The organism is Streptomyces sp. NPDC002817 (assembly GCF_053592055.1).
The window spans coordinates 1-57671 of sequence record NZ_JBSFUY010000038.1 but is presented as its reverse complement, the minus strand read 5'-3'; the positions used below and the strand labels follow the sequence as shown (position 1 = coordinate 57671).

Annotated in this window: 47 protein-coding genes, 1 tRNA gene and 2 pseudogenes; 38 read left to right on the top strand and 12 right to left on the bottom strand. The window is 71.4% G+C overall.

The window, feature by feature from the left end; all coding sequences use genetic code 11:
* The first annotated feature begins 35 nt into the window (after positions 1-35).
* A complete protein-coding gene (locus ACWD3I_RS41955) occupies positions 36-1307 on the top strand; it encodes a polysaccharide deacetylase family protein (protein WP_365410210.1) in 1272 nt (423 codons plus the stop codon).
* A gap of 46 nt (positions 1308-1353) precedes the next feature.
* Here the strand turns inward: ACWD3I_RS41955 and ACWD3I_RS41950 are convergent, their stop codons facing one another.
* The gene (locus tag ACWD3I_RS41950; RefSeq protein ID WP_365410213.1) at positions 1354-2334 is read right to left on the bottom strand and encodes an ATP-binding protein; all 981 of its coding nucleotides are present in this window, start codon (positions 2332-2334) and stop codon (positions 1354-1356) included.
* A gap of 101 nt (positions 2335-2435) precedes the next feature.
* Here ACWD3I_RS41950 and ACWD3I_RS41945 point away from each other — a divergent pair, with 101 nt between their 5' ends.
* Complete coding sequence (locus ACWD3I_RS41945) at positions 2436-3260, top strand: oxidoreductase (protein ID WP_451084329.1); 825 nt, start codon at positions 2436-2438, stop codon at positions 3258-3260.
* A gap of 364 nt (positions 3261-3624) precedes the next feature.
* On the opposite strand, the gene ACWD3I_RS41940 is transcribed toward ACWD3I_RS41945, so the two are convergent.
* The gene (locus ACWD3I_RS41940) at positions 3625-4458 is read right to left on the bottom strand and encodes an HAD family hydrolase (protein WP_365404778.1); all 834 of its coding nucleotides are present in this window, start codon (positions 4456-4458) and stop codon (positions 3625-3627) included.
* A 585-nt stretch (positions 4459-5043) separates the two neighbouring features.
* On the opposite strand from ACWD3I_RS41940, the gene ssd reads away from it, so the two are divergent.
* From ssd to ACWD3I_RS41905, 7 genes and pseudogenes are all read left to right on the top strand, one after another.
* The gene (gene ssd / locus ACWD3I_RS41935; protein WP_365404776.1) at positions 5044-6147 is read left to right on the top strand and encodes a septum site-determining protein Ssd; all 1104 of its coding nucleotides are present in this window, start codon (positions 5044-5046) and stop codon (positions 6145-6147) included.
* Positions 6144-7424 (top strand): TadA family conjugal transfer-associated ATPase, encoded by a 1281-nt coding sequence (locus ACWD3I_RS41930; RefSeq protein WP_451084328.1) that lies wholly within the window; start codon positions 6144-6146, stop codon positions 7422-7424. Before ssd ends, ACWD3I_RS41930 begins: the two co-directional genes overlap by 4 nt.
* On the top strand, positions 7424-8275 hold the full coding sequence (locus ACWD3I_RS41925; RefSeq protein WP_365404773.1) for a type II secretion system F family protein: 852 nt from the start codon (positions 7424-7426) through the stop codon (positions 8273-8275). Before ACWD3I_RS41930 ends, ACWD3I_RS41925 begins: the two co-directional genes overlap by 1 nt.
* A gap of 37 nt (positions 8276-8312) precedes the next feature.
* Positions 8313-9098, top strand: a complete 786-nt coding sequence (locus ACWD3I_RS41920; protein WP_365404770.1) for a type II secretion system F family protein — start codon at positions 8313-8315, stop codon at positions 9096-9098.
* Between the two features lie 73 nt (positions 9099-9171).
* Positions 9172-9381 (top strand): DUF4244 domain-containing protein, encoded by a 210-nt coding sequence (locus ACWD3I_RS41915; RefSeq protein WP_365404788.1) that lies wholly within the window; start codon positions 9172-9174, stop codon positions 9379-9381.
* Positions 9368-9727, top strand: a complete 360-nt coding sequence (locus ACWD3I_RS41910) for a TadE family type IV pilus minor pilin (protein WP_365404767.1) — start codon at positions 9368-9370, stop codon at positions 9725-9727. The genes ACWD3I_RS41915 and ACWD3I_RS41910 overlap by 14 nt, the downstream gene beginning before the upstream one ends.
* Positions 9724-10065, top strand: a pseudogene (locus tag ACWD3I_RS41905) (Rv3654c family TadE-like protein); the annotation flags it as partial. The gene ACWD3I_RS41910 and the pseudogene ACWD3I_RS41905, both read left to right, overlap by 4 nt.
* 40 nt (positions 10066-10105) lie before the next feature.
* Here ACWD3I_RS41905 and ACWD3I_RS41900 read toward each other — a convergent pair.
* Positions 10106-12613, bottom strand: coding sequence for a DEAD/DEAH box helicase (locus ACWD3I_RS41900; protein ID WP_365404765.1), 2508 nt, complete (start codon positions 12611-12613; stop codon positions 10106-10108).
* 163 nt (positions 12614-12776) lie between these two features.
* On the opposite strand from ACWD3I_RS41900, the gene bldG reads away from it, so the two are divergent.
* The 18 genes from bldG (at position 12777) to ACWD3I_RS41810 (ending at position 39794) form a co-directional block, all read left to right on the top strand.
* Positions 12777-13118 carry an anti-sigma factor antagonist BldG gene (gene bldG / locus ACWD3I_RS41895; protein ID WP_003975386.1) on the top strand — a complete coding sequence of 114 codons (342 nt, stop codon included), beginning with the start codon at positions 12777-12779 and terminating at the stop codon, positions 13116-13118.
* 116 nt (positions 13119-13234) lie between these two features.
* A complete protein-coding gene (locus tag ACWD3I_RS41890; RefSeq protein WP_266889361.1) occupies positions 13235-13672 on the top strand; it encodes an ATP-binding protein in 438 nt (145 codons plus the stop codon).
* Positions 13673-13948: 276 nt separating this feature from the next.
* Positions 13949-16360 (top strand): sodium-translocating pyrophosphatase, encoded by a 2412-nt coding sequence (locus ACWD3I_RS41885; RefSeq protein WP_365404760.1) that lies wholly within the window; start codon positions 13949-13951, stop codon positions 16358-16360.
* Between the two features lie 194 nt (positions 16361-16554).
* Entirely contained in the window at positions 16555-17157 is a 603-nt protein-coding gene (locus ACWD3I_RS41880; protein ID WP_365404757.1) for a small secreted protein, read from the top strand.
* A 64-nt stretch (positions 17158-17221) separates the two neighbouring features.
* A complete protein-coding gene (locus ACWD3I_RS41875) occupies positions 17222-18739 on the top strand; it encodes a class I SAM-dependent methyltransferase (RefSeq protein ID WP_365404754.1) in 1518 nt (505 codons plus the stop codon).
* Between the two features lie 179 nt (positions 18740-18918).
* On the top strand, positions 18919-21225 hold the full coding sequence (locus tag ACWD3I_RS41870) for a serine/threonine-protein kinase (protein ID WP_365404751.1): 2307 nt from the start codon (positions 18919-18921) through the stop codon (positions 21223-21225).
* A gap of 145 nt (positions 21226-21370) precedes the next feature.
* Complete coding sequence (locus ACWD3I_RS41865) at positions 21371-21568, top strand: hypothetical protein (RefSeq protein ID WP_266889357.1); 198 nt, start codon at positions 21371-21373, stop codon at positions 21566-21568.
* A gap of 248 nt (positions 21569-21816) precedes the next feature.
* The gene (gene topA / locus ACWD3I_RS41860) at positions 21817-24633 is read left to right on the top strand and encodes a type I DNA topoisomerase (RefSeq protein WP_365404748.1); all 2817 of its coding nucleotides are present in this window, start codon (positions 21817-21819) and stop codon (positions 24631-24633) included.
* A 124-nt stretch (positions 24634-24757) separates the two neighbouring features.
* Positions 24758-27946, top strand: a complete 3189-nt coding sequence (gene tmk / locus ACWD3I_RS41855) for a dTMP kinase (protein ID WP_365404745.1) — start codon at positions 24758-24760, stop codon at positions 27944-27946.
* 97 nt (positions 27947-28043) lie between these two features.
* Positions 28044-29249, top strand: coding sequence for a DNA polymerase III subunit delta' (locus ACWD3I_RS41850; RefSeq protein WP_365404742.1), 1206 nt, complete (start codon positions 28044-28046; stop codon positions 29247-29249).
* 117 nt (positions 29250-29366) lie between these two features.
* Positions 29367-30965, top strand: coding sequence for an alpha/beta hydrolase (locus tag ACWD3I_RS41845; protein ID WP_365404739.1), 1599 nt, complete (start codon positions 29367-29369; stop codon positions 30963-30965).
* A 108-nt stretch (positions 30966-31073) separates the two neighbouring features.
* A tRNA-Thr gene (locus tag ACWD3I_RS41840) sits at positions 31074-31150 on the top strand.
* Between the two features lie 209 nt (positions 31151-31359).
* Positions 31360-32712 carry an L-fuconate dehydratase gene (locus ACWD3I_RS41835; RefSeq protein WP_365404736.1) on the top strand — a complete coding sequence of 451 codons (1353 nt, stop codon included), beginning with the start codon at positions 31360-31362 and terminating at the stop codon, positions 32710-32712.
* Positions 32709-33470 carry an SDR family NAD(P)-dependent oxidoreductase gene (locus ACWD3I_RS41830; RefSeq protein WP_365404733.1) on the top strand — a complete coding sequence of 254 codons (762 nt, stop codon included), beginning with the start codon at positions 32709-32711 and terminating at the stop codon, positions 33468-33470. The genes ACWD3I_RS41835 and ACWD3I_RS41830 overlap by 4 nt, the downstream gene beginning before the upstream one ends.
* A 54-nt stretch (positions 33471-33524) precedes the next feature.
* Positions 33525-34568 (top strand): sugar ABC transporter substrate-binding protein, encoded by a 1044-nt coding sequence (locus tag ACWD3I_RS41825; protein ID WP_365404731.1) that lies wholly within the window; start codon positions 33525-33527, stop codon positions 34566-34568.
* Positions 34569-34614: 46 nt separating this feature from the next.
* Positions 34615-36165, top strand: a complete 1551-nt coding sequence (locus tag ACWD3I_RS41820; protein WP_365404728.1) for a sugar ABC transporter ATP-binding protein — start codon at positions 34615-34617, stop codon at positions 36163-36165.
* On the top strand, positions 36158-37243 hold the full coding sequence (locus tag ACWD3I_RS41815; RefSeq protein WP_365404724.1) for an ABC transporter permease: 1086 nt from the start codon (positions 36158-36160) through the stop codon (positions 37241-37243). The genes ACWD3I_RS41820 and ACWD3I_RS41815 overlap by 8 nt, the downstream gene beginning before the upstream one ends.
* Positions 37244-37331: 88 nt before the next feature.
* Positions 37332-39794: a SpoIIE family protein phosphatase gene (locus ACWD3I_RS41810; RefSeq protein WP_365404721.1), complete on the top strand. Its 2463-nt coding sequence runs from the start codon at positions 37332-37334 to the stop codon at positions 39792-39794.
* Positions 39795-39893: 99 nt separating this feature from the next.
* On the opposite strand, the pseudogene ACWD3I_RS41805 reads toward ACWD3I_RS41810, so the two are convergent.
* Positions 39894-40457, bottom strand: a pseudogene (locus tag ACWD3I_RS41805) (serine hydrolase); the annotation flags it as partial.
* On the opposite strand from ACWD3I_RS41805, the gene ACWD3I_RS41800 reads away from it, so the two are divergent.
* The 3 genes from ACWD3I_RS41800 (at position 40416) to ACWD3I_RS41790 (ending at position 45603) form a co-directional block, all read left to right on the top strand.
* On the top strand, positions 40416-41120 hold the full coding sequence (locus ACWD3I_RS41800; protein WP_365404718.1) for a hypothetical protein: 705 nt from the start codon (positions 40416-40418) through the stop codon (positions 41118-41120). The pseudogene ACWD3I_RS41805 and the gene ACWD3I_RS41800 overlap by 42 nt on opposite strands.
* Before the next feature lie 63 nt (positions 41121-41183).
* Positions 41184-42080: a glycosyltransferase family 2 protein gene (locus tag ACWD3I_RS41795; protein ID WP_365404715.1), complete on the top strand. Its 897-nt coding sequence runs from the start codon at positions 41184-41186 to the stop codon at positions 42078-42080.
* Between the two features lie 436 nt (positions 42081-42516).
* Complete coding sequence (locus ACWD3I_RS41790) at positions 42517-45603, top strand: AfsR/SARP family transcriptional regulator (protein WP_365404786.1); 3087 nt, start codon at positions 42517-42519, stop codon at positions 45601-45603.
* A gap of 27 nt (positions 45604-45630) precedes the next feature.
* Here ACWD3I_RS41790 and ACWD3I_RS41785 read toward each other — a convergent pair whose 3' ends face one another.
* The 3 genes from ACWD3I_RS41785 to ACWD3I_RS41775 form a co-directional block, all read right to left on the bottom strand.
* Positions 45631-47319 (bottom strand): bifunctional 3'-5' exonuclease/DNA polymerase, encoded by a 1689-nt coding sequence (locus ACWD3I_RS41785; protein WP_365404713.1) that lies wholly within the window; start codon positions 47317-47319, stop codon positions 45631-45633.
* A 75-nt stretch (positions 47320-47394) separates the two neighbouring features.
* Positions 47395-48120, bottom strand: coding sequence for a Clp protease N-terminal domain-containing protein (locus tag ACWD3I_RS41780; protein WP_365404710.1), 726 nt, complete (start codon positions 48118-48120; stop codon positions 47395-47397).
* Positions 48121-48195: 75 nt separating this feature from the next.
* Positions 48196-48822, bottom strand: a complete 627-nt coding sequence (locus tag ACWD3I_RS41775; RefSeq protein WP_365404707.1) for a LysE family translocator — start codon at positions 48820-48822, stop codon at positions 48196-48198.
* 65 nt (positions 48823-48887) lie between these two features.
* Between ACWD3I_RS41775 and ACWD3I_RS41770 the strand changes: the two genes are divergently transcribed.
* A complete protein-coding gene (locus ACWD3I_RS41770) occupies positions 48888-50003 on the top strand; it encodes a DUF2786 domain-containing protein (protein WP_365404704.1) in 1116 nt (371 codons plus the stop codon).
* Here the strand turns inward: ACWD3I_RS41770 and ACWD3I_RS41765 are convergent.
* The 4 genes from ACWD3I_RS41765 to rpmB all read right to left on the bottom strand — a co-directional run bounded on the left by ACWD3I_RS41765 (position 50000) and on the right by rpmB (position 51735).
* On the bottom strand, positions 50000-50527 hold the full coding sequence (locus ACWD3I_RS41765) for a DUF4232 domain-containing protein (RefSeq protein ID WP_365404701.1): 528 nt from the start codon (positions 50525-50527) through the stop codon (positions 50000-50002). The two genes, ACWD3I_RS41770 and ACWD3I_RS41765, sit on opposite strands and share 4 nt — an antisense overlap.
* Before the next feature lie 80 nt (positions 50528-50607).
* Positions 50608-51135, bottom strand: a complete 528-nt coding sequence (locus ACWD3I_RS41760; RefSeq protein WP_365404699.1) for a hypothetical protein — start codon at positions 51133-51135, stop codon at positions 50608-50610.
* Between the two features lie 44 nt (positions 51136-51179).
* Positions 51180-51485 (bottom strand): 30S ribosomal protein S14, encoded by a 306-nt coding sequence (gene rpsN, locus ACWD3I_RS41755; protein WP_365404696.1) that lies wholly within the window; start codon positions 51483-51485, stop codon positions 51180-51182.
* A gap of 13 nt (positions 51486-51498) precedes the next feature.
* Positions 51499-51735, bottom strand: a complete 237-nt coding sequence (rpmB, locus tag ACWD3I_RS41750; protein WP_046260351.1) for a 50S ribosomal protein L28 — start codon at positions 51733-51735, stop codon at positions 51499-51501.
* Positions 51736-51797: 62 nt separating this feature from the next.
* Here rpmB and rpmG point away from each other — a divergent pair, with 62 nt between their 5' ends.
* The 5 genes from rpmG to ACWD3I_RS41725 all read left to right on the top strand — a co-directional run bounded on the left by rpmG (position 51798) and on the right by ACWD3I_RS41725 (position 54211).
* Positions 51798-51962, top strand: a complete 165-nt coding sequence (gene rpmG, locus ACWD3I_RS41745; protein WP_046260352.1) for a 50S ribosomal protein L33 — start codon at positions 51798-51800, stop codon at positions 51960-51962.
* An 8-nt stretch (positions 51963-51970) separates the two neighbouring features.
* Entirely contained in the window at positions 51971-52219 is a 249-nt protein-coding gene (locus ACWD3I_RS41740; protein WP_267015263.1) for a type B 50S ribosomal protein L31, read from the top strand.
* Complete coding sequence (locus ACWD3I_RS41735) at positions 52219-53400, top strand: CobW family GTP-binding protein (RefSeq protein ID WP_365404691.1); 1182 nt, start codon at positions 52219-52221, stop codon at positions 53398-53400. Before ACWD3I_RS41740 ends, ACWD3I_RS41735 begins: the two co-directional genes overlap by 1 nt.
* Before the next feature lie 5 nt (positions 53401-53405).
* The gene (gene rpsR, locus ACWD3I_RS41730) at positions 53406-53639 is read left to right on the top strand and encodes a 30S ribosomal protein S18 (RefSeq protein ID WP_046260355.1); all 234 of its coding nucleotides are present in this window, start codon (positions 53406-53408) and stop codon (positions 53637-53639) included.
* 317 nt (positions 53640-53956) lie between these two features.
* Entirely contained in the window at positions 53957-54211 is a 255-nt protein-coding gene (locus ACWD3I_RS41725; protein ID WP_046260356.1) for a DUF397 domain-containing protein, read from the top strand.
* Between the two features lie 106 nt (positions 54212-54317).
* Here ACWD3I_RS41725 and ACWD3I_RS41720 read toward each other — a convergent pair whose 3' ends face one another.
* A complete protein-coding gene (locus ACWD3I_RS41720; RefSeq protein WP_451084327.1) occupies positions 54318-54815 on the bottom strand; it encodes an ATP-binding protein in 498 nt (165 codons plus the stop codon).
* Between the two features lie 333 nt (positions 54816-55148).
* Here ACWD3I_RS41720 and ACWD3I_RS41715 point away from each other — a divergent pair, with 333 nt between their 5' ends.
* The gene (locus ACWD3I_RS41715; protein ID WP_365404783.1) at positions 55149-55973 is read left to right on the top strand and encodes a helix-turn-helix domain-containing protein; all 825 of its coding nucleotides are present in this window, start codon (positions 55149-55151) and stop codon (positions 55971-55973) included.
* A gap of 142 nt (positions 55974-56115) precedes the next feature.
* Complete coding sequence (locus ACWD3I_RS41710) at positions 56116-57576, top strand: aldehyde dehydrogenase family protein (RefSeq protein WP_365404684.1); 1461 nt, start codon at positions 56116-56118, stop codon at positions 57574-57576.
* Positions 57577-57671 lie beyond the last annotated feature (95 nt).

The window sequence follows — 57671 nt, the reverse complement described above, 5'->3', positions numbered from 1 at the left end:
GTTGGCCCCGAGAGAAGGAAGTAGGTGGGCGGAACATGGCCGCCACCCAGAGGATCGCCGCGGGCGCCGTGGTCGCCGCGCTCTGTGCCGCGTCGCTCGCCGGTTGCGCGCTCGGCACCGACGGTGCCGAGGAAGGGGCCGCCGGCCCGCAGAAGGCGAAGCCGGCCCAGGCGCCGCCCAAGAGCGCGGTCCGCCTGATCGGAGACGGCTCCACCGCGTTCACCGGGGCGCAGCCCCACCTGCCCAGACCCGAGCGCATGAAGCCCGGTCAGAAGCCCCCGCAGTTCGTGGTGTTCTCCTGGGACGGCGCGGGCGAGGACTCCCAGAAGCTGTTCTCCCACTTCCGCAAGGTCGCCAAGGCGAACAACGCGACGATGACGTACTTCCTCAGCGGCGTGTACATGCTCCCCGAGGACAAGCGCGACCTCTACAAGCCCCCGCAGCACTCCCCGGGCCGCTCCGACATCGGCTTCAACGACGAGAAGGGCATCGCCGAGACCGTCAAGCAGCTGCGCGGGGCGTGGCTGGAGGGCAGCGAGATCGGCACCCACTTCAACGGCCACTTCTGCGGCAGCGGCGGCGGGGTCGGCCAGTGGTCCGTCGAGGAGTGGAAGGACGAGATCGCCCAGGCGAAGCAGTTCGTGAAGTCCTGGAAGACCACCACAGGCCTGAAGAACGCGAGCCCGCTGCCCTTCGACTACGACAAGGAGCTCATCGGCGCCCGCACGCCCTGCCTCGAGGGCCAGAAGAACTTCATGAAGGCCGCCCGTGAACTGGGCTTCCGCTACGACACCAGCGGCGTCAACGACCAGCTCTGGCCCAAGAAGAAGGAAGGTCTGTGGGACCTCTCGATGCAGCTGGTGCCGTTCTCAGGGCACTCCTTCGAGCAGCTCACCATGGACTACAACTTCGCCGTGAACCAGTCGGGCACGATGTACGGCGACCCGAACAAGCACGAGTTCTGGGGCGACCAGATGCGTGACAGCCTGCTCAAGGGCTTCCACCGGGCCTACGACGGCAACCGCGCGCCCCTGATCATCGGCAACCACTTCGAGTCCTGGAACGGCGGCACCTACATGCGTGCCGTAGAGGAGACCATCGAACAGGTCTGCAACAAGCCCGACGTGCGCTGTGTCTCCTTCCGGCAGCTCGCCGACTGGCTGGACGCCCAGGACCCGCAGGCCCTGGCCAAGATGCGGACCCTCGGCGTCGGCGAGGCCCCGAAGCAGAGCTGGGCGTCCTTCCTCTCGGGCCGCCCCGCCCCGGCCCCGAAGGGCGTGCCCGGAGCGCCGGCGGCCAAGCCGTGAGCCACAGACGGTGAGCCGCGCGTGGTGAGCCCCGGGCGGTGAGCCGTCAGGCGTTCACCACGACGCTCTCGCTCAGTACGAACCCGGGGTCGACCTGCGCCGCCAGGTCGGCCCCGGTGCGCTCATTGCCCCAGGACTGGGCGTTCTTCAGGTGGAAGTGCACCATCTGGCGTGTGTAGTGCTCCCAGTCGCGCAGGTCGTACGTCGCGTCGACCGCGCTCTGCAACCGGCGCAGGGAGCTGCGGTTGACGTCCTCCAGTAGCTCGAACCGGGGTGGCCGGCCCTTCTCCATGGAGCGCACCCAGTCCGAGTGCCCGACCGTCACCAGCAGGTCGTCCCCGACCTCGGCGCGGAGGAAGTCGAGGTCGTCCTGCCCCTGCACCTTGTTGCCGACGACCTTCAGGGCGACGCCGAAGTCGCGGGCGTACTCCTTGTACTGGCGATAGACGGAGACTCCCTTCCGGGTCGGCTCGGCGACGAGGAACGTGATGTCGAAGCGGGTGAACATGCCGGAGGCGAAGGAGTCCGAGCCCGCGGTCATGTCCACCACGACGTACTCGTCACGCCCGTCCACCAGGTGGTTCAGGCACAGCTCCACCGCTCCCGTTTTGGAGTGGTAGCAGGCGACCCCCAGGTCGGCGTCCGTGAAGGGGCCGGTGACCATCAAACGGACGGTGCCGCCGTCGAGTTCCACCGGCCGGGCGCAGGCGTCGTACACCGGATTGTCCTCGTGCACCCGCAGCAGTCGTGAGCCCTCGCCCGGCGGGGTCGTCTTGATCATCGTCTCGGTGGTGGCGATGCGCGGGTTGGCGCCGCGCAGGTAGTCCTTGATCAGCGGCAGCCGCTCGCCCATCGCGGGCAGTGCCGCGGCGGCCGCCTCGTCGAGACCGAGGGCGGCGCCCAGGTGCTGGTTGATGTCGGCGTCGACGGCGACGACGGGTGCCCCGGTGGTGGCGAGATGGCGGATGAACAGGGACGACAGCGTGGTCTTGCCGCTGCCGCCCTTCCCGACGAAAGCAATTTTCATGTTCACGAAGGGTAGTGGTGCGATAGCTGTACGTGGCAGGCGTGCGTGAAGAAGACCACTCCTTCGTGGGGTGTGCGCCGCCGTTGCGTAATGTCGTACTCATGAGTACGACAGGCGCGACCGCCGATCCGCTCGCCGCCCTGGGCTCCCTGCCCGGCGTGGCCGACTCCGTGGAGTCCGTGCGCAAGGCCGTGGACCGGGTCTACGGGCACCGGATCATGCGGCGCCGCAGCACCGCGATCACGTCCGAGGCGGCCCTGCGCGGCGCCCGCGGCTCCGCGGCGCTGTCCGGCGCCGACTGGGCCCTCGAAGAGGTGCGTCGCCGCTCCGACTTCAGCGGCGACGACGAGGCGCGCGTCGTGGGCGCGGCCCTGAGGCTGACCGCCGAGGCGGGCCAACTGCTGTCCATCTGGCGGCAGTCGCCCCTGCGCGTCCTGGCCCGCCTGCACCTGGTGGCGGCCGCGACCAACGGCGACGAGGTCGGGCGCCCGCGTCAGGCGGGCGAGTCGGTCGAGGAGCCGTCGATCGAACTCGCGGCGCCCGAGGCGAGGGAGGTGCACGGCCGGCTGGAGGGCCTGTCCGAGCTGATCGTCGCGGGCGGTTCCGCCCCGGCCCTGGTGACGGCGGCCGTCGTGCACGGCGAGATCCTCGCCCTGCGGCCCTTCACCTCTCACAACGGTCTCATCGCGCGCACGGCCGAACGCATCGTCCTGATCGGCAGCGGCCTCGACCCGAAGTCCATCTGCCCGGCGGAGGTCGGCCATGCCGAGCTGGGCCGCGCCGCCTACCTGGCAGCGCTGGACGGCTATGTCTCCGGAACCCCGGAGGGCATGGCCGCCTGGATCGCGCACTGCGGCAAGGCGGTCGTGCTCGGGGCGCGCGAGTCGACGGCGGTGTGCGAGGCGCTGCAGCGCGGAGCGGCATAACTGTAGTTACAGAAATGGCCCTCCACGGGGAGGGCCTGAACAGGGTTGCGGCGGTACGAAGACTCGTACCGCCGCTGGCATGTTCACCGGGTTACCAAGCGTCCTCGAAATATTGCCCATCAGGTCGGGACTTTGCCCGTCACCTGGTGCGGCTGGCCCGTAATCGACGGGTCGACGTCGCGTGGGTGCCCAATTCTCATGCGCGGTCCGTGGGGCCAAATGCGTTATTAAGGTGATCCTTTCGGATGTCCTTGGTCTCGCGGGCCGTTGACTCCTTTGTACTCCAGGACCCGGGCAAGCGGAAGTCCTGGCTGCAGTTCTTTACTTTTACTCTCAAAAAGTCACTAAACGGGCATCTTGCACGTCAGAGAACCGTCGCCCGGCGCCGACTGGCGTACCAGACGAGGCCCGCGGTGGCCGCCGCCGCTCCTATGGCCGCCGCCGCGACGAGCGCCGGGCGGGACGGTGCGGAGAACGCGGGGAGCCGCTGCTTGAGCCGGACCGGCCGGTGGAAATCGAGAATCGGCCACCCGCGCGCGAGTGCCTCGCGGCGCAGTGCGCGGTCCGGGTTCACGGCATGGGGGTGACCGACGGACTGGAGCATCGGCAGATCGGTCGCCGAGTCGCTGTACGCGTAACAGCGCTCCAGGTCATATCCCTCGGACTCGGCCAGCTCCTTGACCGCCTCGGCCTTGGTCGGGCCGTACGCGTAGTACTCCACCTCGCCGGTGAAGCAGCCGTCCTCGCCCACGACCATCCGGGTCGCCACCACCCGGTCCGCGCCGAGCAGTTCGCCGATCGGCTCGACCACCTCGGCGCCCGACGTGGACACGATCACGACGTCGCGGCCGGCGGTGTGGTGCTCCTCGATGAGGGAGGCGGCCTCGTCGTAGATGATCGGGTCGATCAGGTCGTGAAGGGTCTCGGCCACGATCTCCTTCACCTGTTGGACGTTCCAGCCGCGCACGAGTGCCGAGAGGTACTCGCGGGTCCGTTCCATCTGGTCGTGGTCCATACCGCCCACGAGGAAGACGAACTGGGCATACGCGGTACGCAAGGCGGCCCTGCGGTTGATCAGACCGCCTTGGTAGAACGACTTGCTGAAGGTGAGCGTGCTCGACTTCGCAATGACCGTCTTGTCCAGGTCAAAGAAGGCCGCTGTGCGGGGCAAGGAGTGGTTTTCCACGCCCCTGAGCATAGGCGCAGCCCATTCGGCGTAAGGTGGGGCGCGTGGGTTTGCCTGAGAAGGCTCTCGGGTACACCATGGAAGTCACGGATCGTTCGCGACCGTGCTAACCCGGCCCGGCTCCTCCCCCCCCGAGTCGGCCGTGGAGACGACCCCCACTCTCCCCCCCGGTGGGGGTCGTCGCACGTCCGGGTGCGTTTTTCCCCTTCCTTCTGTGTCCCAGTACGGCTCTACGGCCGTGTCGAGGCGGCTGCGGCCGCCTCTTTCGCATGCCCATGATCCGTCACTGTGCGTAGCTGTCGCACTGCGCTGCGGAAGTCGCACACATGGCAGTGCGGAGGGCGCCGGGATGGGTGACGGCGATATCCACAACGGCTGAGTTGTCCACAGTTATCGATCAAGATCCACAAGATTTCCGGCATCGCTGCACCGTGATTCCAGCGCGGCCCGCCGGCACCGACTCGGTGGCTGGTTCCGGTTAGTCGGCCGCGTTTGGCCGGTTCGTATCGGCCGTTCATATGAAGGCCGGTCGCCGGTTCTTCACACGTTCGGGAATCGCGGGGCCCTGGAGGCTCTCGCGAGACGCAGCGAAGGGGGATGGAAAACGTGGCCGCAGCCGTCACACACGATCCGCCGCCCGCCGCCGGAGGGCGACAGGGCGAGCCGTTGATCGTCACCGAGGACCCGGTGCTCCTCGACGACCTGCTGCGCCTGTGCGCGGCGGCCGGCGCCACACCCGAGGTCCACCCGGGGGTGCCGGAACCGAGAGGCCGCTGGGAGGCCGCACCGCTCGTCCTGGTCGGCGACGACGCCGCGCGGCGCGTGCGCGGAGCCGCCCGCAGAGGCGGAGTGGTCCTCGTCGGACGGGACCAGGACGACTCCGGGGTCTGGCGCCGGGCCGTCGAGATCGGCGCCGACCATGTCCTGATGCTGCCCGACGGGGAGCAGTGGCTGGTCGACCGGATCGCCGATGTCGCCGAGGGCGTCGGCCGGCCCGCCCTCACCGTCGGCGTCATCGGCGGCCGCGGCGGGGCCGGGGCATCCACTCTCGCGTGCGCCCTCGCCGTCACCTCCGCGCGGGAGGGACTGCGCACCCTGCTCGTGGACGCCGATCCGCTGGGCGGCGGACTCGACGTACTCCTCGGTGGCGAGACCGCCGAGGGGCTGCGCTGGCCCGCGTTCGCCGCCTCGCGCGGCCGGGTCGGCGGCGGTGCCCTGGAGGAGTCGCTGCCTCAGCTGCACTCCCTGCGGGTCCTCAGCTGGGACCGCGGTGACTGCGTCGCCGTCCCGCCGCAGGCCGTCCGCGCGGTGCTCGCCGCGGCCCGCCGCCGGGGCGGCACGGTCGTCGTCGATCTGCCGCGCCGTATCGACGACGGCATCGCCGAGACCCTCGCCCAGCTCGACCTCGGCATCCTCGTGGTCCCCGCCGAACTCCGCGCCGTCGCGGCGGCCGGGCGGGTGGCCTCCGCCGTGGGCATGGTCGTACGCGATCTGCGCGTGGCGGTCCGAGGGCCGCATGCGCCCGGGCTCGACGACCGGGAGGTGGCGCGACTGCTCGGACTGCCGCTGGTGGGCGAGGTCCCCCTGGAAGCGGAGCTGCTGCGGCCTCATGAGAGCAGGACGCCGCCGGGAACCGGGCGGGGGCCGCTGGCGCGGTTCTGCAAGGAGTTCTGGGAGCGGGCGTTGGTGGAGGCGGCATGAGTACCTACTCCGACGAGGTGGGCCGGGCGTTGTTCGGGGCAGGGCGGGCCGAGGGCTCGCTGGCGGCCACGGCCGGTACGGCATCCGCGGTGGGGCGCTCGGGCGGGACGGACATGTCCCCGCACCTGCTCGACGGCGTACGGCAGTGGCTCGCCGAGAGCGGGGCCGAGCCGACGCCCGCGCGGGTGGCACAGGCGCTGCGCGAGCAGGGGCGGGTACTCGGTGACGCCGAAGTCCTCGGGGCGGCCGAGCGGTTGCGCTCCGAGCTGGTCGGCAGCGGCCCGCTGGAGCCGCTGCTCGCCGACCCTCGTGTGACCGATGTGCTCGTGTCGGCACCGGACCGGGTCTGGGTGGACCGGGGCGGCGGGCTCGAACTCACCACCGTCGCGTTCCCCGACGCCGCCGCCGTACGACGGCTCGCGCAGCGTCTGGCCGCGGTGGCCGGACGTCGGCTGGACGACGCGCGGCCCTGGGCGGACGCCCGGCTGCCCGACGGGACACGGCTGCACGCGGTGCTGCCGCCGGTGGCCGTCGACTGCACCTGTCTGTCGCTGCGGGTCGTACGGCCGCGCGCGTTCACGCTCGACGAGCTGATGGTGGCGGGCACCGTGCCGCCGGGCGGGGACCGGGTACTGCGGGCGTTGATCGAAGCACGGCTGTCGTTCCTGATCAGCGGTGGGACGGGCAGTGGCAAGACCACGCTGCTGAGCGCCTTGCTGGGGCTCGTCGGGCCGGGCGAACGGATCGTGCTGGCCGAGGACTCCGCGGAGCTGCGGCCGGACCATCCGCACGTCGTACGACTGGAGAGCAGACCCGCCAACCAGGAGGGCGCGGGCCTGGTCTCGCTCGAGGACCTGGTGCGGCAGGCGCTGCGGATGAGGCCCGACCGGCTGGTGGTGGGCGAGGTACGTGGGCCTGAAGTGGTGCATCTGCTGGCCGCGTTGAACACGGGGCACGAGGGCGGCTGCGGAACGGTCCATGCCAACGCGGCGGCCGATGTCCCGGCCCGGCTGGAGGCGCTCGGCACGGCGGCCGGACTCGACCGGGCCGCGCTGCACAGCCAGTTGGCGGCCGCGCTGTCCGTCGTCCTGCACCTCGCCCGTGACCGGAACGGGCGGCGGCGGATCGCCGAGGTGCATGTGCTGGAGCGGGATCCGTCGGGACTGGTGCGGACGGTGCCGGCGCTGCGGTGGGGCGCGGAGGCGTTCGTGTACGAGCGGGGGTGGGAGCGGCTGCGAGGGCTGCTCGGCGCCGCGGGCCGACAGGGGGCGTGGTGATGGGTGAGGTGTCGACGGGGGCGGCGCTGGTGTGTGCCGGGGCGGCGGTCTGGCTTTCGGTCGGGTGGCGTTCCGGGGCGCGCCGAGCGGAGTTGCTGCTCGCGGGGGCCGGCGGGGCGGTCGGGACCGGGCCGTCGGCCTGGCGGCAACTGGCCGGTGGATTGAGGCGGCTGGGGAGCGAGTGGTGGTCGGTGGCGGCCGGACTGGTGCTGGCCGTGCTGGGGGCCTCGGTGCTGCCGCTCGTCGCGGGCGCGGCCGGGGTGCCGTTGCTGCGGCGGGTGCGGTTGGCGCGCGAGGCGCGGCGGGCCCGGGAGCGCCGAGGGGACGCGGTCATCGCGTTGTGCGGGGCGCTCGCCGGAGAGGTGCGGGCCGGACGGCAGCCGGGTGAGGCCCTGTTGGGTGCCGCGCGCGACTCCGTGGGGCTGGGGGAGGCGCAGCCGGCGGTGCTGGCGGCCGCGCGGTTCGGCGGGGACGTACCGGGTGCGCTCGCGGGCGCCGCACGGCAGCCGGGGGCCGAGGGGCTGCTGGGCCTCGCGGTGTGCTGGCGGGTCGCGGTGGACCGGGGAGCGGGGCTCGCGGCCGGACTCGAACGGCTCGAGGCGGCGTTGCGCGCGGAGCGGGACCAACGTGCCGATCTGCGTGCCCAGTTGGCGGGCGCCCGCTCCACGACGGTGATGCTCGCCGGGCTCCCCGCCCTCGGACTGCTCCTCGGCACGGCCCTCGGCTCCGACCCGCTCCACGTCCTGCTGCACACCGGGCCCGGTCTGGTCTGCCTGGTGATCGGCGGCCTGCTGGAGGGGGCGGGGATGTGGTGGGCGGCGCGGATCGTGCGGGGAGCGGAAGCGGTGTGAGGGCGGAATCGGTACGGGGTTCGGAAAGGCAGGCGCTGTGAGTGCGGAAGTTGTCCACAGGCTGGGGGTGATCGCGGGAGCCGTGATGGTGCTCGCGTGGCTCGCTCGGTGGGTGGAGGGGATGCGGCGGGAGCGGCGGCTTCGACGGCGGCTGACTCGACTGGTGACCCGGGAGACAGTGCCGGGCCGACCGCGGGGTGAGGTGCGGAAGGCCGTGCGGCGGTGGTCGCCCTCGCTGGGCGCGGTGGCCGGCGGGTGGGTGCTGGTCGGTGGGGTCGCCGGTGTCGTGGTGGGGCTGGTCGTCGCGGCGGGGCTGTGGTGGTGGCGGGGCCGGCAGGGTGCCGAGGAGGCGGGGGAGTCGTACGACGTCGCGGAGGCAGCTCGCCAACTCCCGCTCGCCGCCGATCTGCTGGCGGCCTGTATCGCGGCCGGCGCCGGTCCGGTGATCGCGGCGCGGGCGGTGGGCGAGGCGCTGGGCGGGCCGGTCGGGGAGGGGCTCGCGCGGGGCGCGGCGGAGGTACGGCTGGGCGGTCCGCCCGGCGAGGCATGGCGCCGGCTGGCCTCGATGCCGGGTGCCGGTCCGCTGGCGCGGTTGCTGGAGCGGGCCGACGTGTCCGGGCTCCCGGCGGCCGTACCGGTCGCACGGCTCGCCGCGGAGGCCCGCGCCGAGTGGGCGCGCACCGCGACGGCACGGGCCCGGCGGGCGGCGGTCATGGTGACCGCGCCGGTGGGGCTGTGCTTCCTGCCCGCGTTCATCGCGGTCGGTGTGCTGCCCGTGGTGATCGGCCTGGCCGACGGGGTGTTGGGAGGGGGTGGCGGATGACGGGACGGATCCGGACCGACAGCAAGTGATCGAACGACAGCAGTCAACAGGACCGATCTACACGGGGGTTGAGATGTACAAGGCGGTGCGGGCACGGGTGCGTGCCCTGGTGTGCGGGGCGCGTGCGGCGCGGAGGGACGCGGGGATGGTCACGTCCGAGTACGCGATGGGGATCATCGCGGCGGTGGCGTTCGCGGCCGTCCTCTACAAGGTGGTGACCAGCGGAGCGGTCAGCGCGGAGCTGCAGGCCATCGTGAAGCAGGCCCTCGATGCGCGGATGTGAACGGGGCCGTGGGGACCGGGGGTTCGTGACGGCGGAGTCGGCCGTGGTGCTGCCCGTGCTGGTGATGTTCGCGACGGCGCTGGTGTGGGGGCTGCTCGTGGTGGCCGCACAGATCCAGTGCGTGGACGCGGCGCGTACGGGGGCCCGGGCGGCGGCGCGGCAGGACCCGGCCGGCGCGGTCGTGGAGGTGGCCCGTGAGGCGGCACCGCGCGGTGCGAGGGTCACGGTCAGCCGGGAGGAGGGGCAGGTCCGGGTGGTGGTCGTGGCGAGGCCGCCGATGCTGGGACGGCTGCCCTTCGACGTGCGGGAGGAGGCGGTGGCGTCGGTGGAGGGGGCGGGCCCATGAGAAGGGGCTTCCCGCGGTGCCGGAGTTCCGCCTCGTGGTCGGCCTCCCCGGGGGAGGGGCTCGCGCGGCGCCGGGGTCTCGCTTGCGACCGCGGCTCCGCCACCGTCTGGAGTGTCGGTGCGATCGCCGTGCTGTGCGTGGTGTTCGGGGTCGTGCTCGCCCTGGGGCAGGCCGTCGTGGTCCGGCACCGGGCGGCCGGGGGAGCGGATCTCGCGGCGCTCGCGGCGGCGGACCATTGGGCGGAGGGCGGCGAGGGGGCCTGCGCCAGGGCGGAGCGGGTGGCGCGGGCCCAAGGCACCCGGCTCGTGCGGTGCGTGATCGTGGGCGAGACCTCGGACGTGACGGCGACGGCGGGTCGGGGGCCGTTCGCGGCGGAGGTCAGGGCACGGGCGGGACCGGCGGACCTGCCCCCTCCGGTATCGGCGGAGCTGCCTCCTTCGGGACCGGCTGAGCTGCCCCCTCCGGCACCGGATCCTGTCGAGCCCGCTCCGGTGGCTCCCCCTCCGCCTCGGGCTTCTCCTCCGGCGCCCCCCGCAGCAGCACCGTGAGCAACCGCACCGCCCCTCTCTTGTGCAGCGGGTCGTTGCCGTTGCCGCACTTGGGGGACTGGATGCAGGACGGGCAGCCGGCGTCGCACTCGCAGGCGGCGATGGCCTGGCGGGTGGCGGTGAGCCAGGCGCGGGCGGTGTGGAAGGCGCGCTCGGCGAACCCCGCGCCGCCCGGGTGGCCGTCGTAGACGAAGACCGTGGGGAGCAAGGTGTCGGGGTGCAACGGGATCGAGACGCCGCCGATGTCCCAGCGGTCGCACGTCGCGAACAACGGCAGCATGCCGATCGAGGCGTGTTCCGCCGCGTGCAGGGCGCCGCCGAGGATCTCCGGGTTGATGCGGGCCTCGTCCAACTGGTCCTCGGTGACCGTCCACCACACCGCGCGGGTGCGGAGCGTACGAGGAGGGAGGTCGAGTTTCGTCTCGCCGAGGACCTCGCCCGTGATGAGGCGTCTGCGGAGGAAGGAGACGACCTGGTTGGTGACCTCGACCGAGCCGTAGCACAACCTGCCCTCGCCCCAGGGGACTTCGACGTCCGTCTCCAGGACGGAGACGGCCGTCGTGTCGCGGGCCACCGTCGAGTACGTCGGGTTCGCCTCCTCGACCAGCGCGACCGAGTCCTCCAGGTCCAGGGACCGGACGAGGTAGGTGCGGCCCTGATGGAGGTGGACCGCGCCCTCGTGGACGGTCGTGTGCGCGGCCCCCGCGTCGACCGTGCCCAGGAGGCGGCCCGTGCCGGACTCGACGATCTGGACCGGGTCGCCGCCCCCGCCGCGGATGTCGGTGAGGTCGGCGGCCCGTTCCCGGCGGGTCCAGTGCCAGGCCTTCGCACGGCGGCGCAGGAGTTTCGCGGCCTCCAACTGCGGGAGCAGGCCCTCGGTCTCCGGGCCGAACAGCGCCAGGTCGTCGTCGGTCAGCGGCATTTCCGCGGCCGCCGCGCACAAGTGCGGTGCCAGGACGTACGGGTTGTCGGGGTCCAGGACCGTCGACTCCACCGGCTGGTCGAACAGGGCCTCGGGGTGGTGGACGAGGAAGGTGTCCAGGGGGTCGTCGCGGGCGACCAGGATCGCCAGGGCGCCCTGACCGGAACGGCCCGCGCGGCCGGCCTGCTGCCACAGGGACGCGCGTGTGCCCGGGTAGCCGGCGATGATCACGGCGTCCAGGCCGGAGACGTCGATGCCGAGTTCGAGCGCGGTCGTCGCGGCCAGGCCCAGCAACTCTCCCGAGTGGAGGGCCTGTTCCAGGGCGCGGCGTTCCTCGGGGAGGTAGCCGCCCCGGTAGGCCGCCACGCGTCGGGCCAGGGAGCGGTCGACCTCGGCCAGTCGCTCCTGGGCGATGACCGCGATGAGCTCGGCGCCGCGCCGGGAGCGCACGAAGGCGACCGAGCGGACGCCCTGCACGGTCAGATCCGTGAGCAGGTCGGCCGTTTCGGCCGTGGCGGTACGGCGGACCGGGGCGCCCTTCTCGCCCTGCATCTCGGTGAGCGGGGGCTCCCAGAGGGCGAACACCAGTTCACCGCGCGGTGAGGCGTCGTCGGCCACCTCGACCACCGGGAGGCCGGTGAGGCGGCGGGCGGCGACCGAGGGCTCGGCGGCGGTCGCGGAGGCCAGCAGGAAGACGGGAGAGGCGCCGTAGCGGGCGCAGAGGCGGCGCAGCCGGCGCAGCACCTGGGCGACGTGGGAGCCGAAGACGCCGCGGTAGGTGTGGACCTCGTCGATGACGACGTACTTGAGCGACTTCAGGAAGGAGGACCAGCGCGGATGGGACGGGAGGATGCCGCGGTGCAGCATGTCCGGGTTGGTCAGCACGTAGTTGGCGTACTGGCGGATCCACTCGCGTTGCTCGAACGGGGTGTCACCGTCGTAGACCGCAGGTCGAACTGAATTGCCCAGCGGTTGTGAAAGTTCCTTCACAGAACGCCACTGGTCCGCCGCCAGCGCTTTCGTGGGAGCGAGGTACAGCGCCGTGGCGCCGCGGCCGTTCGGAGCCTCCGAACCGTCCAGGAGGGCCGTCAGGACGGGCGTGAGGTACGCCAGGGACTTGCCGGAGGCCGTGCCGGTCGCGACCACCACCGATTCGCCGTCGAGGGCGTGCTCGGCCGCCTGTGCCTGGTGGGCCCAGGGGTGCTCGACACCGGCGGCCTGCACCGCGGCGACGACCTCCGAACGAATCCGGTCAGGCCAGACGGCATGGCGACCCTCGCGCGGGGGCAAGTGCTCCGTATGAGTGATGCGCGCAGCCCGACTCGGCCCGGAAGCGAGCCGGTCCAGGACCGTGCCCGGTTCCGGCCGGGAGACGGGTTCCGCCGAGGGTCGATCGGATCGGTGATTCTTGGCCATCGGCACCGAGTGTGTCACTGGCGTGACGGACAATGGGACCAAGGCGTCGTGCACGCCTGCCGTAAGTGATTGAATGCCATCGCGGCTGGCGAACCGTCCTGGGGGCTTCAAGCCGAGGTGTCCCGCGGGACGACCGCTCGAGTAGCAAGGTGCTGGAGGATCCGTGGACCTGTCCCTGTCGACCCGTACCGTCGGCGATCGCACGGTCGTCGAGGTCGGTGGCGAAATCGACGTATATACCGCGCCCAAGCTGCGCGAGCAGCTGGTCGAGCTGGTGAACGACGGGAGTTTCCACCTCGTCGTCGACATGGAGGGCGTGGACTTCCTCGACTCCACCGGGCTCGGCGTACTGGTCGGCGGACTGAAGCGCGTGCGTGCCCATGAGGGCTCGCTGCGCCTGGTCTGCAACCAGGAGCGCATTCTCAAGATCTTCCGCATCACCGGTCTCACCAAGGTGTTCCCGATCCACACCTCGGTCGAGGAAGCGGTGGCGGCCACCGACTGAACCACCGGCCCGGGCGCGGAAAAAGGACCGCCCCCGGGACGGCAGTAGTACATGGGGGTCCTGGCGTTCGGCAGCCCGGCCCCCCGACAGCACGCCCGTAGTTCCGAGGGGGATGCATGGCCACCGTTGAACTCCGCTTCAGCGCGCTGCCCGAGCACGTCCGCACCGCCCGTCTGGTGGCGGCGGCGGTGGCGCGCAGGGCCGGAGTGGACGAGGCCGTTCTCGACGAGGTCAGGCTCGCTGTCGGCGAGGCCTGCTCCCGTGCCGTCGGACTGCACCAGAACGGCGGCATCACCGCACCGGTGAAGGTGCTGCTCATCGAGGAGGAGAAGCAGTTCTCCATCGAGGTGGGCGACGAGGCGCCGCGCTCGGCCCCGGGTGACCGGGCGCCCGGCGGGGCCGCCGAGGACGTGGACGTGGAGACCGATGAGGACGAGATGGGCCTCGCGGTCATCAGCGGTCTCGTGGACGACGTGGAGGTCACCGCAGGGGAGCACGGCGGGTCGATCCGTATGACTTGGCCGACCACTCCGCCGGCCGCGACGCTTCCCTGATCTCACCGTCGTAGAAGACCTCGAGGGCCCTGCTCAGCAGGGCCCTTTCTTCTTTTCTCTGAATTCGTGAAAGAATTCACGATCAATCGCCCGATAATTCGATCAAGCGTCAATGCCTTTGGGGCATTAGCTCTTTCGGGTTCTGTGTCGTGACGTCGATCATTTGCTGAAGAGCATGTGAAGGCTAATTCCGTTTACCGCGCACTGTTTTGATCAGGTTCCGCTACCTACAATCCGTCCACATCTTGAGCTCAGCACAGGCGTCAAGGAGGACGAATGGCGGGGCTTTCTACCCCTCATCAGTTGGACCATCCCACTTCCCTCGCAGCCGCGGTCCTGACGGACGACAACCGGATCATCATCTGGGTGATCGCCGCCGTCGCACTGGCCGCGCTCGTGGTCGCGGGCATCCTGGTTCGCCAGGTGCTCGCGGCGGGCGAGGGCACCGACAGCATGAAGAAGATCGCGACAGCGATCCAGGAAGGTGCGAACGCCTATCTGGCACGGCAGATGCGCACGCTCGGCGTTTTCGCCGTGGTCGTGTTCTTCCTGCTCATGCTGCTGCCCGCGGACGACTGGAATCAGCGCGCCGGTCGATCCGTCTTCTTCTTGATCGGCGCGGCGTTCTCGGCGGCCACCGGCTATATCGGCATGTGGCTCGCCGTGCGCAGCAATGTGCGCGTCGCCGCGGCGGCACGGGAAGCGACCCCTGCGGAAGGTGAGCCGGAAAAGGATCTCACCGCCGTCTCGCACAAAGCAATGAAGATCGCTTTCCGCACGGGCGGCGTCGTCGGCATGTTCACGGTGGGGCTCGGTCTGCTGGGCGCCTCCTGTGTCGTGCTGGTGTACGCGGCCGACGCACCGAAGGTGCTCGAGGGCTTCGGCCTCGGGGCCGCGCTGATCGCCATGTTCATGCGTGTCGGCGGTGGCATCTTCACCAAGGCCGCCGACGTCGGCGCCGACCTGGTCGGCAAGGTCGAGAAGGGCATTCCGGAGGACGACCCGCGCAATGCCGCGACCATCGCCGACAACGTGGGCGACAACGTCGGCGACTGCGCGGGCATGGCGGCCGACCTCTTCGAGTCGTACGCCGTGACCCTGGTCGCCGCGCTGATCCTCGGTTCGGCGGCCTTCGGCGACTCCGGGCTCGCCTTCCCGCTGATCGTGCCGGCGATCGGTGTGATCACCGCGATGATCGGCATCTTCGCGGTCGCCCCGCGCAGGACCGACCGCAGCGGGATGTCCGCGATCAACCGCGGGTTCTTCATCTCCGCGGTGATCTCGCTCGTGCTGGTGGCCATCGCCGTCTTCGTCTATCTGCCGTCGTCGTACGCCGACTTCAGGGCCGAGGGCGTAACCGACACCGAGATCATTGGCAAGGACGGCGACCCGCGGATCCTCGCCCTCGTCGCCGTGGCGATCGGCATCGTGCTCGCCGCCGTCATCCAGCAGCTGACCGGCTACTTCACCGAGACCACCCGGCGTCCTGTCAGGGACATCGGGAAGTCCTCGCTCACCGGCCCGGCCACCGTCGTCCTCGCCGGTATCTCGATCGGTCTCGAATCGGCCGTCTACACCGCCCTGTTGATCGGCCTCGGCGTCTACGGGGCCTTCCTGCTCGGCGGTACGTCGATCATGCTGGCGCTGTTCGCGGTGGCACTGGCCGGCACCGGTCTGCTCACCACGGTCGGTGTGATCGTCGCCATGGACACCTTCGGGCCCGTCTCCGACAACGCGCAGGGCATCGCCGAGATGTCCGGTGACGTCGAGGGCGCGGGCGCGCAGGTGCTCACCAACCTGGACGCGGTCGGCAACACCACCAAGGCCATCACCAAGGGCATCGCCATCGCCACCGCCGTCCTGGCGGCGTCGGCGCTCTTCGGGTCGTACCGTGACGCGATCACGACCGGCGCGCAGGACGTCGGCGAGAAGCTGTCCGGCGACGGTGCGCCGATGAGCCTGATGATGGACATCTCGCAGCCCAACAACCTCGTCGGTCTCATCGCGGGCGCGGCGGTCGTCTTCCTCTTCTCGGGGCTCGCGATCAACGCCGTGTCGCGGTCGGCGGGTGCCGTGGTCTACGAGGTGCGGCGGCAGTTCCGCGAGCGTCCCGGGATCATGGACTACACCGAGAAGCCGGAGTACGGCAAGGTCGTCGACATCTGCACCAGGGACGCCTTGCGGGAGCTCACCACGCCCGGACTGCTGGCCGTGCTGGCGCCCATCTTCATCGGGTTCACGCTCGGTGTCGGCGCGCTGGGCTCGTTCCTGGCGGGCGCGATCGGTGCGGGCACGCTCATGGCGGTGTTCCTCGCCAACTCCGGTGGCGCCTGGGACAACGCCAAGAAGCTCGTCGAGGACGGTCACCACGGCGGCAAGGGCAGTGAGGCCCACGCCGCGACGGTGATCGGCGACACCGTAGGCGACCCCTTCAAGGACACCGCCGGTCCGGCGATCAACCCCCTGCTGAAGGTGATGAACCTCGTGGCGCTGCTCATCGCGCCCGCGGTCATCAAGTTCAGCTACGGCGAGGACAAGAGCATCGGCGTACGGATCACCATCGCCGTCCTCTCGCTCCTCGTGATCGTCGGCGCGGTCTATGTCTCCAAGCGGCGCGGGATCGCCGTAGGGGACGAGGAAGGCGCCAAGAGGTCGGTCAAGTCGGTCGATCCCGCGGTGGTTTCGTAGGCGGTCGTACGGGACGCCTGCTCAAGGGGCGGGCGGGGGGCGCGTACGGACGCGTCCCCCGCCCGTTCTGCGTGTTCACGCCCTCCTCGTGAGCCTTCTCTCACTTGGTGCAAATGGCTTTAATGCGTCACTTAACGGACGTCCTACCTGTGGATGTCATCCATCTGCCGTGTATGTTCCGGGGCCGAGGAGCCATGGAAGGGACCAATCCGGTGAACAAGAAGCTCGCGGCCGCGCTGTCCGGCGGTGCGGTACTGGCGATGGCGCTGTCGGCATGCAGCAGCGGTGACGACAACAGCGAGAAGCTGGACGCCTGGGCCAAGGAGGTCTGCGGCGCGGTGCAGCCGCAGGCCAAGAAGATCGAGGCCGCCAACACGGCGATCCAGAAGCAGACCTCGGACAACAGCACACCGGAGGACGTCCAGAAGACCGACTCCCAGGCCTTCCAGGACATGGCCGAGGCCTACAAGGCGATCGGGGCCGCCGTGCAGAAGGCCGGCGCCCCGGACACCGGGGACGCCAAGAACGCCGAGAAGAAGCAGCAGGACGCCGTCAAGGAGCTCAACAGCCTCGCCGCGTCCTACGCCTCCCTGCAGAAGCAGGTCGACGACCTCAACACCAAGGACCAGGCCAAGTTCGCCGACGGCCTCAAGGACATCGCGACCGCGCTCGACAAGCTGAGCACCAGCGGCAGCGACGCCCTGAAGACGCTCGAGGAGGGCGACGTCGGCAAGGCGATGGCGCAGCAGGAGAGCTGCAAGAGCGCGTCCGCCTCGCCGTCGGCCACCACCGGCTGACTTCCACCCCTGTGTGACCCCGGCGCCGTAGGCATCGCCTGCGGCGCCGGTTCACAATGGGGTGGTGAGTAACGCCGGCCTTGCCTCTCTGCCCTCCGTCGACCGCCCCGATGTCGCCGCGCGTCTGAGGGAGGCCCTTCTGGGCGCCTCCTTCACCGCCGACGGGCTGCTCGACCTGCTCGGTGCCCCCGCGTACGCGGCGCTCGCGCGCAGCGAGACCGTGCCCGCCCTGCGGGCGACCCGCGGGGACACGCCGCTGGAGGTGCTCGTACGGCTCTTCCTGTTGCAGCAGCCGGTGCTCCACGCGCGCGTGGCGGGCGTGCTGCCGGTGGACGCGTGTCTGGAGAGCGGGTGGCTGGTGCGCGCCGGCTCGGACGAGGTCGCCGCGACCGTCGACGTACGGCCGTACGGCGGACCCGACGGCGAGGACTGGTTCATCGTGTCCGACCTGGGGTGTGCCGTCGGCGGGGCCGGAGGCATCGGCAGCCGGGCCGAGGGCGTCGTCCTGGGCGTCGGCGGCGCCTCCACGACCCTCGCGGGCATCACCGTCCGCAGGCCCGTCTCCGCCGCTCTCGACCTCGGTACCGGATCCGGTATCCAGGCGCTGCACGCCGCGCAGCACGCCACGCGCGTGACGGCGACCGATCTCAACCCGCGCGCGCTGCACATCACCGGGCTCACGCTGGCGCTGTCCGGCACCCCGGCGGCCGAGCTGCGGGAGGGCTCGCTGTTCGAGCCGGTGAAGGACGGGGAGACGTACGACCTGATCGTCTCGAACCCGCCGTTCGTGATCTCGCCGGGTGCGCGGCTGACGTACCGGGACGGCGGGATGGGCGGGGACGATCTGTGCCGGTCGCTCGTTCAGCAGGCGGGGGAGCGGCTGAGCGAGGGCGGGTTCGCGCAGTTCCTCGCCAACTGGCAGCACGTGGAGGGGGAGGACTGGCAGGACCGGCTGCGGTCCTGGGTGCCGCGCGGGTGCGACGCGTGGATCGTGCAGCGCGAGGTGCAGGACGTCACTCAGTACGCCGAGCTGTGGCTCAGGGACGCCGGAGACCACCAGGGCGACCCGGCCGAGTACCAGGCGCTGTACGACGCCTGGTTGGACGAGTTCGAGGCGCGCAAGGTGAGGTCCGTCGGGTTCGGCTGGATCACCCTGCGCAGGACGGGGGCCGCCGTGCCCTCGGTCGTCGCCGAGGAGTGGCCGCACCCCGTCGAGCAGCCGCTCGGCGACACCGTCAGGGCGCACTTCGAGCGCCTCGACTATCTGCGGGAACACGATGACGCCGCCCTGCTGGAGGGCCACTTCAGGCTCGCCTCCGAGATCGTGCAGGAGCAGGTCGGGCTGCCCGGCGCCGAGGACCCGGAGCATGTCGTGCTGCGGCAGAACCGCGGGATGCGCCGGGCCACCAAGGTGGACACGGTCGGCGCGGGCTTCGCCGGAGTGTGCGACGGCTCGCTGAGCGCGGGGCGGATCCTGGACGCGATCGCGCAACTGGTGGGTGAGGATCCGGTGTTGCTGCGGGACCGCACACCGGCGCAGATCCGGCTGCTGGTGGAGCAGGGGTTCCTGGAGCCGGCGTGAGGCTTGATCCCGCGTGACGTCTGAGGCGGGTGAGTGTCCCTGAGGCCCATGTGCCCGATCTGGTGGGATTGCTCCTGAAAAGGTCTCCTGTCAGTGGCACCTGCGAAGCTACCTTCGAGAGACAGAGTTCACGCGTCCTCGGGGGAGGCACGCTGTCTCGGGTCTCGGGGGGAGGCGTGATGGCGGGGGATACGCCGGATCAAGGCGGAGGCAGGGTCATCAACGGGCGGTACCGGCTGCTGCGGTCGCTCGGCGCGGGCGGCATGGGCCGGGTCTGGCTCGCGTACGACGAGGAGTTGGCCTGCGAAGTCGCGATGAAGGAGATCGCGCTTCCGGATGTGCCGATGGACGCGACCGAGCCCGCCCAGCGCATCGCGCGGGCCCGCAGCGAGGCCCGGCACGCGGCGCGGCTGCGCGGCCACCCGCATGTGGCGACGGTGCACGACGTCGTGGTCCACGAGGGACTGCCGTGGATCGTCATGGAGTACGTGCCGGACGCGGTCGACCTCCAGGCGGTCGTACGGAGTTCGGGGCCGCTGCTGCCCGCCCAGGCGGCCCGCATCGGGCTCGCGGTGCTCGACGCACTGACCGCGGGGCACCGGATCGGCATCCTCCACAGGGATGTGAAACCGGCCAACATCCTGCTGGCGTCGGACGCTTCGGGCGATCCGTACGCGCGCGTGCTGCTCACCGACTACGGCATCGCGCTGCAACCCGAGTCCCGCGAACCCCGGCTCACCGCCACGGCGGGCATCCTCGGCACACCGGGCTACCTCGCTCCGGAACGCGCGCGTGGGGAGCCGCCGACGCCGGCCGCGGACCTGTTCTCGCTGGGCGCGACGCTGTACTCGGCCGTGGAGGGACGCGGCCCCTTCGACCGGCACGGCGACTACGCCACGCTGACGGCGCTGCTGGGGGAGGAGCCGACGCCCGCGGTGCGGGCCGGTGAACTGGCGCCAGTGCTCCAGGGGTTGCTCGTGAAGGACCCGGTGCGCAGGTCGTCGCCGGAGACGGTGGCGCGGGGGCTGGAGCGGGTGGTGCAGGGGGCCTCGCCCGCGTGGCCCGCGCCGGCCGGTGCGGCGCCGGGGGGATTCGGGCCGCCACCCGAGGGGTTCGGGGCGGTGACACCCCGGACGCCGGGAGCGCCACCGACGCCGAGCACTCCGCAGACACCGCACACTCCGGGAGGCGTACCCCAGGGGGTGGGTGGTGCGGCGGGCGCGGTGACTCCGGGAGCCGGGGGCTTCGGCCCCGGTGGTCCGGGTGGTGGCGGTCCGGCCACGCCCGGTGGGGCGCCCCCTTCGCAGTACGACCCGTGGCGGCAGGCCTCCGTGTCGCAGCAGTCGCCCGAGGCCGGCAATCCCTACGCGCAAGGGCCCTACGCGAGCGGCGGCGCGCAGTCGCCCTTTGCGGGTGGTGGCGGCCCCGCGCCCTACGGCCCGTACACCGGCGGCGGTTCGACGCCGTACGGCGGCTCGGCGCCCTACGAGGGCAGTCCCACCCCGCCGTACACGGGCGGCACCTACGGCGCCGGCTGGGGCGCGGGCGGGCCGGGTGCCCCTGGCGGCGGACCCCCGCCGCCCCCGCCTTCCAGGAAGCGGCTCGCCGTCGTCGCGCTCGTCGTGGCCGTTGTGCTGGTCATCGCCGGCGGCACCTGGCTGGCCGTCTCGCTGACCGGCGACGGCGGTGGCGACGACACCGCCACCCCGAAGAAGCCGCCCACCTCCAGCGTGCCCAAGTCCTCGGCACCACCCACCGGACCCGTGCTGCCGTACGGCGATGTCGTCGGACTCAGCCAGCCGCTGGAGACCGGCGACTGTGTGCAGGCGGTCTGGTCGGGTACGCCGTTCAAGTCGGTGCCGAACCTGGGCAAGGTGAGCTGCTCCGAGGACTGGCCCGACGGTCAGGTCGTGGCGGTCGACACGGCCACCGACGCCGCGGACGCGGCCGCCGAGGGCGCCGAGCGCTGTGCGAACCAGACGCGCGCGGTCGTCGACGCCCTGCCGGACGCGGCCGGCTACGCCGTCGTACCGACGAAGGAGGGCTTCACCGTGGCCAACAGCGGTACGGCATGTCTCGTACTCGGACGCCATGCCGCGATAGGCGGTGAAGTCGGCCGGTTCCGCGACGAGGGCGCCAATCTGTGGGTCGGTCAGATGAGTGTCGGCGACTGCTGGATCTACGAGGAGGGGGACGACGGCTACAACGCCCCGCTCACCGATTGCGTGAAACCCCACACCGATCAGGTCATAGGAGTCGTCCAGGCGCCCGGCGGCATGAACTACGAGAAGGGCGCCGACAACGCGACCAAGCTCTGCGGCAATAAATTCGAGTCGACCTGGGCACCGGGGTCGGAGCGGGCCGTGTTCGGTTGGGTGGCCGACGAGGACGACTGGAACCAGGGGTTCAAGAGGGCCGTATGCACCGTGGGACGCACCGACAACGGGAAGACGACCGGAAAGATTCCCGCGCCCGGATCGGTCTGAGCCCCCGGCCGTGAGCGAAGGCGCCCGGGCGGTCCACGGCGGCGTCGGTCCCGCGTTCACCTCAGGTTCGCCTGGCCGCCGCCCGCGCGTGTCAACCTCCCGGGGCTGGACACTCGCGGCCGGGGCAAAAGGGGGCAGGGGCGTCATGGAGAGGGGACCGGCGATCTTCGCTGGGGCGGTGTTCGCCCTGTTCGGAGGCGGGCTGCTGATGTGGACCGCGGCCCGGGTACGACAGCGCGAACCCGTCGCCCACGGTGTGAACCCGGTCGCATCGGCGACCCTCGCCGGCCTCGCCGCGGTGGTGGCGCTGGGCCTCGGCGCATGGTGCCTCACCCGTATCTGAGGATCATGGAAAAGCCGAGGTCCCGACAATCGGGAGGTCTCCCTCCGGTAAGGCTCGAAAGAGCCGGTGGGTACTCCGGGCGGCAGGAATGGCGGTAGTCGGGTTACCGTTCGAGTGGCCGTTGCGGGCTTTTCCCGTTTGACACGGGGGCGGGATGTACCGTCACACTCCGCAGCGTCACCATGACCCGACCCCGGGATGAAGGCGCCTGGGGAGGCCCCAAGCGTCGACCGGAGAGAAGAGCGAAGTTGTCCCCGACCAGCGAGACCGCAAAGGGCGGCCGCCGACTCGTCATCGTCGAGTCGCCTGCCAAGGCGAAGACGATCAAGGGCTATCTCGGCCCTGGTTACGTCGTCGAGGCGAGCGTCGGGCACATCCGCGACCTCCCCAACGGTGCCGCGGAGGTGCCGGAGCAGTACACCGGCGAGGTCCGCCGGCTCGGCGTGGACGTCGAGCACGACTTCGAGCCGATCTATGTCGTCAACGCCGACAAGAAGGCTCAGGTCAAGAAGCTCAAGGATCTGCTGAAGGACTCCGACGAGCTCTTCCTCGCCACCGATGAGGACCGCGAGGGCGAGGCCATCGCGTGGCACCTCCAGGAAGTGCTCAAGCCCAAGGTCCCGGTCAAGCGGATGGTCTTCCACGAGATCACCAAGGCCGCGATCCAGGCCGCCGTGGCCAACCCGCGCGAGCTCAACCAGAAGCTGGTCGACGCCCAGGAGACCCGCCGTATCCTCGACCGTCTCTACGGCTACGAGGTCTCGCCGGTCCTGTGGAAGAAGGTCATGCCCCGTCTGTCGGCGGGCCGTGTCCAGTCCGTCGCCACCCGGCTCGTGGTGGAGCGGGAGCGTGAGCGCATCGCGTTCCGGTCCGCCGAGTACTGGGACCTGACGGGCACTTTCGCGACCGGCCGCGCGGGGGACTCGAGCGATCCGTCGACCCTCGTCGCCCGACTCCAGAGCGTCGACGGCAAGCGTGTCGCGCAGGGCCGTGACTTCGACTCCCTGGGACAGATCAAGGGCGCCAACACGCTCCACCTCGACGAGGCCAACGCCCGCGCGCTGGCCGCCGCCCTGGAGCAGACGCAGTTCGCCGTCCGGTCCGTCGAGTCCAAGCCCTACCGCCGCTCGCCGTACGCCCCGTTCCGTACGACGACGCTCCAGCAGGAGGCCTCGCGCAAGCTCGGCTTCGGAGCGAAGGCGACCATGCAGGTCGCGCAGAAGCTGTACGAGAACGGCTTCATCACCTATATGCGTACGGACTCCACGACGCTCAGCGAGACCGCTGTCACCGCTGCCCGTGCGCAGGTCACCCAGCTGTACGGCGCCGACTACCTCCCCTCGGCCCCGCGGACGTACGCCGGAAAGGTCAAGAACGCGCAGGAGGCGCACGAGGCGATCCGCCCCTCGGGTGATCGTTTCCGCACGCCTGCCGAGACCGGACTGACCGGCGACCAGTTCAAGCTCTACGAGCTGATCTGGAAGCGGACCGTCGCCTCGCAGATGAAGGACGCGGTCGGCAACTCCGTGACCGTGAAGATCGCCGGCACCGCCGCCGACGGCCGGGACGTCGAGTTCAGCGCCTCCGGCAAGACGATCACCTTCCACGGCTTCCTGAAGGCGTACGTCGAGGGCGCGGACGACCCGAACGCCGAGCTGGACGACCGCGAGCGCCGGCTGCCCCAGGTCAGCGAGGGCGACCGGCTCAGCGCCGAGGAGATCACGGTCGACGGGCACGCCACCAAGCCCCCGGCCCGCTACACCGAGGCCAGCCTGGTCAAGGAGCTCGAAGAGCGCGAGATCGGCCGTCCGTCGACGTACGCCTCGATCATCGGCACGATCCTCGACCGCGGCTATGTCTTCAAGAAGGGCACGGCACTCGTCCCGTCCTTCCTGTCCTTCGCCGTGGTCAACCTCCTGGAGAAGCACTTCGGGCGGCTCGTCGACTACGACTTCACCGCCAAGATGGAGGACGACCTCGACCGCATCGCGCGGGGCGAGGCCCAGTCCGTGCCGTGGCTGAAGCGGTTCTACTTCGGCGAGGGCACCGAAGGCGGTGCGGCGGTCGCCGGCAACGGTGACGGGGATCACCTCGGCGGTCTCAAGGAGCTCGTGACCGACCTGGGCGCGATCGACGCGCGTGAGGTGTCGTCGTTCCCGGTGGGCGACGGCATCGTGCTGCGGGTCGGCCGCTACGGCCCGTACATCGAGCGCGGCGAGAAGGACTCCGAGGGCCACCAGCGCGCGGACGTGCCGGAGGACCTCGCCCCGGACGAACTGTCCATCGAGCTCGCGGAGGAGCTGCTCGCCAAGCCGAGCGGTGACTTCGAACTCGGAGCCGACCCGGAGTCGGGCCACCAGATCATCGCGCGGGACGGCCGCTACGGCCCGTACGTCACCGAGGTGCTCCCCGAGGGCACCCCGAAGACCGGCAAGAACGCCGTGAAGCCGCGTACGGCCTCGCTGTTCAAGTCGATGACGCTGGACACGGTGACCCTCGCGGACGCCCTCAAGCTGATGTCGCTGCCGCGTGTCGTCGGCAAGGACGCCGAGGGCGTGGAGATCACCGCGCAGAACGGCCGCTACGGTCCGTACCTGAAGAAGGGCACGGACTCGCGGTCCCTCACCGCCGAGGACCAGCTCTTCACGATCACCCTCGAAGAGGCGCTGGCGATCTACGCCCAGCCCAAGCAGCGGGGTCGGGCCGCCGCCAAGCCGCCGCTGAAGGAGCTGGGCGCGGACCCGGTCAGCGAGAAGCCGGTCGTGGTCAAGGACGGCCGTTTCGGGCCGTATGTGACCGACGGGGAGACCAACGCGACCCTGCGCTCCGGCGACAGCGTCGAGGAGATCACCCCGGAGCGCGGCTTCGAGCTGCTCGCCGAGAAGCGCGCTAAGGCTCCCGCCAAGAAGACGGCGAAGAAGGCGCCCGCGAAGAAGGCCCCGGCCAAGAAGGCGACGGCCGCCAAGACCGCGGCCAAGAAGACGACCACGGCCGCCAAGAAGACGACGGCGAAGAAGACCACCACCAAGAAGGCGGCGGCTTCGAAGGCTACGTCGGAAGACTGAGTTGCGCCGCGGACCTTCACCTCGGGTTCGCAAAACGAACGCCCCGGCATCGGTTTGGTGTCGGGGCGTGCGCACGTTCGGACGGGCGCCGCAGGCTGTCGGTGCTGCCCGATAGGCTGAAAGCATGACGCGAGCCGAGCAGCCAACGGCCCACCACCCGGCCCCCGACGACGCCCTTGCCGCGGACTCCCGCGAGCGCGCCGTCCGCGCCCTGTTGCGCCGACCGCAGCTCAGGAGGCTGTGGAGCGCGCAGCTGGTGGGGGGTGTCGGCGACGTACTCGCCCTCCTGGTGCTGGTCGTCCTGGCCCTCCAGGCGGCGATCGCCGAGGGTTCCTTCGGCGGCGGCTACCGGGGCGTGGCGTTCGCAGTGGCGACCGTCTTCGGGGTGCGCATTCTGGCCACGCTGCTCTTCGGGGCGGTGCTTCTCGGCCCGTTGACGTCGCTCACCTCGCCGGAGGGGCCGCTCGACCGCCGCTGGACGATGGTCGGCGCGGACGCCGTGCGCACGCTGGCACTGATCGTCGCGCCCCTGTGGATCGACTGGACGTCGGACAACGCACTGGCGGTCCTCCTGGTGACCGCCTTCGTGACCGGAGTCGCCGAGCGCTTCTGGACGGTGTGCCGCGAGAGCGCGGCGCCCGCCCTGCTGCCGGCCCCGCCGCCGGAGGGCGCGACCGTACGGCCGCTGCCGGACCACATGGACGCGCTGCGCCGCCTGTCGCTGCGTACGGGCTTCGTGGCGATCCCGCTCGCGGCCGCCGCACTTGTCGCGGCCTCGCTGGTCAACAATCTTCTGGGCGCCGGGATCGACTGGTTCGCCCAGCACCAGGCGGCCCTCGCCTCGTATGTCGCGGCCGGTCTGTTCGCCGCGTCCCTGTCCGTGCTGACCTTCCTGGAACTGCCCGACATCCGCACTCCACGCGCGCGTTCCCCGCTGGAGGGCATGCGCCGCCCGAAGACCGGCAGCGGCGTCGACATGGGCCGCACCGGCGTGCTTCCGCTGCTGGTGCTGGCCTCCGCGGCCGTCGCCGGGGCGATCGCCGCCGCCGTCGCCGTGGCCGTGCTGCACGCCAAGGACCTGGGCGGCGGCCCGGTGACGTACGGCCTGCTGGTCCTGGCGCTGACCGGCGGGGTCGTCGTCGGCATCCGTACGGCGCCCAAGGTGCTGGTCTCGCTCTCGCGCCGCCGACTGCTCGCGCTGGCGATCGCCTTCACCGGCGTCGCGCTGCTGGCCGCCGGCCTCGTCCCGGACGTCACCACCGTCATCCTGATCGTCGCGCTGGCCGGTGCCGGCGCGGGCGTGGCCGCCAACACCGGGCACACGCTCCTCGACCAGGAGACCGAGGACTACCGGCGCGGGCGCACGACCGAGCATCTGCACGCGGTCGTACGGGTCTTCGTCGCGCTCGGCGCGGTGATCGCCCCGCTGATCGCCGCGCTGATCGGGCCGCACCGGCTGGAGAGCGGCAAGTTCGTGTTCGCGCACGGCGGCGCCGCGTTCACGCTGATGCTGATCGGCGCACTGCTGCTGCCGGTGGCCGCGCTGGTGCTCGCCAAGGTCGACGACCGTTCCGGTGTGCCGCTGCGGCACGATCTGCGGGACGCGCTGCTGGGCGGCGACGACCCGGTGACGGCGCCTGCGTCCTCCGGTTTCTTCATCGCCCTGGAGGGCGGCGACGGGGCCGGCAAGTCCACCCAGGCCGAGGCGCTCGCCGAGTGGATAAGGGCCAAGGGCCACGAGGTCGTGGTGACGCGCGAGCCGGGGGCGACGCCGGTCGGCAAGCGGCTGCGCTCGATCCTGCTCGACGTGTCCAGCGCCGGGCTCTCGCACCGCGCGGAGGCGCTGCTGTACGCGGCCGACCGCGCGGAGCACGTGGACACCGTGGTGCGGCCCGCGCTGGAGCGGGGCGCGGTCGTGATCTCGGACCGGTACGTCGACTCGTCCGTCGCCTACCAGGGGGCGGGCCGCGACCTGTCGCCGACGGAGATCGCCCGCATCAACCGCTGGGCGACCGACGGGCTGGTGCCGAACCTGACCGTGCTCCTCGACGTGTCCCCGGAGATCGCCCGCGAGCGGTTCACCGAGGCGCCGGACCGGCTGGAGTCGGAGCCGGCGGAGTTCCACGCGCGCGTGCGGTCCGGGTTCCTGACGCTGGCCGCCGCCGACGCCGGGCGCTATCTCGTCGTCGACGCGGGCCAGGAGCCCGAGGCCGTCACGACCGTCGTGCGCCACCGGCTCGACCAGCTTCTGCCGCTCTCCGAGCAGGAGATCCGCGAGCAGGAGGAGGCCCGGCGCAAGGCCGAGGAGGAAGCGCGCCGCAAGGCCGAGGAAGAGGCCGCGCGCAAGGCCGAGGAGGAGCGCCTGGAGCGCGAGCGCCAGGAGCAGCTGGAGCGGCTGCGCGCCGAGGAGGAGGAGCGCAAGCGCCGCGAGCTGGAGGAGGCGCAGCGTCGCGAGGCCGAACGGCAGGCGGAGGAGGCCCGGCTGCGGGCCGAGGAAGCGCGCAAGCGTGCCGAGGAGGAGCGGGTTCGGCTCCTCGCCGAGGAGAAGGCGCGGGCCGAGGAGGAGGCGCGGCGCAAGGTCGAGGAGGACCGGCGTCGCAAGCAGGCCGAGGAAGAGGCGCGGCTGCGGGCCGAGGCCGAGGCGCGGCGTGTGGAGAAGCAGCGCAAGGCCGAGGAGGCGCTGCTGCGGGCCGAGGAGGCGCGACGGCTCGCCGAGCAGGCCGCGGCCGCCGCGGAGGCTGGGCCGAAGAAGCCGGCACCGCGCACGGTCGCCCCTCCGGAGGCGGCGACCGTGCCCACGCCGGTGGTGACGCCGACGAACGCGTCGGGCGGGCCGGTGGAGGAGACGGCCGTGCTGCGGCCGGTGCGGGACGAGAAGGCCGAAGGGGCCGCCGACAACGAGGTGACGGCCGAGCTGCCCAAGCCGCCGGCCGGGGCCGCGGACGAGACGGCTGTGCTGCCTCCCGTCGTGCCGGGTGCGGCCGACGAGACGGCTGTGCTGCCGCCGGTGGTGCCGGGTGCCGCGGACGAGACCGCCGTGCTGCCGCCGGTGCCGGGTGAGACTCCCGCGGACCGGGTGCCGCCGGGGTACTTCCGGGAGGACCAGGCGGGGCCGGACGGGACCGAGAGCCGTACGCGGGAGATGCCCCAGGTCGACGAGACGGGGGCGCCCCGGCGGCGGGCCCGCTCGGACTGGGCCGAGGAGACGCCGCTGGACGACCTGCCGTCGCTGGCGGACGAGCTGCTGGGCCCGCGTGACGGTGATGACTTCGGCGACGAGCGTGGGCGCCGGGGGCGTGGACGCCGGGGCTGAGGCAGGCCCCCCGGTCCCCTGACGAAGTCCTGTTGTCAGTGCCGGCCCGCACAATGGACCCAGCACCCCCGACCGTGACGAAAGGGCGGCACCACCCATGACCGTCTGGGACGACCTCGTCGGCCAGGAGAAGGTGAGCGAGCAGCTCGGAGCCGCCGCTCGGGACGCCGACGCGCTCGTCACCGCGGCCACCACCGGCGCCCCGCCGCCCGAGGCGTCGAAGATGACGCACGCGTGGTTGTTCACGGGTCCGCCGGGGGCCGGCCGGACGCAGACCGCGCGGGCCTTCGCCGCCGCGCTGCAGTGCGTGAGCCCCGACCGCGCGCTCGGCGGGATCCCCGGGTGCGGGTTCTGCGACGGATGCCATACGGCACTCATCGGCACGCACGCGGACGTCACCACCGTCGCCGCCGTCGGCACGCAGATCCTCGCCGACGACATGCGGGACACCGTCCGCAAGTCGTACACCTCTCCGGCGACCGGCCGCTGGCAGGTGATCCTCGTCGAGGACGCCGAGCGGCTGAACGAGAAGTCGGCCAACGCGGTGCTGAAGGCCGTCGAGGAGCCCGCCCCCCGCACCGTCTGGCTGCTGTGCGCCCCGTCCGTCGAGGACGTCCTGCCCACCATCCGCTCCCGCTGCCGGCACCTCAATCTGCGGACGCCCTCCGTCGACGCGGTCGCCGACCTTCTCGTACGACGGGAAGGCATCGAGCCCGCCGTGGCCGCGGCCGTCGCACGGGCCACGCAGGGGCATGTCGACCGGGCCCGGCGGCTGGCCACCGACCCCGCCGCGCGTGAGCGCAGGGCCGCCGTCCTCAAACTGCCGCTGCGCGTCGAGGACATCGGCGGCTGCCTCAGGGCCGCCCAGGAGCTGGTGGACGCGGCCGCCGAGGACGCCAAGGTGCTCGCCGAGGAGACGGACGGCAAGGAGACCGAGGAGCTGAAGACGGCCATGGGCGCGTCCCCGGGCGGTCGGATGCCGCGCGGTACGGCGGGGGTGATGAAGGACCTGGAGGACAAGCAGAAGCGGCGCCGGACCCGTACCCAGCGCGACAGCCTCGACCTCGCCCTGACCGACCTCACCGGCTTCTACCGCGATGTCCTCGCCCTCCAGCTCGGCTCCCGGGTGGCGATCGCCAATGAGGACGCCCAGGACGCTCTGGAGCGCCTGGCCCGCGGCAACTCCCCGGAGTCGACGCTGCGCCGCATCGAGGCGATCGCCGCCTGCCGGGACGCCCTCGACCGCAATGTGGCGCCGCTGCTCGCCGTGGAGGCGATGACGATGGCGCTCAGAGCGGGCTGAGTCACCGAACCGCGGTACCTCCCGCGAACGATCAACAGGAGGTTGACCAGGTACCTCGTACGAGCCGCAAGGTGCACGGAGGGCAATCGAGCGGCTGCGCAGAGTTACGCTCGGTCGATGCACATCAGGCCCAGTCTCCGCCCGGCACACCCGATCGCCCCGCCGCGTCACCGGCGTTCGCGCACCGGCGGTGCCCTTCTCGCCGTCGCCGCGCTGGTCGTGTCCGCCTGCTCCGCGGGGAGCGGGTCCGCCGGCTCGGCCGCGGAGGCGGCGGCGCTGGCCGCGCTGCCGAAGGCCACGCCGGCCGCTCTCTCGCCGTACTACGGACAGAAGCTGAGCTGGCGCAGCTGCGGGGTGCCCGGTTTCGAGTGCGCCACGATGAAGGCACCGCTCGACTACGACGAGCCGGACGACGGTGACGTCCGCCTCGCCGTCGCCCGCAAGAAGGCGACGGGCTCCGGCAAGGCGCTCGGCTCGCTTCTGGTGAACCCGGGCGGGCCGGGCGGCTCGGCGATCGGTTATCTCCAGGCCTACGCCGGGATCGGCTACCCCGCCGAGGTCCGTGCCCGGTACGACATGGTCGCGGTCGACCCGCGCGGCGTCGCCCGCAGCGAGCCCGTCGAGTGCCTGGACGGGCGCGACATGGACGCCTACACGCAGACCGACACGACACCCGACGACGAGGAGGAGACCGAGGAACTCGTCGCCGCGTTCCAGAAGTTCGCGGAGGGGTGCGGTGCCGACTCGCCGGAGCTGTTGCGCCATGTGTCCACCGTCGAGGCGGCGCGGGACATGGACATCCTGCGGGCGGCGCTGGGCGACGAGAAACTGACGTACGTCGGGGCGTCGTACGGAACGTTCCTCGGGGCGACGTACGCGGGCCTCTTCCCGGACCGGGTGGGCCGACTCGTCCTGGACGGTGCGATGGACCCGTCCCTGCCCGCGCGGCGTACGAGCCTCGACCAGACGGCGGGGTTCGAGACGGCGTTCCAGTCGTTCGCACGGGACTGTGTGCAGCAGTCGGACTGTCCGCTGGGCACGAAGGCGGGCGAGGTCGGCACCCACCTCAAGGCGTTCTTCGAGAAGCTCGATACCCGGCCGATCCCCACGGGCGACGTGGACGGCCGCAAGCTCGGCGAGTCCCTCGCCACCACCGGGGTCATCGCGGCGATGTACGACGAGGGCGCCTGGGCGCAGCTGCGCGAGGCGCTGACCTCGGCGATGAAGGAGAACGACGGCGCGGGGCTGCTGGTCCTCTCCGACAGCTACTACGAGCGGGACGCCGACGCCCGCTACTCGAACCTGATGTTCGCCAACGCGGCGGTGAACTGCCTGGACCTCCCCGCGGCGTTCAGCTCACCGGACCAGGTGCGGGACGCGTTGCCGGAGTTCGAGAAGGCGTCCCCCGTCTTCGGCGAGGGCCTGGCCTGGGCCTCGCTGAACTGCACGTACTGGCCGGTGCGGGCGACGGGTGAGCCGCATCGCATCACCGCGAAGGGCGCCGCCCCGATCGTGGTCGTCGGCACCACCCGCGACCCGGCGACCCCGTACCGCTGGGCCCGCGCCCTGGCCGCCCAGCTCACTTCCTCCCGCCTCCTCACCTACGAGGGCGACGGTCACACCGCGTACGGTCGTGGCAGTGTCTGCATCGACTCCGCCATCGACGCCTACCTCCTCCGGGGGACCCCGCCGACGAGGGGGAAGCGCTGCTCATAGCCGCCTCGGCCGGGCCCGTAACGCACCCCTCTGTGGCCGGTGCGGAGCACCCTCCGAAACTGTGTAGACTTACCGGCGTTGCTGATCGCACCATAGTGCGGACGGCGCGCCGCCTTAGCTCAGATGGCCAGAGCAACGCACTCGTAATGCGTAGGTCTCGGGTTCGAATCCCGAAGGCGGCTCCACCTTTGACCAGCGGCTTCCTTCGGGGAGCCGCTGTTCTGTTTTCCGCCTGGCGGCAGTGCTGGTTGCGATGGAGGCCAGGCCTCGTAGACACAGTCGTGCGGCGATGCGCGCGGGTCATTTGGGCGATATACAGTCATTTGGGTATCCAAGCCTGCCGTCAGGCCTGATTCCGTGGAGTCCTCCCGATGACGTCGATGAGCCGCCTGCCATGAGGCCCGACCGGGCGCGGGGGCGGATCACGGCGCTGGACGCCTATGACATCCGGTTTCCCACGTCCCGTCGGCTCGAGGGGTCGGACGCGATGAATCCCGATCCGGATTATTCGGCGTCGTATGTGATCGTCCGCACCGATGCCGGGGACGGGCTGGAGGGGCACGGGTTCTGCTTCACCATCGGCCGGGGCAACGAGGTCGAGGTGGCGGCGATCGAGGCGCTGCGCCCGCATGTGGTGGGGCTGCGGCTGGGAGATGTTCTGTCCGACCTCGGAGGGTTCTGCCGCTCGCTCGTCGGTGACAGCCAGCTGCGCTGGCTGGGGCCGGAGAAGGGCGTGGTGCACATGGCCATCGGGGCCGTGGTGAACGCCGTATGGGATCTGTACGCGAAGCGGGAGCGGAAGCCGCTGTGGAAGCTGCTGGCCGACCTCGCGCCGGAGCAGGTGGTCGCGTTGATCGACTTCCGCTATCTGGAGGACGCGCTGACCCCCGATGAGGCGCTGGGAATTCTGCGGCGGGCGCGGGGCGGGACGGAGGAGCGGGAGGCACGGCTGCTCGCCGAGGGGTATCCGGCGTATGCCACGTCCCCCGGCTGGCTCGGTTACCCGGACAGCAAGGTCGCCGGGCTGGCCCGGGAGGCCGTGGACAGCGGGTTCCGGCAGATCAAACTCAAGGTCGGCGCCGACCTGGCCGACGATGTGCGGCGGTGCCGTACCGCGCGGGGGGCCATCGGCCCCGGGGTGCGGATGGCGCTGGACGCCAATCAGCGCTGGGGGGTCGAGGAGGCGGTCGGGTGGGTCCGGCGGCTGGCGGAGTTCGACCCGTACTGGATCGAGGAGCCGACCAGCCCGGACGACATTCTCGGTCTTGCGGAGATCCGCCGGAAAGTGGCGCCGGTGCGGGTGGCGACGGGCGAACACGTGCACAACCGGGTGATGTTCAAGCAGTTGCTCCAGGCGGACGCGATCGACTTTCTGCAGCTGGACGCCTGCCGGGTCGGGGGAGTCAACGAGAACCTGGCGATCCTTCTGCTCGCGGCCAAGTTCGGGATCCCCGTGTGCCCGCACGCGGGCGGGGTGGGCCTGTGCGAGCTCGTGCAGCATCTGGCGATGTTCGACTATCTGGCCGTCTCCGGCACCGTCCAGGACCGGGTCATCGAGTACGTGGATCATCTGCACGAGCACTTCCTCGACCCGGCCGTGATCGTCCGGGGGCGGTACGCGGCCCCGACCGCCCCCGGCTTCAGCTCGGCGATGCGGCCCGAGTCGCTCGCCGCGTACGCGTTCCCCGGCGGCGCGGCCTGGCAGGTCCCGTACGACCTGCCCCCGACCGAGGGCGCCCCGGCATGAACACCGGGGAGGAGTTCCGGGGGCTGGCCGCGCTCGTCACCGGCGGTGCGTCCGGGATCGGCCTGGCCACCGCCGAGACCCTGGCCGCGAGGGGGTGCCGGGTGGCGGTGCTCGACCGGGTGCTGGGGCCCGCTTCGCTGCACCCGGTACAGGCCGATGTCGGGGACGCCGTATCGGTGGCCGACGCGGTGAGCCGGGTGGCGGATCTGTTCGGAGGCCTGGACGTGCTGGTCAACAACGCCGGCATCGGCGCCCAGGGCACCGTCGAGGACAACCCGGACGACGAGTGGCACCACGTGCTGGACGTCAATGTGCTCGGCATCGTCCGCACCAGCCGGGCGGCACTGCCGTATCTGCGCCGGTCCCCCAGCGCGGCCATCGTCAACACCTGCTCGGTCGTGGCGCTGGCCGGGCTGCCGCAGCGGGCGCTGTACGCGGCGAGCAAGGGCGCCGTGCTCGCGCTGACCCTGGCGATGGCCGCCGACCACATCGGCGAGGGCATCCGGGTCAACTGCGTCACCCCGGGCACCGTGGACACCCCCTGGGTGAGTCGGCTGCTCGAACACTCCGACGACCCGGAGGCCGAACGCGCCGCTCTCGTCGCCCGCCAGCCCACCGGCCGCCTGGTCACCGCCCAGCAGGTCGCGGACGCCATCGCGTATCTCGCCGGGCCGCTGGCCGGTGCCACCACCGGGACGGCACTCGCCGTGGACGGAGGGATGCAGGGCATCCGCAGACACCCGGACTCCTTCCACTGATGTGAAACGACCACTGACCCCCCACTGACCGCCACCTACTCGGAGCCGAGCACCATGAAGCGACGCATCGCCGCTGCCGGAACAGCCCTCGCACTGAGCTGCGGGCCGGCCGTCACCGCCTGCGGTGGGGGCACGAGCAGCACCACCGACACCGCTTCGGGCAAGGTGGGAGTGGTCCTGCCGCTGCTCACCTCACCGTTCTGGGAGTCGTACGACTCCTACATCCCCGAGCAGGCCGCCGCCCAGGACGTCCGCGTGCTGCAGACGGTGAACTCCGACTCCGATCCGAGCAAACAGATCACCGACATCCAGAATCTGCTCGCCCAGGACGTGAAGGGCCTGGTCGTCTCCCCGCTGGACTCCGCGGCGATCGTCGCCGGGCTGAATGCCGCGCAGCGCAAGGACGTTCCGGTGGTCGCCGTGGACGTGGCGCCGGACAAGGGCAAGGTCGCGATGGTGGTCAGGGCCGACAACCGCGCCTTCGGGGAGAAGGCCTGCCGGCAGATCGGCGACGCGGTGAAGACGGGCAAGGTCGTACAGATCCAGGGCGACCTGGCGTCGGTCAACGGGCGGGACCGGTCGGAGGCGTTCAGCGCGTGCGTCAAGAACAACTACCCAGGCATCAAGGTGCTGGACATTCCCGCCGGCTGGAAGGCGGAACGGGCGGCGGCCGGTCTGGAGGCGCTGTACACCGCCAACCCCGACATCAAGGGCATCTACATGCAGTCCGGCGGCGTGTACCTGGCCCCCACGCTGAGCACGCTGCGTCGGCACGACGCGCTGGTGGCGGCCGGTAGCCCGGGGCACATCGTGATCGTCTCCAACGACGGCATCCCGCAGGAGCTGGACGCGATCCGCAAGGGCCAGATCGATGCGACCGTCTCCCAGCCGGCCGACCAGTACGCCGAGTACGGCCTCTACTACATCAAGCGGGCGATGGAGGGCGAGACCTTCCGCCCGGGCCCGACCGACCACGACAGCACCGTCGTCCGGCTGCCCAGCGGAATCCTGGAGGACCAGCTCCCGGCACCGCTGGTGACCGAGGACAACGTCGACGACGCGTCCCTGTGGGGCAACCGGATCGGCAAGAGCTCCTGACACCCGGTGGACCGTCTGCCCGGGCCCTCAGGAAAGCGAGACCGCGATGAACCGGACGTCACCGACCGACCCCCGTGCCGAGGGCACCGGCCGCCGCGCTGTGGCCGAGGCCCACGGGATCCACAAGCGCTACGGGCCCACCGTGGCCCTGGACGATGCGCGGATCACCGTCCGGGCCGGGGAGTCGCACGCCCTGGTCGGCCGTAACGGGGCCGGCAAGTCGACCCTGGTGGCCATCCTGACCGGCATGCAGCGGCCGGACCGCGGCGTCGTCCTGTTCGACGGCGAACCCGCGCCCGCCCCGGCGGACCGTGAGGCGTGGCAGCGGCGGGTCGCCTGCGTCTACCAGCAGTCGACGATCATCCCTGATCTCACGGTCGCCGAGAACCTGTACGTCAACCGCCAGCCCAGGGTCCGGGGCCAGGTGATCAGCTGGCGGCGGATGCGCGCGGCGGCCCGCGAGCTGCTGGGCGAATGGGGTGTGGAGGTCGACGAGAACGTGCCGGCCGGCCGGCTCACCGTCGAGGACGCCAAGATGGTGGAGATCGCCAGGTCGATCTCCCGCGGAACCCGGTTCATCATTCTGGACGAGCCGACCGCCCAGCTGGACAGCCGCGCGATCGACCGCCTGTTCACCCACGTCCGGCGGTTGCAGCGGGCCGGGATCACCTTTCTCTACATCTCCCACCATCTGGAGGAGGTCTACGCCGTCTGTCAGGCCGTCACCGTCTTCCGCGACGCCCGCTGGATCACCACGGCGCCGGTGGGTGAGCTGGGCCGGACCGAACTCATCGAGGCGATGACCGGAGGGCGGGGCACGGCCGCGGTCCCCGGCTCCGGTACGACCCGGTCGCAGCCCTCGGACGCGCCCGTGGCCGTACGGGTGGACCGGCTGAGCGGCCCGCATTTCACCGACGTCAGCTTCACCGTCCGGTCCGGCGAGACGGTGGGGCTGACCGGGCTCGCCGGCTCCGGGAGCCATCAGGTCGCCGAGGCGCTGGCCGGGCTGTACCGGCCCGACAGCGGGCGGATCGAGGTTCTCGGCCGTCCGACGCGGCCGGGCAGCGTCCCCTCGGCGCTCGCGGCGGGCGTGGGTTGCGTGCCGCGCGACCGGCACCACGAAGGGCTCGTACCGGAACTGTCGGTGGCCGAGAACGCCTCCCTGAGCATCATGGACCGGCTGGGGCGGCTGGGCGTGATCTCGCGCCCGGCCCGGGACGCCTTCGCCCGCCGGACGATCACCGGTCTCGACATCACGACGGACGGCCCGGACCAGCCGGTCAAGGACCTGTCGGGCGGTAATCAGCAGAAGGTCGTCATGGGCCGGGCGCTGGCCACCGACCCGGCGGTCCTGGTGCTCATCAACCCGACGGCGGGCGTCGACGTGCAGTCCAAGCGGGCGCTGCTGGCGGTCGTCGACCGGGCCAGGGCCGCGGGACGCGCGGCGCTCGTCGTCTCGGACGAGCTGGCGGACCTGCGGAGCTGCGACCGCGTCCTGGTGATGTTCGACGGCTCTCTCGCCGCCGAGTTCACCGTCGGCTGGACCGACGAAGAACTGGTGGCCTCGATCGAAGGGGTCGGCACCGGCCATGAATGACACCGCGCCGAACGGCCCGGCCGACGGCCCGAACACCGACCCGGTCAACGGCCCGACCAAAGGCGACCCGACGCCCGGCAGCGGGCCTGCCACCGCGGTCCACCGTCCCGTCCGCACCATCGCCCTGGGCCGGATCCACGACCTCGCGCTGCTGCCCGCGGTGCTCCTGCTGCTGGTCATCGGCGCGGTCAGCAACGAGAGCTTCCTGGAGCGGGACAACCTGCTGAACGTGCTCAGCGCCTCCTCGGCGCTCGGACTGCTGGTGCTCGCCGAGGCGATGATCCTGATCAGCGGCAAGATGGACCTCTCGCTGGAGTCGATCGCGGGGCTCGCCCCGGCCCTCGGCTTCATGGCCGTGATCCCGGCCGTCTCGGCGGGGTTCGGCAGCGAACTGCCCACCTGGGCCGGCCTGCTGATCATTCCGCTCACGGGGGCGCTGATCGGGGCCGTGAACGGGCTGCTGATCGTCAAGCTCCAGCTCAACGGCTTCATCGTGACCCTGGCGATGAACATCGTGCTGCGCGGGGTCCTGGTCGGCATGGTGTCGGGCAAGACCCTGTTCGACGCCCCCGCCGCGTTCCTGGCCCTCGGGTCCGACACCTGGCTCGGCGTCCCCGTCTCCGTGTGGGTGACCGGCGCCTGTTTCGCCGGCGCCGGGTGGGTGCTGCGCTACCACCGGCTGGGACGCGCGGTGTACGCGGTGGGCGGCAACGCACCCGCGGCGCGGGCGGCGGGCATCCGGGTCGAGCGGGTGGCCTGGGGAGTTCTGGTCATCGGCGGGACCCTGGCCGCGCTGGCCGGTCTGGTGATCGCCGGGCGGGTCGGGGCGATCAACGCCAATCAGGGACAGGGCCTGATCTTCACCGTGTTCGCCGCCGCCGTCATCGGCGGCATCAGCCTGAGCGGCGGCCGGGGATCCCTGGCCGGGGCGCTGCTGGGCGTCCTGCTGCTGGGCATGCTGGAGAACCTGCTCACCCTGGCGCAGGTGTCGTCCTTCTGGATCCAGGCCATCTACGGCGCGATCATCCTGGTGGCGCTGATGATCGCCCGGCTCATCACCGGCGAGGGCCAGGAGTAGCGCGGTCCGGGAGCGGTCCGGAGGGGGCAGCGCCGGTCGCTACGCCATAGAATGACCCATATGCCACCCGCCAGATGGGACGGCTGAGATGAAGGTCCCCAAGGAGGTCACACCGGACGGAACACATGGACCGTTCGAGATGGCGAATGTGGCTGCCGCGGTGATCGACGCGAAGGGTACGGTCATCGGCTGGACCGGGGCCGCTGAGCGGCTCCTGGGATACCGCGCGGCGGAGGTCCTCGACCGCTCCGCCGCCACTCTGCTGGCCCGGTCCGAGGACGCGTCACGAGCGGCCGAGGTCGCCGAGGAGTGCGGGAGCCGGGAGAGCTGGGTCGGCCTGGTGGGCGCCCGGCACCGGGACGGCCGCCGTCTCGAGGTCGGGCTGAGGGTGACCGCGATGTCCGACACCGACGACCGCAAGGCCTGGCTCGTATCGGCGATCGACGTGTCGAAGGCTCCGACCTGGGCGGTCAGCGGGGAGGTGCTGGAGGCCTTTCTCACCCGCTCACCGCTCGGCATGGCCATGCTCAGCCCGGATCTGCGGTACGTGTGGATGAACGACACCCTGGAGCGCTACGGCGGTGTGCCGCGCGAGGAGCGGCTCGGGCACCGGATGTCGGACTCGCTACCGGGTCTGAACACCGAGGCGCTCGAAGCGAAGATGCGGCAGGTGCTGGAGACCGGCGTGCCGGTCATCGACTACGAGTACCGGGGCTGGACCTGGGCGGATCCGCACCAGGAACACGCCTACTCCACGTCGTTCTTTCGGCTCGATGCCCCGGACGGCAATCCGCTGGGCGTGTGCTACATGGGCATGGACGTCACCGACAGATGGCGGGCCCGCGAGCGCCTGGCCCTGCTCAGCGAGGCCAGCGCCTGTATCGGCGGCACGCTGAACGTGATGCGGACCGCCCAGGAACTGGCCGACTTCTCGGTACCGCGGCTCGCCGACTTCGTGACCGTCGACCTGCTGGAAGCGGTGCTGCACGGCGACGAACCCGGTTCAGGGCCGGCCGGCAGCGCGTTTCTGCTGCGGCGTGCCGGGCAGCAGTCGATCCACGCGGGCTGTCCGGAGTCGGTGGTCACCACCGGCGACTCGATCGACGCGCCCAAGTCCTCGCCGTACTTCGAGAGCATGGTCAACGGCAGCGCGGTGCTGGAACCGTTCCTGGACCCGGCCACGGCGCCGTGGATCGCTCAGGACCCGGCGCGGGCCAAGAGCATCGCGGAGTTCGGGATGCACTCGGTGATGTGGGTGCCGCTGTCCGCGCGCGGCACCGTGCTGGGAGTGGCGACCTTCATCCGCATGGAGCATCCGCAGCCGTTCGAGGAGGACGATCTGCTGCTCGCCGAGGAACTGGTCGGCCGGGCCGCGGTGTGGGTGGAGAACGCCCGCCGCTACACCCGTGAGCATGCCGCGGCGTTGGCCCTGCAACGGAGTCTGCTTCCGCAGGGGCTGAACGGTGGGACCGCCATGGAGGTGGCCTCGCGCTATCTGCCGGCCGATGCCCGGGGCGGGGTGAGCGGCGACTGGTTCGATGTGATCCAGCTGTCCGGCGCCCGGGTCGCCCTGGTCGTCGGTGACGTCGTCGGGCACGGCCTCAACGCCGCGGCGACGATGGGCAGGCTGCGTACCGCCGTACAGACGCTCGCCGACATGGACCTGCCGCCCGACGAGCTGCTGGCCCACCTGGACGACCTGGTGATCCGGCTGACGGAGGAGAAGGGCGGCGACGACGAGCCCATCGCCACGGCGGTACTGGGCGCCACGTGCCTCTACGCCATCTACGACCCGGTCACCCAGCTGTGCACCATGGCCCGGGCCGGGCATCCGCCGCCCGCCGTGGTCACCCCTGGTGGCAAGGTCTCCTTCCCGGACCTTCCGGCGGGCCCTCCGCTGGGCCTCGGCTCGTTGCCCTTCGAGTCCGCCGAGATCTCCCTGCCCGAGGGGAGCCTGATCGCCCTCTACACCGACGGCCTCATCGAGAGCAGTGACCAGGACATCGACGTCGGGCTGTCCCGCCTCAGCGATGTGCTCGCGCAGTCCGGCCTGCCGCTGGAGGAGCTGTGCTCGGCGGTCGTGAACAATCTGCTGACCGGTCCGCAGACCGACGACGTCGCCCTCCTCCTGGCCCGGCCGCATGCGCTCGGCGCCGACCGGGTCGCCTCGTGGGATCTGCCGACGGATCCGGCGATCGTCGCGAGCGCCAGGAAGCTGGCTGTCCGTCAGCTGCTCGGATGGCAGCTGGACGACCTGGTGATGACCACGGAACTGGTGGTCAGCGAGTTGGTCACCAACGCCATCCGGCACGGCACCGGGCCCGTCAGGCTGCGGATGGTCCGGCACGACAAGTTGATCTGCGAGGTGTCCGACGCCAGCAACACCTCGCCCCGGATGGGCCATGCGCGGACGACCGACGAGGGCGGCAGGGGGTTGTTCCTGGTCGCTCAGATGACCCGCCGTTGGGGTACCCGCTACACCCGGTCCGGAAAGATCATCTGGGCGGAGCAGGACCTTCCGGGACGGGCGGGCGGCCCGGGCGGAGGCTGACGGTTCACCTTTCAGGGTGTCGGCCCGTCCGGCCGTACCGCCTCCGACACCCGCGACAGCAGCCTCTCCACCTCGGCGCCCCACCGCGAACTGATCACCAGCTCCCGCGCCGGGTCCACCCACAGCAGATGCGCACCCCCGTTCCGGTGGGCGCAGCGGCGTCGCAGGGGCTGTGGGCCGGACCTTGCGCCCGTCGTTGAGCCACCAGGCACTCGACGGTCGTCCCATGCGCCGCCGTTCAGGCACAGGCGGCCGAGGCGGGCCGGGTCCAGGGCGCCGATCCACAGGCCACCGCCCCAGTGGGCGCCGCCGGAGGCCACGGGGAGGCCGTCGGTGTACGCAGTTCGTAGCCGTGCCAGGACAGGTCTGGGACGCGCCGATCGGGGTCATGACGCGGTCGCGCAGGACGTCCGGCAGCGGGCGGCGGAGCAGAACCGTCAGGGCGAGGGCCGTGAGGTTCACGCGTACGTCGTTGTAGGCCCAGCCCTCACCCGGCGGGCCGCCTCGGGACTCCGTGCCCTCGCGGGTGCTCTGGGCGTCGGCCCAGGTGGGCTTCCCCCACAGCTCGCCCTCCCACTGGCTCGTCTGGTCCAGCAGGTGGCGCCAGGTGATCGCGCGCGCGTGGGGCGAGGCGAAGTGGGGCAGGTCCAGTACCGCCGACACCGGCTCGTCGAGGTGCAGCAGGCCGTCGTCGTACGCGATCCCCGCTACGAGGGACTACGTCGCCATGTCCTCGACGCCGGGCACGGGACGTGCCGTCTGCGCCCGGACCGCCGTCGCCAGGGCCTTCCGGTCCACACCCGCCCATGGTTCGCCCATGTCCACCATGTTCACCTCCGCAGGCGGACATACCCGGCCCGGGCCGTCACGATGGGAGGAGCGGAGGTGATGTGCGTGACGAGCGGATACTCCGGTACGCCCCTTGCCCGGAAGATCGGCATCAAGGGCGGACAGCGGGTGGGGCTGCGGCATGCGCCCGAGGCGTGGGACATTCCCGGGCTGCCCGACGGGTGCGAGGTCGTGGCGGGCGGGCCGCGCGGGGTCGATGTCGGTGTCGCCTTCTACCGGGAGCGGCGGGAGCTGGTGGCCGAGGCGGCCCGGCTCGTGGACGGCCTCGCCGACGACGCCATGCTGTGGATCGCCTGGCCCCGGAAGGCGGCCGGGCACGTCAGTGACATCGGTGAGAACGATCTGCGGGAGATCCTCCTTCCGCTCGGTGTCGTCGACGTGAAGGTGGCGGCGCTGGGGGAGGACTGGTCGGGGCTGAAGTTCGTCCGCCGGAAGGAGAACCGGCGTACGGATCACGCTGCGAACCCGCGTACATGAGACGTCCTTACCGTGAACGGCTAGCATCGCGGCGGTACTTGCGAGCCGGGATGAGGTGAGGGCATGGGGGAGGCGCTACGCGTCGCCGTTGCCGTCGTGACCATGGGGAACCGGCCGGAGGAGGTCGACGCGCTGCTGGAGTCGGTGGCCAAGCAGGACGTGGCGCCCGCGCGGATCGTGATCGTCGGGAACGGCTGCCGGCTCCCGGAGTTCGCCGAGCGGCTGTCGCTGCCCGGTGAAGTCACCGTCGTGGAGCTGGAGGAGAACCTCGGCTGCCCCGGTGGGCGCAACGTCGGGATCGCGCGGCTGCGGGAGTTCGGGGACGTCGACGTCGTCGTCGAGCTGGACGACGACGGGCTGCTCGTCGACGCCGATGTGCTGCGGCGGGTGCGGGAGTTGTTCACCGCCGACGGACAACTCGGTGTCGTGGGCTTCCGGATCGCCGACGAGCACGGGGAGACCCAGCAGCGGCATGTGCCCCGGGTCGGCGCCTCCGATCCGCTGCGGGGCGGATACGTGACCGGCTTCCTCGGCGGCGGGCACGGCTTTCGCATGGCGATGCTCGACGAGATCGGGGACTGGCCGGCCCAGTTCTTCTTCGCGCACGAGGAGACCGACCTGGCATGGCGGGCCGCCGACGCGGGCTGGCGGATCCTGTACGCGCCCGAACTGCTGCTCCAGCACCCGAAGACCTCGCCCGCCCGGCACGCCGTCTACTACCGAGTGAACGCCCGCAACCGCGTCTGGCTGGCCCGGCGGCGGCTGCCGCTCGCGCTCATCCCGGTCCATCTCGGGGTCTGGGTGCTGCTCACGCTCGTACGGAACCGGTCGGCGGCCGGGCTGCGCGCCTGGTTCGGCGGATTCGCGGAAGGGATACGGGAGTCGGCGGGCGAGCGGCGGCCCATGCGCTGGCGCACGGTCTGGCGGCTCACACGGCTGGGACGGCCGCCCGTCATCTGAGACGGGCCTGCCGGGATCGGCCTGCTCAGAGGGTTTCCGAGAGGATCGGGAGGAAGGGACGAGGGCCCGGTCGCTCACCTCCGCCGACCAGGGCCCTCTCGCGTCCCCGAATCCGGCCACGACGGCGACACTCCCCCGAGCAACGCGTCGTACGCGCGCGCCGTCGGGCCAGATCCGATGAAGTGATCACATCAGGCGGCGCTAACAGATCGCTAACATGTGGCCAGCGGTCCGCTGCGGGGTCGTCGGCCGATTGGCGTGAAGTCGCCGAGCGGCGGCCTCGGACGGCCGGTACGGTGGCGGATTCCGGCCGGATCGACGGTCGGTGGTACGTGGCGGGAAACCGCTGCACAGAGGGCGGAATCCCGCCAGAAGCGGTGGGTTTTCGAGTGCGGAGCGCGGCCGGGTGCGGCGCGTGGGAAGGCAGTGGTTCGGTGTGAAGCCGTGCGAGCTGCGGTTCGGACTGCTGGGGCCGCCGGTTCTCTACGACGCCGGCGCGACCCGAGTGGTGGGCAGCCCCAAGGTGCGGACGCTGCTGGCCGCGCTGCTTCTCGAGGCGGGCCGTACCGTCTCGGTCGACTCCCTCAAGGACGCGCTGTGGGGCGGGGCGCCGCCCGCCTCCGCGCACGCCTCGCTGCACAACCACGTCAACCGGCTGCGACGGCTGCTCGACGACCCCGAGCGGCTGCGGGCCGTACCGCCCGGCTATCTGCTCCGGGTCGAGCAGGGCGAGCTGGACGTCCATGTCTTCGACACCCACGTCGCCGAGGCGCGCGCCGCGCACACCGGGCGGGACTGGGCACGGACGGTGCGCGCGTGCGCCGAGGGGCTCGCGCTGTGGCGCGGCTCGCCGCTCAGCGGTCTCCCGGCCGAGCTGGGCGGATACGCCTTCGTGCAGCGGCTGCGGGAGGCGCGGCTGCTGCTTCTGGAGTGGCGCTACGACGCCGAGCTCGCCGTCGGTGACCGGCTCGACGGGCTGGTCCTGGAACTGACCTCCCTGGCCGCCGAACATCCGCTGCGCGAGGCCTTCCACCGTCAGCTGATGCTGGCCCTCCACCGGACGGGGCGGCAGGCGGAGGCGCTGGCCGTCCACCGGGATCTGCGGACGCGGCTGGTCGAGGAGCTCGGCGTGGAGCCGGGGGCGGGGGTGCGGGAGGCGCATGTCGAGGTGTTGCGGGAGGCGACGGGGGCGTCCGCCGGGAGTGGCGGGGGCGCAGGCGAGGGTGCGGCCGGGGGTGCGTCGGTCGGCGGTGCGGCCGACAGGGCTGAGGACACGGGGACCGGGCCCGGAGCGGCCGACGCCGAACCCGGAGCCGTCGACTCCGGGCCCGGAGGGATGCCCACAGGACCGCCCCGACCTGCCCAACTCCCTCCGCCACCAGCCCACTTCACCGGCCGCGCAACCGTCCTGGAGGCTGTGCGCCGGACCCTGTCCGACGCCCCCACCGCCGTCGCCGTCATCAACGGCATGGCCGGTGTGGGCAAGAGCGCACTCGCCCTGCACATCGCCCATGGCCTGCGCGAACGCTTTCCCGACGGCCAGCTGTACGTCAACCTGCACGGCGCCACCCCCGGCATGACCCCCCTCACGCCGTCCCAGGCGCTCACCGCACTCCTGCGCGACCTGGGCGCCGACCCCCGCGCCATCCCCGAACACCCGGACGCGGCAGCCGCGTTGCTGCGCTCCCTGCTCGCGCCGACGCGCACGCTCATGGTGCTGGACGACGCCGCGACCGCCGCACAGGTACGGCAGTTGCTGCCGGCCGGCACCGGCTGCGCGGTGATCGTCACCAGCCGCTCCCCGCTGACCACCCTCGACGGCGCCCGCCGTTTCCCGCTCGCCCCGCTGTCGGCGGAGGACAGCGCGGCGCTGCTGCGGACGGTGTCCGGCCGCGACGGCGACGACGGCACCGGCAGCGACGAGGACGCCGACCGCATCGACGCCGCCCATCCCCTCGTCGAACTCACCGGCCGCCTCCCGCTCGCCCTGCGCATCGTCGCCGCCCGCCTGGCCGCGCGCCGCGCCCTCACCCCCGATGTGCTGGCCGACCAACTGGCCGCCACGGAGGACAGGCTGGGGCACCTGGAGTACGACGACCTGTCCGTACGCCGCTCCCTGGCCGTCGCCCACGACGCGCTCGCCGCCTCCGGCCGCCGCACCGACCGCGACGCCGCCCTCGCGCTGCGCCGGCTCGGCGCCCTCGACCTGCCCACGTACGGCGCACCGCTCATCGCCCGGCTCCTCGGCACCGAGGCCGGCCGTGCCGAGGCCGCGCTCGACCGCCTCGTCGACGTGGCGCTCCTGGACGAGACGGCGTACGGCCGCTACGCCCCCCACGACCTGGTCCGCGACTTCGCCCGCGAACTGGCGGACACCCGGCACGCCCCGGACGTCGCCCGCACCGCGGTGCGCTGGTACACGGCCGTCGTCGAACGCACCCTCACCGCGATCGTCGAGCCCGGCCTCGACCAGGACGACCGCCGCCGCCCCACCGCCGCGCAGCCGCCCGAGCACACGGCGCACGTGCTGTCCGTGCCGGCCTTCGCCTCCTCCGAAGAGGCCTTCGCCTGGGCCACGTCGGAGCTGGAGAACATCGTCGCCCTGGTCGAGCGGTACGCGGACGCCCCCGACGACCGCACCGCCGCCCATGTCGCCACCCTCCTGCGGCTCTTCTTCCCCTACCTCCAACGCGGCGGCCGCGTCTCCGAGATGGAGGTGCTCGGACAGGCCGCGCTCCGGCTGGCGCGGCGGTTCGGGGACGAGGTCGCCGAGGCGTACGCGCTGATCGATCTCGCCGGGCTGTACTTCCTCACCGGCCGGCACGGCGAGTCCCTCGTCCGCACCGACGACTCCCTCGCACTCTGGCGGCGACTCGGCGTGCTCTCCAGGATCCGGCGCTGCCTCGGCAACCGGGGCCTGCTGCTGGAGAACCTGGGCCGGTACGAGGAGTCCGGGGAGGCGCTGCGCCAGAGCCTGGAGCTGTCACGGCAGCTGGACGACCCCTGGGGCGAGGCCGTGACCTACGGCCACCTCGGCAATCTGTACGAGCACACCGACCCCCGCGCCGCCATCGAGCAGCACCGGCGCTCGCTCGCCATCGGCGTCGAGATCGGCAACGTCATCGTGCAGCACTCCGCGCACTGCAACATCGGCTACGCCCATCTCACCCTGGGCGAACCGGCCGCCGCCGTACCGCACTTCGAGGAGAGCCGGCGCATTCTCGGCGGCCACGGCGACTGGCACGGTGAGTCCCAGTCCCGGCTCGGTCTGGTGCGCGCGCTGCGGCTGCTGGGCCTCATGGACCGGGCCGAGAGCGAGTGCGCCGAGCTGCTGAGCCGTGCGGACGCCCGCGCCGACGGCTATGTGGGCGGTCTCGCCCGCCACCAGTACGGGCTGGTGCTGCGGGAGCGGGGGCGCGTCGAGGAGGCGGGCGCACAGTGGCGTACGGCCCTCGCCGCGCTGGACGGGACGGACAAGAAGGCGGTCGTGGACGAGCTGCACGCCCTGCTCGGCGACGGCTGATCACTCGGCGTCCGTACAGCGGACCGGTCACTTGGCGTCGGCATAGCACGCCACCACCGACGTCGAGAACGGGAACCGCACCGGCGTCTGCCCGAACGTCAGCCGCGCCGCCAGCTCCGCCGCCTCCCGGATCGCCGCCACGACCGTCTCCGTCTCCTCCTCGGGACAGTGCACGATCACCTCGTCGTGCTGGAAGAAGACCAGCTCGGCCGCCATGTCCGCACAGGTCTGGCGCAGCGCGGCGAGCAGCAGCAGGGTCCAGTCGGCGGCGCTGCCCTGGACGACGAAGTTACGGGCGAAGCGGCCTCGGGCGCGGGCGTTGCGGGAGGCGTACCCCGGTACCCAGCCGTCGTCCGAGGGGGTCTCGGGCGCGTCCTCCTGCGGGATGCCGGCCTCCTCGGCGGCGTCGCCCGCGCCCGCCGCCGGTGGGCAGGTCCGCCCCAGCCAGGTCCGCACGAGCCGCCCCTCCTCGCCCGCGCGGGCCGCGTCGTCGACGTACGCCACCGCCTTGGGGAAGCGGCGTCTGAGCGCGGCGAGGTTCTTGAGGCCGTCGCCGGAGGTCTGGCCGTAGACCGCGCCGAGGACGGCGAGCTTGGCCTGGTCGCGGTCGCCGGAGAAGGCGCGGTCGGAGACGGACTGGTAGAGGTCGGTCTCCCGGCCCGCCACCTCCATCAGCCCGGGGTCACGGGAGATCGCCGCCAGCACCCGCGGCTCCATCTGGTCGGCGTCGGCGACGACGAGCCGCCAGCCCGGGTCGGCGACGACGGCCCGGCGGATGACCTTGGGGATCTGCAGCGCGCCCCCGCCGTTGGTGACCCAGCGGCCGGTGACCGTGCCGTGGCACAGGAACTCGGGCCGGAACCGCCCCTCGCGCACCCAGTCCTGGAGCCAGGACCAGCCGTGGGCGACCCAGATCCGGTACAGCTTCTTGTACTCGATCAGGGGCTTCACGGCCGGGTGGTCGATCGACTCGAGCTCCCAGCGGCGGGTGGAGTTCACCTTGATGCCGGCCTGCGCGAACGCCTTGACGACATCGGCGGGCAGGTCGGGCCGGACCCGGCGCCCGAAGGCCACGGACACCTCGTCGGCGAGTTCGGCGAGGCGCCGGGGCTCACCGCCACCGGCGTATCGCTCGCCGAGCATCTCGTGCAGCACCTGCCGGTGGACGTCGGCGCTCCACGGCAGCCCCGCGCGGTTCATCTCGGCGGCCACCAGCATCCCGGCCGACTCGGCGGTGATCAGCAGCCGCATCCGGTCGGGGTGAGCGGTGGCGTCCTGGCGGCGCTGCTGGTCGGCGTACACCTCCAGCAGGTCGGCGAGCGGCAGATGGACGGCCTGCGGCTCGAAGAGGGAGGACTGCGAGCCGGGTTCGGCCGAGCGCAGCGGTGGGTCGGGCGGTACGGGGCCGCCGCGCAGCCGGGCCAGGGCGGCGGCGGCCGAGCGCGGCTCGCCGTAGCGCCCCGCGTGGCCCAGCAGCAGGGTCTCGGCGTCCTCGATGTCGTAGCACCGCTCGACCCGTACCCCCGCGGTGAGCAGTCGCGGATACACCTCGGCCGTGGACCGCCACACCCACCGCGCCACCTCGGGCCGCCCCCGCACGGCCCCCGCGACATCCCCCTCCCGCCGCACCGGTCCGGCGGGCAGCCCGTCGGCACCGAGGGGGGCGATCTCCACGCCACCGTCCTCGGCCGGAGCGAGAGCCCAGCGGTCGGTCATGGTGGCGAGTCTCGCAGGAGGGTCTGACAACGGCCCTTCGCCCGCCGCCGGGCGGCGTGCCCCCGACCCAGGGGGTCAGGCCCTCTCTTCCTGGATCTTCGCCAGCGCCGTCGTCACGTTCTCCTCCGCCGCTTCCTTCGTGATGCCCAGGCCCGACAGCACGCCCTCGCCGTTCTCGAACTCCAGCAGGGCCAGCAGGATGTGTTCGGTGCCGACGTAGTTGTGGCCCAGGCGGAGGGCCTCGCGGAAGGTGAGTTCCAGGACCTTCTTGGCGTCGGAGCCGTAGGGGACGAGTTCCGGGGCCTCCTCGACGGCCGGGGGCAGTGCGGCGCCGGCGGCCTGGCGTACGACGTCGAGGAGGACGCCCTGTGCGGTGATCGCCTTGGCGGCCAGGGCGTCCGGTTCGGCCAGCAGGCCGAGGACCAGGTGCTCGGGGCGGCCTTCGGCGTTGCGGGCGGCGACGGCCTCGTTGTGCGCGGCCATCACGGTGTTGCGGGCACGGGTCGTGAAGCGGCTGAAGTCCTGGTTGGCGCCGGGCTCAGCGCCCTCCCTCGGCACGAACCGCTTCTGCGCGGCCTGCCGCGTGACGCCCATGCTCCTGCCGATGTCCGTCCAGGAGGCGCCCGAGCGTCGGGCCTGGTCCACGAAGTGGCCGATCAGATGGTCGGCCACGTCACCGAGGTGGTCGGCGGCGATCACCGCGTCCTCGAGCTGGTCGAGCGGCTGGTCGTGGACCTTCTTGATGGCCGCGATGAGGTCGTCGAGGCGTACGGATGACGTGATGCTGGGGTTCGTCGTCATGTGTCAACCGTAGGTTGACAGTCATGGGGTGTCAACCCGCGGTTGACGAACCGAGCCCTCCACGCGCGCGTGCCCCTACTTCGGCGACACGGCCACCAAGCGCACCGCCAGCCCCGTGAACACCGTCCCGCTGAAGATGTTGAGCCCCCGCGCCACCCGGCGACTGCGCCGCAGCAGCGCGGAGAGCTTCCCGGAGAGCAGTCCGATCGAGCCGTCCACCGCGAAGCCCATGACCGTGATCGTGAGCCCGAGGACCAGGAACTGCTCCCACACGTGCCCCATCTCCGGCGCCACGAACTGGGGCAGGAACGCCACGTTGAAGAGGATCACCTTGGGGTTGAGGAGGTTGGTGACGGCGCCCTGCCAGAAGGCCCGCCGCATCCCCGGCCCGGCCACGGTCCCCTCGCCGATCGGCGAACGGTCCCGGAACGCCTTCACCGCGAGGTACAGCAGATAGGCCGCGCCCGCCCAGCGCAGCACGTGGTACAGCGTCGGCAGGGCCAGGAACAGCGCCGAGAGTCCGAGCGCCGCGGCCACCGTGTGCACGAACATCGCACAGGCCACCCCGAACGCCGCCATCACCCCCGCCGCGGGGCCACCGCGTCCGCCCATCGCCACGATGAACATCATGTCGGGGCCGGGAGTCACACAGAGCGCGAAAGCGGCCACGAGGAAGGCCGCGTAGAGAGACATGTCCACCATGCGGCCATGCTCGAAGCCCGCACGCGCGGCGGCACCCGATTTTCGGGGAGTGAGACGATCGCCCCGTGACCAGCAGCAGCGCCCCCGGCACCGTCGACCGCGCCTTCGAGGCAGCCCTCTACACGGACGCCGACTCCGCCCTCGACACGGCCGCCTCCCTCCTCGCCGCCGACAGGACGGCCGACGCCGAACTCGACCGCCGGGGGCGGGAGTTCGTGGCGGCCGCCTGGCGGCGGGGCTGGCAGCCCGCCGACGTCGTACGGATCGTGCGACGGGAGCTGGACGACGTACACGTACGTCTGGCATCGGCGCTGATCCACACGCAGGCGCCCGACGACCGCGCGCGCGGCCCCCGCTGGCGGGCCCAGCTCGAGGAGCTGACGGCCGACGCCCCGCCACAGGACCGTTTCTCCCGCGCCACCGCGGTCCTGGAGCTGTACCGTCTGCTGCTCCGCCTGCCCGCCCTGGAGTCCCTCGACGAGCCGGCCGGCCGCACCGCGCACCCCGAGTCCCGCATGCTCACCCGCATCCGCGCGCTGCTCGCGAAGGCGGAGGGGACGGACTACCCGGAGGAGGCGGAGGCGCTCAGCGCCAAGGCGCAGGAGCTGATGGCCCGGCACAGCGTCGACGAGGCGCTCCTGGACGCGCAGGCGCCCACGCACGACACCCCCGGCGCCTGCCGGATCGGGGTCGAACCGCCGTACGAGCAGGCCAAGGCGGTGCTGCTGGACGCGGTGGCGACGGCGAACCACTGCCGGGCGGTGTGGAACGAACCGCTCGCCTTCTCCACGGTCGTCGGCTTCGAGCCCGATCTGGAGGTCGTGGAACTGCTCTACACCTCCCTGCTCGTCCAGGCCACGACGGCGATGACCAGGGCGGAGGCGGCCCAGCGGGCGGGCGGCCGGAAGCGGACCAAGACCTTTCGGCAGTCCTTCCTCGCGGCCTACGCCCACCGCGTGGGAGTCCGCCTGCGTGCCGCGGCCGAGACCCAGGTGAGCGACGACCTGCTCCCGGTGCTCGCCACCCGCGAGGTCGCGGTCACCGGCCGCCTCGACCGGATGTTCCCGGAGACGACCACGACCCGGCTGCGCGGCGTCAACGACGAGGCGGGCTGGGTCGAGGGCTCGGAGGCGGCGGACCGTGCGCAGGTGGGGTCCCGACGGCGGCTCGGCCAGGCCTAGTCGCCGGACGTCTGGAACCCGCTCACCGAGGCGTCCGGGGTCTTGCCGTCGCTCTTCACCGCGACATCGCCGTACGACCACTTGAAGTCGTAGGTCTCGGAGGAGCCGGGCAGGCTGAACTTCCCCTCCGACACGGCGAGGCTCTTGCCGCCGCCCGCCTCGCCCATGACGTAGGTGAGGGTGAAGGAGGTCGCGGCGCCCTTCGTGAGGGTCGTCCTCGTGGCCTTGGCGGACGGGTCCGGCTCGACGGCGACCGTGCCGAGGGTGACGGAGGGCAGGCCGTCGAGGGTGCACTTGGCGCCGCTGCCGTTGGTGATCGTGACGGGCACGTTGCCGGTGTCCCCGACGGCGGGGGCGGCGTTGGCGGGCCCGACCTGCACCGTCATCGCGCCGACCGCGCAGGCGGTGACGCCCTTGGGGCTGCTCGTGGCGGCCTTGTCCTTGGTGTCCCCGTCGTCGTCGGAGCAGGCGGTCAGCGTCAGGGCCGCGGTGAGGAAGGCGGCGGCGAGGGGAAGGGCGCGCATGAGGGGTCCTTGAGTGCTCAGGTGCTGCGTGAACGCGTGCATGGATCATCACGCACGAAGCGGGGAATCGCTTACGAGGATCAGCCCAGGCTCGCCGTCGGCAGTCCGGACGGCAGCTGGCCGCCCTCCGACTTCGTGTACGTCTCCGTGCCCAGACCGCCCTCCCATGTCACCTTGAGGCTGGTCTTGCCGACGGAGTCGACCATTCCGGTCTGTCGGTCCTTGCTGCCGTCCGTGCACTTGAGGCGGATCATCTGCATGCCGTCCTCCTCGCCCGCGGTCCCGCTGCAGATGGTCCCGCCGGTCGCGAAGAGCCCGGCCTCCGTGCCGTTGACCATCAGCACCACGGCCTTGCCCTTGGTGGTGGCGAGCCAGCTGCCCGCGAGTTCGTCCGAGGCGGAGGCGGAGGCCGACGAGGAAGCCGATCCGCCGGTCCCGCCTCCCGTGTCCGCGGTCGACGACGCACCGGTGCTCGGCGGCGAGTCGTCGTCGGAGCCGCCGTCCCCGCTGCACGCGGTCAGCGCGAGTACGCCCGCCAGGGTCGCGGCGGTCGCCGCGACCCGCATCCGCCGGTGTGACGTGGTGCGCGAGAAGATCGCCGAAGTCACTGGAGGCTCCTAGCTGTAGCGGTCGACGCAACGACCGCAGCAAGCTACCAGGAGGACTTGCGGACCCCCGGAAGGTATCCGGCGTGCGCCTGCTGCCGGAGGCCGACGCGAGAGAGGCCGAAGGCGCGGTAGTAGCCGCGCGGCCGCCCGTCCACCTGGTCCCGGTTGCGTACGCGCGTGGCGCTGGCGTCCCGTGGCTGCCGGTTCAACTCCTGCTGGGCGGCGAGCCGTTCGGCATCCGTGGAGGACGGGCGCCGGATGATCTCCTTCAGCTCGGCGCGGCGCTCGGCGTACCGGGCGACGATCTCCTGCCGCTTCTCGTTCTTCGCGATCTTGCTCTTCTTCGCCATGCCGGTTTCTCCCTCAGACCCGCACCCCGCGCGCGCGGATCCGCGCCACGGCTGCCTCGATACCGATCGTGTCGACGGTCTTGATCCCCTTCGTGCTCAGCCGCAGCCGGACGTTCCGGCCCTCGCTGGGCAGCCAGTAGCGCTTGGACTGGATGTTGGGGTCGAAGCGGCGCGAAGTGCGCCGGTGGGAGTGGGAGATGCGGTTGCCGAAGCCGGGCTGGGCGCCGGTCAGCATGCAGTGGGCGGACACGGGTGATGCACCTCTCTCGAAGCCGTTGTGTAAATGGATTTCATTTTCAGTAAGATAGCAGCATGGCTCGCAACGAACTCCGCCCGGTCATCAAGCTCCGGTCCACGGCGGGGACCGGCTTCACCTACGTCACCCGCAAGAACCGCCGCAACGACCCGGACCGTATGACGCTCCGCAAGTACGACCCGGTCGCCCGCCGCCACGTCGACTTCCGAGAGGAGCGCTGACCACCGCCATGCGCAACGGAATCCACCCCTCCTACGGCCCGGTCGTCTTCCGGGACCGTGCCGCGAACTACACCTTCCTGACCCGCTCGACGATGACGAGCGAGAAGACCATCGAGTGGGAGGACGGTCACACCTACCCGGTCGTCGACGTCGAGATCTCGAACGTCAGCCATCCCTTCTACACCGGCACCGCGCGCGTGCTGGACACAGCCGGACGCGTGGAGCGCTTCGAGCGCCGGTACGGGAAGAACGGCTGATGCTCTCCGTCGTGATCGTCGGCGGGCTGCACGCCGACGCCCGCAAGGCGGCCGTCGAGCGGCTGCTCGCCGACGTGCCGGGCAGCGTCGTCCTCCACCACGACCTGGCGACGGCCGCGGCGGGCACGGTCGTACGGACCATCCGTGACGCCTCCGGGATCCTCGCCGCGGGGGAGGCGCCGCTGGTCAACGACTGCGCGTGCTGTGCGCTGCGCGAGGACCTGGTGCCGGAGCTGCGCCGACTGGCCGACGACGGCCTCACGCGGCTCGCGGTCGTCGAGTTGTGGGACTCGGTGGAGCCCAAGGCCATGGCCGAGGTCGTCACGGCCGGCGGGCTCACCGTCACCGGCGTCGTCACCGCCGTCGACCCGGCACTGGTCCTGCCGTACCTGGGCAACGGCGACGACCTCGCCGACCGCGGCCTCGCCGCAGCCGCCACCGACCAGCGCACGGTCGCCGACACCTTCGCACGCCAGCTGGAGTACGCCCCCGTCCTCGCCGTGGCCGACTCGGAGGAGGCCGACGACGAGGACCGCGAGCTGCTCGCGCAACTGCATCCGACGGCCCGCCAGGTCCCGATCGGTCACGCCGACCCGGCGGCCGTGGAGCCCGGTGCACGGCCCGATGCGCAGCCATCCGCACGCTCGCCGTTGGCGGCGGCGGCCCTCGCCGGCTTCGACGTGGAGGCCGCGGCCGCCGCCCAGCACCCCGCCTGTGCCCTCCTCCCCACCGAGGCGGACGCCCACGGTGTCTCCACGCTGGTCTGGCACCGGTGCCGCCCCTTCCACCCGGAGCGGCTGTACGAGGCGCTGGAGGACATCACCTGTGCGGCCGCCCGCAGCCGTGGCCGGTTCTGGCTGGCCGACAAGCCGGATGTGCTGCTGCACTGGGACGCGGCCGGCGGAGCGCTGTGCGTGGAGAGCGTGGGCCCCTGGCTCGCCTCCCTGCCGGACGCGGCCTGGGAGATGGTCCCGCCGGTGCGCCGGGCCGCCGCGGCGATGGACTGGCACCCCGAGCACGGCGACTGCTGCCAGCACCTGGTGTTCACGTCGCCCGCCCTCGACCGCGACGGCCTCGAACGGCTGCTGGAGCACTGCCTGCTCACCGACACCGAGTACGCCGCGGGCCGCGACGCCTGGAAGCGGTTGCCGCCCGCCTTCGACACCCTCCTGGAGGTCTGACCCGCATGCCCCGCAAGCCCGAGCGCAAGCCCGCCAAGAACCGTCCCAACCCGCTGGACCAGGCGAAGATCACATACATCGACTACAAGGACACCGATCTGCTGCGGAAGTTCATCTCCGACCGCGGCAAGATCCGCAGCCGCCGGGTCACCCGCGTCACGTCCCAGCAGCAGCGCCGCCTGGCCCGCGCCATCAAGAACGCCCGGGAGATGGCACTGTTGCCGTACGGCAACCGCTGATCGCCCGCCCTTTTCGAGGCCCCGGCGTGGACACGGTTCACGCCGGGGCCGAACTTTGCCCCCGCACGATTGGGTGAAGCTTGGAACACAACAGGCGCGGTACGCGTCTATCCCTCAGACACGAGGGGGTTCGGCCCAGATGCCGAGGTGCCGGGGGGAACGTAACCGGCGCCCCGTACGTCACATCTGTAACCACAGGACCACCCCGCGTGCACGTGCATCTGCTCATGCATCTGCACGTGAACAGAGCTATGATCCGGACCAGTTGACCACTGCATCAATGGCCCCAAGGCCACCGCACCACCGGGGAGCGACCTGTGGACCACGACGTGTACAACGACGTGTACAACGGCATGGCAGCCACGGAGCTGAACGGGGTGGCCTGGCAGAAGAGCCGGCACAGCAACTCGCAGGGTTCCTGCGTCGAGTTCGCGCGGCTGCCCGACGGAGGCGTGGCCATGCGCAACTCCCGGTTCCCCGACGGTCCGGCGCTGGTCTACACGCGCGCCGAGATAGAGGCGATGCTGCTCGGGGTGAAGGACGGCGAGTTCGACCACCTCGTAGTGGGCTGACGTCCGGGAGCCGGCGCCCCACCGCGGCGCGGGGGACTCAGGGCGATCGCTGCTTCACGCCCCGTGACGCGCGTAGAACCGTGGCATCGAAAAACGCCGCGGTGCCTCACTCGGCGGACTGCAGGCGGAACAGTGCCCAGACGACCTTGCCGTTGAGTGTGCCGGCGAGCGGATGCCAACCCCAGCCGTCCGCGAAGGAGTCGACGAGGAACAGGCCCCGCCCGGACTCCGCCGAGAAGTCGTCCGAGTCGCGCGCGACCGGGCTGTCGTGGCTGGGATCGCGCACCGCGCACACCAGCCGCTCCGTCCAGCGCATCAGATGCAGTCGCACGGGCGGAATCTGGTCGGGTGCGTGTCCGTTGCTCGTCGGCAGACCGTGTCGCAGGGCGTTGGTGACCAGTTCGGAGACGACCAGACAGACGTCGTCGAAGCGGTCGCCTATGTCCCACTGGTCGAGTGTTCTGCGGGTGAACTGCCGTGCCTCGCGCACCGCTTCGTAGCGGGCGGGCAGAGCACAGGAGGCGGCGTTGGACACGGCGGCGGGATCCAGCGGCGGAAGGCCCTGCCGTAACGGCTCGAGCATGGTCGATCCATTCGTCCCCATGCGAGGCACTCCCGGAGGTTCGCGGTCGTTGCGATGCAGCGGTTGCGCGGGACCATGGTTTCGGATGAGGAGTGCAGATGCAAGGTGCAGATGCACGTGCACGTGACCGAATTGGACGTTCCCGTACCGCTTGTTGGGCATTTTTTCCGCCAACTTCCTTACTTCTCTTGCCTTCTCCTCCTGTCCTGCTGTGTGGAATCTTTGGCTTCTTTCCATCTCTGTAATCGGACGAGTACAGCTCGAAGTGTTTTAGTGGCAGACTTCGGCTCCTGAAGACGGCTGGGGAGGCTGGCGAACGTGAGCGCGGGAGAGCCCGGATCGGTGGTGCGGCGGATGCTGCTCGGCTCGCAACTCAGGCGACTGCGTGAGGCGCGCGGAATCACCCGCGAGGCCGCGGGCTACTCCATTCGCGCCTCGGAGTCGAAGATCAGCCGGATGGAGTTGGGCCGGGTGAGCTTCAAGACGAGGGACGTCGAGGATCTGCTGACGTTGTACGGCATCACGGACGAGCAGGAGCGCGCCTCACTTCTCTCCCTCGCACGCGAGGCCAACGTCGCGGGCTGGTGGCACAGTTACTCCGACGTTCTGCCGAGCTGGTTCCCCACCTATGTCGGCCTGGAGGGCGCGGCCACCCTGATCCGGGTGTACGAGGTGCAGTTCGTGCACGGCCTGCTCCAGACCGAGGCCTACGCCCGCGCGGTCGTGCGGCGCGGCATGAAGGGTGCGAGCGAGGCCGACGTGGAGAAGCGCGTCGCCCTGCGCCTTGAGCGGCAGAAGTACCTCGCCGAAGTGGGCGGCCCCGAGTTCCACATCGTCCTGGACGAGGCGGCGCTGCGCCGGCCGTACGGCGACCGCGAGGTGATGCGGGGTCAGCTTCAGCATCTGATCGAGGTCTCCACGCGTCCCAATGTGCGGCTGCAGGTCATGCCGTTCGGCTTCGGCGGTCACTCCGGCGAGTCCGGCGCCTTCACCCTCCTCAGCTTCCCCGAGTCCGACCTCTCGGACGTGGTCTATCTGGAGCAGCTCACCAGCGCCCTGTACCTGGACAAGCGCGAGGACGTCGCCCAGTACGAGAAGGCGCTCAAGGAGCTCCAGCAGGACAGCCCAGGGCCGGACGAGAGCCGGGACCTTCTACGGGGTCTCCTCCAACTCTCCTGAGATCTTCGCCAACCCTCCTAGGGTTTTCCCCAGAACATCGCTCTGTGTCCCCAACTCACTTGTCGCACAAGTACGATGACGCGTGATCAGACCGTGACGTCGATCGCGCGTCGCGTGCGTCTGCTAGCGATTTGGGGATCACATGTCGTCGTACTTCACTGATCTGGCCCAGCAGTACATCGACGGTGAGTGGCGCCCGGGCACCGGATCCTGGGACATCATCGACTTCAATCCGTACGACGGCGAGAAGCTGGCGTCGATCACCATAGCCACGGTCGACGAGGTCGACGAGGCGTATCAGGCGGCGGCCCGCGCCCAGAAGCAGTGGGCCGACACCAACCCCTACGCCCGCCGCGGGGTCTTCGAGAAGGCGCTCGGCCTGATCAACGAGCGCGAGCAGGAGATCACCGACGTGATCATCGCCGAGCTCGGCGGCACACGCGTCAAGGCCGGCTTCGAGCTCCACCTCGCCAAGGAGTTCCTGCGCGAGGCGATCCACCTGTCGCTGCGCCCCGAGGGCCGCATCATCCCGTCGCCGATCGACGGCAAGGAGAACCGCGTCTACCGGGTGCCGGTGGGCGTGGTGGGCGTGATCAGCCCCTTCAACTTCCCGTTCCTGCTGTCGATCAAGTCGGTGGCCCCGGCGCTGGCGCTCGGCAACGGCGTCGTACTGAAGCCGCACCAGAACACCCCGATCACCGGCGGCACCCTGGTCGCGAAGATCTTCGAGGACGCGGGCCTGCCCAAGGGTCTCCTCAACGTCGTCGTCACCGACATCGCGGAGATCGGCGACGCCTTCATCGAGCACCCCGTCCCGAAGGTCATCTCCTTCACCGGCTCCGACAAGGTCGGCCGCCACGTCGCCACCGTCACCGCCTCGCACTTCAAGCGCTCGGTCCTCGAACTCGGCGGCAACAGCGCCATCGTGGTGCTCGACGACGCCGACATCGACTACGCCGTCGACGCCGCGGTCTTCAGCCGGTACGTCCACCAGGGCCAGGTCTGCATGGCCGCCAACCGTGTGCTCGTGGACCGCTCGATCGCCGACGAGTTCACCGAGAAGTTCGTCGCCAAGGTCAAGGGCCTCAAGGTGGGCGACCCCCGCGACCCGGAGACGGTGATCGGTCCGGTCATCAACTCCTCCCAGGCGGACGCCCTCGCGAGCACCGTCGAACAGGCGATAGCCGAGGGCGCGACGGCCCTGGTGCGCGGTGAGACGAACGACAACCTGGTCTCGCCGTCGGTCCTCACCGACATCCCGGCCGGCTCCGCCCTCCTCCACCAGGAGGTCTTCGGCCCGGTCGCCTTCCTCATCCCGGTCGACGGCGAGGAGGAGGCGGTCCGCGTGGTCAACGACACCCCGTACGGCCTCAGCGGCGCCGTCCACACCGCGAACATCGAGCGCGGCGTCAACTTCGCCAAGCGCATCGACACCGGCATGTTCCACGTCAACGACGGCACCGTCCACGACGAGCCGATCGTCCCCTTCGGCGGCGAGAAGAGCTCCGGCGTCGGCCGTCTCAACGGCGAGACGATGCTGGACGCTTTCACCACGCTGAAGTGGATCTCGGTGCAGCACGGACGGAGCAGGTTCCCGTTCTGACGGAGCACCCCCCGAACCGAGCCGGCGCCCGGTCCCTGCAGGGACCGGGGGTTGTTGGGGGGTGGGGGGGCCCGGGCAACTGGCGGTCAAACACC

Bases quoted from the DNA above. Each gene is read 5' to 3' on its own strand.
- ACWD3I_RS41955 (WP_365410210.1), top strand. From the start codon at position 36: ATGGCCGCCACCCAGAGGATCGCCGCGGGCGCCGTGGTCGCCGCGCTC.
- ACWD3I_RS41950 (WP_365410213.1), bottom strand. From the start codon at position 2,334: ATGAAAATTGCTTTCGTCGGGAAGGGCGGCAGCGGCAAGACCACGCTG.
- ACWD3I_RS41945 (WP_451084329.1), top strand. From the start codon at position 2,436: ATGAGTACGACAGGCGCGACCGCCGATCCGCTCGCCGCCCTGGGCTCC.
- ACWD3I_RS41940 (WP_365404778.1), bottom strand. From the start codon at position 4,458: ATGCTCAGGGGCGTGGAAAACCACTCCTTGCCCCGCACAGCGGCCTTC.
- ssd (WP_365404776.1), top strand. From the start codon at position 5,044: ATGGAAAACGTGGCCGCAGCCGTCACACACGATCCGCCGCCCGCCGCC.
- ACWD3I_RS41930 (WP_451084328.1), top strand. From the start codon at position 6,144: ATGAGTACCTACTCCGACGAGGTGGGCCGGGCGTTGTTCGGGGCAGGG.
- ACWD3I_RS41925 (WP_365404773.1), top strand. From the start codon at position 7,424: ATGGGTGAGGTGTCGACGGGGGCGGCGCTGGTGTGTGCCGGGGCGGCG.
- ACWD3I_RS41915 (WP_365404788.1), top strand. From the start codon at position 9,172: ATGTACAAGGCGGTGCGGGCACGGGTGCGTGCCCTGGTGTGCGGGGCG.
- ACWD3I_RS41910 (WP_365404767.1), top strand. From the start codon at position 9,368: ATGCGCGGATGTGAACGGGGCCGTGGGGACCGGGGGTTCGTGACGGCG.
- ACWD3I_RS41900 (WP_365404765.1), bottom strand. From the start codon at position 12,613: ATGGCCAAGAATCACCGATCCGATCGACCCTCGGCGGAACCCGTCTCC.
- ACWD3I_RS41890 (WP_266889361.1), top strand. From the start codon at position 13,235: ATGGCCACCGTTGAACTCCGCTTCAGCGCGCTGCCCGAGCACGTCCGC.
- ACWD3I_RS41885 (WP_365404760.1), top strand. From the start codon at position 13,949: ATGGCGGGGCTTTCTACCCCTCATCAGTTGGACCATCCCACTTCCCTC.
- ACWD3I_RS41880 (WP_365404757.1), top strand. From the start codon at position 16,555: ATGGAAGGGACCAATCCGGTGAACAAGAAGCTCGCGGCCGCGCTGTCC.
- ACWD3I_RS41870 (WP_365404751.1), top strand. From the start codon at position 18,919: ATGGCGGGGGATACGCCGGATCAAGGCGGAGGCAGGGTCATCAACGGG.
- ACWD3I_RS41865 (WP_266889357.1), top strand. From the start codon at position 21,371: ATGGAGAGGGGACCGGCGATCTTCGCTGGGGCGGTGTTCGCCCTGTTC.
- tmk (WP_365404745.1), top strand. From the start codon at position 24,758: ATGACGCGAGCCGAGCAGCCAACGGCCCACCACCCGGCCCCCGACGAC.
- ACWD3I_RS41850 (WP_365404742.1), top strand. From the start codon at position 28,044: ATGACCGTCTGGGACGACCTCGTCGGCCAGGAGAAGGTGAGCGAGCAG.
- ACWD3I_RS41845 (WP_365404739.1), top strand. From the start codon at position 29,367: ATGCACATCAGGCCCAGTCTCCGCCCGGCACACCCGATCGCCCCGCCG.
- ACWD3I_RS41835 (WP_365404736.1), top strand. From the start codon at position 31,360: ATGAGGCCCGACCGGGCGCGGGGGCGGATCACGGCGCTGGACGCCTAT.
- ACWD3I_RS41830 (WP_365404733.1), top strand. From the start codon at position 32,709: ATGAACACCGGGGAGGAGTTCCGGGGGCTGGCCGCGCTCGTCACCGGC.
- ACWD3I_RS41825 (WP_365404731.1), top strand. From the start codon at position 33,525: ATGAAGCGACGCATCGCCGCTGCCGGAACAGCCCTCGCACTGAGCTGC.
- ACWD3I_RS41820 (WP_365404728.1), top strand. From the start codon at position 34,615: ATGAACCGGACGTCACCGACCGACCCCCGTGCCGAGGGCACCGGCCGC.
- ACWD3I_RS41815 (WP_365404724.1), top strand. From the start codon at position 36,158: ATGAATGACACCGCGCCGAACGGCCCGGCCGACGGCCCGAACACCGAC.
- ACWD3I_RS41810 (WP_365404721.1), top strand. From the start codon at position 37,332: ATGAAGGTCCCCAAGGAGGTCACACCGGACGGAACACATGGACCGTTC.
- ACWD3I_RS41795 (WP_365404715.1), top strand. From the start codon at position 41,184: ATGGGGGAGGCGCTACGCGTCGCCGTTGCCGTCGTGACCATGGGGAAC.
- ACWD3I_RS41785 (WP_365404713.1), bottom strand. From the start codon at position 47,319: ATGACCGACCGCTGGGCTCTCGCTCCGGCCGAGGACGGTGGCGTGGAG.
- ACWD3I_RS41780 (WP_365404710.1), bottom strand. From the start codon at position 48,120: ATGACGACGAACCCCAGCATCACGTCATCCGTACGCCTCGACGACCTC.
- ACWD3I_RS41775 (WP_365404707.1), bottom strand. From the start codon at position 48,822: ATGGTGGACATGTCTCTCTACGCGGCCTTCCTCGTGGCCGCTTTCGCG.
- ACWD3I_RS41765 (WP_365404701.1), bottom strand. From the start codon at position 50,527: ATGCGCGCCCTTCCCCTCGCCGCCGCCTTCCTCACCGCGGCCCTGACG.
- rpsN (WP_365404696.1), bottom strand. From the start codon at position 51,485: ATGGCGAAGAAGAGCAAGATCGCGAAGAACGAGAAGCGGCAGGAGATC.
- rpmG (WP_046260352.1), top strand. From the start codon at position 51,798: ATGGCTCGCAACGAACTCCGCCCGGTCATCAAGCTCCGGTCCACGGCG.
- ACWD3I_RS41740 (WP_267015263.1), top strand. From the start codon at position 51,971: ATGCGCAACGGAATCCACCCCTCCTACGGCCCGGTCGTCTTCCGGGAC.
- ACWD3I_RS41735 (WP_365404691.1), top strand. From the start codon at position 52,219: ATGCTCTCCGTCGTGATCGTCGGCGGGCTGCACGCCGACGCCCGCAAG.
- rpsR (WP_046260355.1), top strand. From the start codon at position 53,406: ATGCCCCGCAAGCCCGAGCGCAAGCCCGCCAAGAACCGTCCCAACCCG.
- ACWD3I_RS41720 (WP_451084327.1), bottom strand. From the start codon at position 54,815: ATGGGGACGAATGGATCGACCATGCTCGAGCCGTTACGGCAGGGCCTT.
- ACWD3I_RS41715 (WP_365404783.1), top strand. From the start codon at position 55,149: ATGCTGCTCGGCTCGCAACTCAGGCGACTGCGTGAGGCGCGCGGAATC.
- ACWD3I_RS41710 (WP_365404684.1), top strand. From the start codon at position 56,116: ATGTCGTCGTACTTCACTGATCTGGCCCAGCAGTACATCGACGGTGAG.